The following is a 46,543-nucleotide window of genomic DNA, read 5'->3' on the forward strand; positions in this document are numbered from 1 at the left end:
CTCAGCCCCGTCGCCTACGAGCAGCGCCAATCAGCTACCCTGACACTCGCCGCATAACCACACAAACCCGTGTCCACCATCCGGGGTGAAGCCCCCCTTCGTCAGCAGAGCCTCCTTGAATCCGGACATGGCGAACGGCTTGGTGCCGCTCAGCAACTGTTCAAGGCGGTCTTCACACGGCACATCCTCAGGCCCGCGCAGCAGATACTCCACCGTCCGGCGGGTCGACTCAGCAGCCGCAGCGTCACCTATGTCGTTCCAACTGGAGTTGAACGTCGACTGGTTGCCGGGGTGAGCCCCGACAATGGTGTTGGCGAAGTCCTTGAGATCCCTCGGGTTGCACGCCCACAGTCCCTCCCGAGAGAACACCTTCTGGTACCTCTCCCAGTAGGCCGCCACTGCAGGGTCGAAGCCCGGCCTGGTGGTCAGGTACTGCGCCTTCAGTCGAGCCACCCGATCCAGCCGTTCGGGGTGCACGTCCTCAGCTCTCGGGAAGCGGGCCCTGAGGGAGTCGAAGGACTGAGCCGACGCCCTCTTCGGGTCTACAGGCTCCCCGTGCTCCCACTGTTGACCGCACCGATGCCGGACCAGCCGACGCCCGCTGTCGAGGACCCGTACCACCTCAACGTCCTCGTCGTCGCTGCAAATCGGGCACATTGCCATCGCCACGACTACCCCGTTTCGACGGTGCCCGTGTCGCACCGTGAGTCAACACACGCTTCACGTGGGGGCCGTATTCTCGCACAACGACACCCCACCACGCTGACGGCACCCACAGTCCCGCTCACCCTCCACCGGGGTTCGTCCGAGAAGCGCTCCCTGGGCATGGTCTGGAGCCAGGTCGCCACCAAGGCCGGCCACTTCCAAGAGCGTTACAGTAGACTCGGCCAGGACGCGCACCTCTACACCGACCCTCCAATCGCAACACACGGCGCGCACGGTGGAGTGGCGGGATTCCGAGACGATGCCGACCACTACCCGCGGTGCTCCGGCAGTGCTGACTCGAAGTCATCCAGGTGCAGATGGTATTCGCACATTTGAACCATCATGTCGTAGGCGATTCCATCGGAGAACTTGCCGTCCGGATCTGCGTATGCCCAGCCGATGAACTGGTTCGATGGGGCTGATCCTGGCAGCATTCGTAGTCCGTCGGTGTCTACCATGGTCGTCAGTGGCTGGTGAGAGTCGAGCCAGACTCCGCACTGAGCCGGAGGGGTGTCGAAGGTGCCCAATCCAATTTCATTGGAAAGGAAGTCGGCGAAGACGCCTGGAACAGCCAAGCCAAGGCTGAAGCGTCGGTACCACTCCTTGAGCCCTGCGGCCGGAGGTACCTGGCCGCTGGCCGTTCGCGGCTCGATGTAGAGGATCAGAGCCGCTGTCCGCTCGGCGCGCCCAGAGATGGCCCGAGTAGTCGGCGGCAGGAAGAGCGCAGAGGCAACCGGCGCGCCTTCCAACGGATCGTCGCCAGTCGTCAGAGCAGCCTCAAGAGCCAGCAGCCCATGGCCCGCCAGATTCGTCCAGGCTGCGTCTGCCGGGACATGAGTGAGCGAACCAAGGAGCTCGCGCACGGGTACTGAGTCGAGAAAAGCAGTCAACTTCGCCCGAAGCTCGGTGCCGCTGCAGAATTGGTTGATGTCCTGGCAGCCGATGAGCATGCCAACCCTGACCGATGGCGGCACCTCATCCCACTGCCGGCCACCATATCCGGGATGGGACATACTGCTGTGCGTCAGGTTCATGAGAGCCGGGACCTTGGAACCGTCAGAGGTATGGCGCCAGCGGTTGGTCAACGCAGGCGACGGCTCCGGCATGGACGCGGGTTCAGGCCCGGCCTCGTTCCGCTCCGCTTCCTCGGGCAGCTCGCGGCAGTACAGCCGGGATCCATCGGCACCGATCTTGAATTGGACATCGACGTGGCCCTCTGGCTTGTCCCTGATGACGCGCAACGTCAGGACGATGTACTGGGTGTCCAGGTCCGACCAGCGTCCGACGGGCGAATAGCTGAACGCCACTGGTTGCGGAAGCGATGGGAAGGCCCAGTGATCTCCGTTCAACCACTTGGTCCCGTCCAGGTCCTGCTGGAGCCCGAGGAAGTCGAAACGGGCTAGGTTGAGCAATGGCGCACAGAATTTTGGCACGTCCTTGGCACCGACCGAACCATCCTCCAGCCAGGGAACGGGCCAACTTCGAGGGCCAGCCCAGTTTCCGTCCTCGTCCCTTGCATCAATGACCGCGACCCGGAAGCGTCCGAGTTCGCCGCGGTTCAGGACACGCAACCGAAGGAGATTACTCGCCGTGTCGATCTCCGGCTTGAGTCGGACTTCAATCGGCGGAGCAGGAAGATGGACAGGCACGTCGCGCCTGTTCAGGTCCGTGGAGGAGTTGGCATCCGCCGTCTGGGATGGCTCGCTTTGGGCGGCCTCGCGCAGAAGCCGCTGGAGGGTGTTGAACGTTCGCTGATTGTTGAGGATGGTGAAGTGGTTGCCTGGTAGGGCGGCTGCGTTGGGGAAGCTGCTACGGGCGGAAGCGGCGGAGACCACCCCGTCATCGGTGCCTGCATAGACGGAGAAGGGGATGGGGCAGCTGTTCGCCGTGACAGCGTGGGCGTTGACGATCTGCGCGAGTACGACCGCGCGCGCGTCGGTCACAGGCTCGTCGAATGGACGCAGCGCCTTCTCCTGTGGGTTGCGCAAGCGGTATCGCTTACGCAAGACGAGAGCAAGGTCGGAGCCTTGGTTGGGGCAGGCCAACAAGACGACTCTGCGGATGCGCGCCAGATCGGTACCGCGGCCGCGAGAGAGCATGCGGGCGAGGAAGCGCTGAATAACTAGGCCGCCCATGCTGTGGCCGACCAGGACCAGGCGCTCGAACTCCGCCGCCTCGGTGTCGAGGTACGACACTAGGCTGTCGGCGATGGTGTCCAAGGACGGTAGCACCCGCAGGGCGTCGCTCAGGCTCAGGGGATTCTTCATTCGCACCGGCTTGTTGCCGAACACGCCCGTCGCATACTCGAATGGCGGCTGCGGCTCCAGATCGGCCAAGTCCTCGGTCTGGGCAAGTGATTCACGAACAGCGTCCCACGTGGCGGCCGACGACTTAATCCCGTGGACGAACACGACTCCCAACGCGCCAGCGTCCAACGTGCTCCCCTTCAGAATGGGCCGATTGTGCGATAGCGCCACGTTAGCGAATCCATGCGTCCGGCGGCTGCTCTAGCACCAACCACATCTTGCGCGGTCGCAAGATCCCCTGGCCTTCGTCCTGGCCCTAGTCGCATGCGCCGTGCTCGGGGGGCGAAGTCCCTGGCGACGAACGCGGAAGCCTCGGTGCAGTCGATCGACCCGCGCTTCGAACTTGTGGTCGGAGAGGCCCGTGCGAGTTGGGCGTGCCACTGTCCGACGCACTTCCATACCTCCACGCGGAAGGCCCCAGTCGATTCATCCGCTAGTTCCGGGCTACCGGATGCGCGGTCCTTGCTGGTCCGGGCACTGGCGCGGCGGCTGCTGGACCTGGGGCTGCTGCTGCTCGGGTCGGCGGTCGGGACGCTCGGCCGGCTGCTGCGGCTGGGCGGCGCGGCGGACCGGGGAGGAGCTTCGGGCAGTTCGGCCATTGCGAGCCTGGACCTGCTCACGGTGAGCAGCGCGCTCGGCGGCGCGGCCCGCGCGGCGCCGCTCAGCAAGGCTCGGCTCAGCCGCCGGGGAGGCTTCGGTGGTTTCCGGGGCTACGGTCGGCGCGTTCTTCGGACGGCTCTCCGAGGCGAGGTGGCCGCGTTCGGTCATCACGGTGGTCAGCGGGTCCACGACGGTGACGAAGCGCAGGGCAGCGTTTTCGGTGACCGGGGCGTGCTGGAGCCAGGTGGCGCCGGTGCGGGTGGCGATGTCGTCGATGACGGTCTGCTGCTGCTGGGGTGTGAGGGTCTGGAAGACGTCCGCCGCGAGCTGGCCGCGGGCGGTGTCGTCGGGCGTCGGCGTGGTGCTGCTGGGTGCGGTGCCGGTGCGGGCGAGGTTGCTGGCGGCGAGGGCGGAGGCGGCGGCTGCCCAGTAGGCGGTGTGTCCGGCGCGGCCTTGTTCGATGTAGGGGCCGGCAGGCTGGGCGGGGTTGTTGTCGGTGACCTGGTACTGGTCTCGGTAGGCGGCGATGGTGGCCAGGTGCCGGGTCCAGGTGGCGCGGGCGGTCGGGTCGGCGGGGGCGTCGCCCAGACTCTGGCTCCAGTCGGGGCGGGTGGTGGTGACGCGCTCGGCGAGGGCGGTCATCCGGTCGGCGATGAGCTGGGCTCGGTCGTCCAGGTAGGTGCGGTGGGCCGGGTCCATGGCGGTGTTCTGCTGCGGCGCAGTCACCCAGCCGGGCAGGTCCTGGCGCACGGCAGCGCTGGCTTCCTGGAGGGCGCTGGCGTGCTGGAGCGCCTGCTCCGCCTGGCCCGTGCCGCTGGAATTGACGAAGGCGTCGGTGAGGTCGCTGCCGCTGACCTCGGCGGCCTTGAGGGTCCAGGCCAGGGTGCGCCACTGCTCGGCCTGGCGGTCGGTCGTGCGCTGGTCGGTGCCGGGGGTGGGGGCGGTGGCGAGGTAGCGGTTGATGCGCCAGGCCAGGAGCAGGCTGACGCTGTCCGCGCTGTCGATGGGGCGGGATTCGACGGCCTGGCGCAGCAGCTGGTCGGGTCGGTGGCCAGCGGTCTCAGCGCGGCGGAGCGCTGCGGTGAGGGCGGGCCAGGCAGCTTCGGTGCGGACTTGCTCGGCGAGGTCGTCGACCAGGGCGTGGTGGGCTGCGGCCTGGTGGCGCAGGGCCGCCGGGACGCGGTGCTCGGTGGCAGGGATGCCGCGCTGGACGGCGAGTTCGCTGGTCTGGGTGGTGAGGTCGTGCAGGGGGTTGTCGCTGCGGGTGGTGCGGGCGTGGGCGGTGTCGAGCAGCAGGTTGGTGTCATGCCCGGCCTGGTGGGCGGCGACCAGGACGGCGGCGAGCTGGGGCCAGTCGCGGTGCTCGGTGACGGTCGCTGCGATGGTTCCGGCCCGTTCGGCGGCAGCAGCGGCGTACCGGTCCAGATCGGTGGCGGAGACGTAGGGGTGGCCGGCGGGCGTGGTGCCGGAGGCCGCGACGGTCCGCAGCGCGAACGGCGTGGTCGTCGCGGTCTGAGGGTTGAAGGTGGTGCTGTTCAGACCCAGCAGTGCGGCGTAGCGGGTGGCGTCGGCTGCGGTGGGCTGGTGGAGGTGGGCGGGGGCCTGGTGGTGCTCGTCGGTGTGGTGGTTGATACGCCAGACGAGAAGCTGGGCGGGTGAGTCGGCGGTGGTCAGGTCGCCCTGTCGGGCGGCGGCGGCGAGCAGTTGCTCGGCCTGCCAGCCGTCGCCCTGGGCTGTACGAAGGGCGCGGGCGACCGCGCTGAAGGCGGGGTCCGCGGTGATGGCCTGGCCGAGGTCGGGGCCCAGGACGGTGGTGGTGAGCTGGGCGTAGTGCTGGCGGGTGAGGGTGTCGGTGGCGTGGTCGTAGCGCGGGACCAGGGTGGACAGCGAACCGGCTTCCTCCTGGGCCTCCTTGATGGTGTCGGTGGCCGAGTGCTGGGCGCCTTCGCGGGCCAGGACGCGTTCCAGCACCTCGCGGGCGGCGAAGGTGTCGGGGTCGTGGCGGGTGGCGTCCATCTGCTCGTCGGTGTCGAACGCCATCAGTTCATGGGTGACGGTGTAGACGGTGGTCATCTCGCGGGCGCGGGAGAGCTGGACGTACAGCTGCTCGCGGGTCATATCCTCGGCGACCAGCGGGTGGGCGGTGTCCACGGTGCCGCCTTGGGAGCGCATCACGGTGGAGGCGTAGAGCAGCTGGACGTTGGCGGCCACGTAGTCGGCGGGCAGCGTGAGGCGGCCTCGGTGTTCGAGATGGCGGACCTTGAGCGAGCCGTCGTCGTGGCGCTTGACGACCTCCCAGGCGTCGCCGTTCTTCACGAAGTCTCGGCCCCGGTTGGTGGTGATCTTGCGGTTGTTGTCGCGGGTTACGATCCAGTCGCCGCGTCCGGCACGGTTGCCGTCGGCCAGGAGCACGCCGTCGGCCTCGACCTGGCCGGCGGCCACGCGGTCCTCGCGGGCGCGGGCGGACAGGGCGGTGACGTCGGTGTTGGTGGCGGTGCTGATCAGGGTGGTCTTCCCGGCCAGCATGTCGGTGCGCCAACCCTGGTAGGCGGCATCGACCATCGCCTGCCGCGACCCGCCGACGATGCGCTCGTTGTTCTCGTAGAAGTCGAGACCGGCCCCGTCGCCGACGCGCAGCTTGAGGGTGGCGGCGGCCTCGTCCTTGTTGTTGAAGCGGTGCAGGTGGGTCAGCTCGTAGGCGCCGGCCTCGTGGTGGATCTGTCGCAGGATGCCGCCCGCCTCCACCGAGGACAGCTGGCGGTAGTCGCCCAGCAGCCGTACCACCGCGCCGCGGGCGGCGGCGTACTTCACCAGGGCATCGACGTTGAAGGTGCCCGCCATGCCGGCCTCGTCCACCAGCACCACGTCACCGGGGCGAAGGACGAACGAGGCGCGGCTGCGGGGCACGGTGCCGCCGCTGCGCAGGGCGTTCGCGGCGGGGCCGTGGGTGTACTCCCACAGGAACTTGTGCAGGTTCTCCGCCGGACGGCCGAGGTCCTTGGCCAGCACGGCGGCGGCTGCCGCGGAAGTGGCCAACGGGATGACGCGCTGCCCGGCCTGGGCGGCGACGTGGACGTACGCCTGCATCGCCGTGGTCTCGCCGGAGCCGCCGGGGCCAAGGCCCAGCACGACCATCCGGGGGTCGGTGGCGAAGCCTGCGACCAGGGCGCGCTGTCCCTCGTCCAGGCTCTTGCCGCGGCTCTCGAAGCCGTCAATGGCGGCCGAGACGAACGGCCCGGACAGACCGACCGCGGTGGCGGTCAGGGCTGCGGTGACGACGCGCCGTTCGGCGTCCAGCACGGCCTGCGAGGTGTAGCGCAGGCCGGCGTGCTGCTCGAACACCGACGTGCCGTCGGAGCGCTGGAGCTCGGCGGGCTCGGCGATCAGGGCAGGCGCGGTGACGACCACGCTGCGCTGCGGAGCCAGTGCCGCGGCGACGACCGCTGCCGTCCAGGCGTCGTGCTGCTCGCGGTCGGCGGGGGCGAGTTCGCGCACCAGGCGCTCGGCCTGAGCACGCACGTTCCACACCGTCCACACCGCCCGCTCCTCCCCCACCGCAGCGATCACCCGGTCCGCGAGGGCGACGAAGTCGTGCTCTACGGCGGTGGCCGACTCTGCGGGCTGGGCGGGGTTGGGGACGGCTGCCATGAGCTGCTGAACGGCGTTGGGGCCCTGGGCCTCGGTGAGGCTGCGGGTCCAGTCGGCGCGCATCTCGGCCAGGGATCGGGCGGCCTTCTTGCCCTCGCGGGTGTCCAAGTTGGCCTGCCGCGCCAGCTTGTGCGCGACCGCCTTCGACGGGTCGCGGCCGTGGTCGGCCCGGTAGGTGCGCAGCAGCTGCTCGTAGCGCGCTTCGATCTCGGTGCGGCGCGCGGAGAAGTGGGTGATGAACTCGGTGGGGACGCCGGTGATCTCGCGCACCGGCTGCTTCTTGCCGGTGGTCTCGCGGGCCTCGAAGGTGACGCCAAGGCGGGCGGTCAGCTCGGTCTCGAAGCGGGTGTTGTAGAACTCGGAGGCCGCCACGGTGGTCGCATAGAGGGCGCGGGCGTCCAGTGCCCGCCACTTCCCATCCACACCCATCACCTTGCTGGAGACGGCGACGTGGGTGTGCAGGTTCGGGTCGCCGGCGCGGCTGTCGAAGTGGTCGAATTGGGCGGCGATCAAGCCCTTCGTCTCGATCTGCGCCTGCCCGGTAGAGCCGGTGCGGGTGAACGCGGCATGCTCCTCCAGCAGCTCCATCGCGGCGTCCCTCGCGGCTTCGTGCGCCTGGCGCACGGCTGAGCGGACCTCCTCGCGCTCATCCAGCGCCCACACCAGGGCTGCGGACTTCACCGGCGCGAAGACCACGTCGAAGCCGGCCACCGCCGCGCGCTGGCGCGCGGACTCCTCCCGCTTGACCTTGCCCACCTCCGCGGTGGTCGGCGCGCGCTTGGCCTGCTTCTGCAACACCTCCAGCCGCTCGGCGACGCGAGACTCGAACGAGGCCAGGGCCTTGTACTCGGGGAGCGGCCGGCCCAGGGTCGCGGACTTCACCGCGGCGGCGACGACCTTCTCCCGCTGCTCCTTGTCCATGCTGGCGGTGACGTTCGCCTCCAGGTACGCGGCGATGATCCGCGACGCGTCCGGGTGCTGGCCCAAGCCGTAGAGGTGCTTCATCTGCTCCTCGGTCACGGTCTGCCCGGCCAGATCCAGCAGCGGGGCACCGGAGCCGACCCAGATGCCCGGAGGGTTGCCCTTCGCGGTGTAGTAGTCGGCAGCCGACTGGCCCCGCTCACGCTGCACGTCGCCGCCCGCGACCTGCCGCGTCAGGTAGGTGTAGCCCGTCCCACTGGTGAGCTTGTGGATGGTCATCAACGCGACCACCGCCGGTTCAATCCAGCCGGGATACAGCGAGGGGACGACGCTATTCGCGCCGCCTTTTCCACTGCTCCCGATCGTGTCATGGGAGCAGCTTATATCCGCGCAGCGGGCCATGCTCAGAATATCTGCAAGAGGTGTCTGGCTGGCTTGATCCGGCTAAACTATGCGCAGCTCAGACGGTCTACGTGAGCGGCTGCGAAGATTCTTTAGCAGCTCACGTCTCATTACTTCTCATCATTTCTCGTCGTTTCTCTAGAGGCGATATAGAGGCTTTTCCACCTGGGCTTCTACGGTTATGGTGCTGCGCATGAGTGGACGAATTTCCGCGTCGCGGTCGGCGGCGCTAAAGGCAGCACAGGAAGCCAAGGCGCGGCGGGATGCCCTGCGTCTAGCGCACGAGCAGATGGTGGAGTCGGCGCTCGCCGACTGGTTCGAGGGGACGACGCGAGCGGAGGAACTGCGGACGCGGGCGCAGGCGAAGGCGGCGCAGATCCTCGCGGAGGCGGAGGCCGCTACGGCGAAGCCGGAGGCGGAGGCGCGGCGCGCACTGCGGCTGCTGGTCGGTCTGGGGGAACCGCGTGATCAGATCGCGGCGCTGACGGGGCTGACGTTGTCGGACGTGCGCGGCGCGCTGGCGACGGCGGAGGCGGAGGCGGAGGCGGAGGCGGAGAGGAATCCGGCGACCGAGCGGGTGGCGAACCAGGCGTCCGAGCCAGCGGAGGCCGCGACCGGCACCGGGCCGGCCGTGGTCGCCGCCGTCGATGCGGCAGGCGTTCCGGCCGGGGCCGCGACGGACCCGCCGTAGCCGCTGGGCTGAGGACCTTGGGTGTGGATGTGCCGATGCCCGGCACCAGGTGATCCTGGTGCCGGGCATCGGCACATCTGCGCTCGGCCCGGATAGGCTCAGCGCTTCCAGAAACCGTCGAACTCGGCGGGGTCGTACTTCTTGACGGCCGCGGTGGGGTCCACCGGCTCCGGCACCTGAGCGTCGGCGTCGCGTGCGCGTTGCAGACGGTGGGTGATGGCCCCGATGGTGACGCTGTAGTGCTCGGCGAGTTCGCTGGCGCTGCGCGGCTCGCTGAGCCAGGCACGTTCCGCGGCCGTGAGTCTGGCGGGCTTCTCGCTGCGGAGGGTGTAGCCCAGCTGCTTGAGCTCCGCGAGCAGCGCCGCGCGGGGCCAGATCCTGTTGCGCCCGACCTTGCCGGTGGACATGGCGGCGAGCTCGGTCCGGCGCAGAAGGGACTTGGCGGCCTCGCGCCCGAGCCCGGTCTCCTCTTGGACGCCGTTGATGTCGATATCGCCTTCGGTGATCTTGGTCTTGGATGCGGCCGGGGCGGTGCTCTTGCCGAGGGCGGCGGCCACCGGGCGGATGCCTCCGAGGGTCGTGCGGCGGGAGAGCCAGGCCGCCACGTCGCCCACCCGGCGGCGGCCCAGGGAGTCGCCTGCGGGGAAGGGGTCGTTGCTGGCGCCGTAGAGAGCGGGGTAGGCGCTGACGGTCCCTTGGGGCAGTCCCGTGCGCTCGGCAATGGTGGGCAGCGTGACCAGCTCGGCGGGGTCGTCGCCGAGCCCGCTGGTGTCGATGCGGCCGGCTTCGTTGTCGGCCAGCACCTGAGCGACGGCAGCGTTGGGGTACAGAACGGCCTTGCCGCGCTTTCCGACCGAGTCGGGCCACCCGGGGAGCTTCATCCAGTTCCGCACGGTGGCGACGGACACGCCGCGGGCTCCAGCGATCTCCTGCGCGGTGATCTCGTCGGGGAGCCCGTCCAGGCGCGCCGTGGTGGGCGCTGGCGGGGTCTCGGCGGACATGGTGATCGGTCTCCTCGGGGCTGGTGGCGAAGCGCAACGTGCGACGGATGACCCGCATCCCGGAGATCGTCGTCTTCGGACTGATGCAGCTGGTCAGGTTCCCGCCGCGGGGCACCTGCGTCATGGGCTAATTTAGCCGGTGCGAGATCGCACCTGCTGGTGTCCTCGTGGGAGGCGACCGGCGGCTTGCCCAGCCGGTCCTTGAGGCCGGCACGACCCCCTCGGGGGACGTGCCGCCGGTCGCCGTCATCGTCGTGAAGCCGCTATGCGGCGATGGTCAGCGCGAAGCCGCTGCGGGGCGCTTGCTGCTGCTCCGAGAGCAGCCTGTCCCACCAGACCTCGAACCCCGCGCGCTGCTTCGGCACCGCCCCGGCCGGGGCCACCGCGAGGCAGTGCTCGACGGCGGGGAAGACCGCTCCGCGGGCGACGACTTCGGCCCGCCGGATGCCGTACTGGTCGGTTGTTACCGGCACGCCCGCCTTGCGGGCCAGCCAGCTCATCGCCTCGTCCGCTTCCCGGCGGCTGCCGGTGTGGTGGATGCCGACCGAGCGCCAGGCCGCTCCCTTGCTGGTCGGGTCGTCGCGGCGCGGGTGGATGATCCGGCGCACGTCGTAGAGCGTCCACTGCTGGCCGGGGTGGTCGAGGCGGCGCTCGAACCGGCGCTGGACGTCGGCGAGGCCGTGGTCCTGCACCACCTGGCGTGCCGAGAGCTTCCCGAAGAGACGCGAGCGCGGGTTGAGGGCGAGGGCGGTGTGCTCCAGGGCCAGGGCGAGGGCGCCGACGTCCGGTTCGGCCCGCCAGCGTTCCACCAGCTCGGGCAAGCCGCGCCGGCTCGCTGAGAAGGGGCAGTAGCCGCAGGCCGAGCGAGACCAGCGCTGGCCGAACAGCGCGTGGAGGTAGGCGTCGCAGTCCTCGCGGTCCCATGACCAGTCGGTGATCAGCGGGTACTCGGGCCGCCGGTTCGCGGTGGCGTAGTCCTGATCCCGGAGCGCGCGCCGGGCCTCCTCGGCGGCGAAGCCGAGGACGTGGCGGAACGGCTGGCCGCGGAACTCCGCGGCATACCAGCGGTCAAGCACGTCGCCCTTCGCCCGCCAGCTGCACAGGCGCCGCTTCGCGGCGACCTGGGGAACGGTGCCGCTCGCCATCAGCTCGTCGGACAGTCGCCAAGGCCCGCGCATGATCATTCGCTGGGGTGCGCGGGAGTCGTCCAGGATGACGTGCCCGCCTGCCTGGGACGCGCGGGCGAGCTGAACGTAGCGGACCTGGTGCTCGCGCATCAGCGGCAGGAGATGCCGCTCCATGAGCTTCCGGGTGACGTCCGGCTCGTCCCCGGTCATGGCGGTGACCACGGTCAGCTGCTCCAGCGGGAAGGTGCGGCTGGCCGGCTCGACCAGCCAGCGCGCCAGGATGGCGGCGCTGTCGATGCCCATACCGAAGCTGAGGGCGACCGGCATGCCGCTCACGCCGCGCACCCGACCTCGAACCGGAGGGTCCCGCCGGAGCCGTAGGCCGCGAGCGGGTGCTCCCGGGTCAGCGCCTCCGGCGGCAGCTCATGCGCCTCCTCGATGATCCGGGCCATGGTCCAGTCGTTGCGGAAGCGGTGGCCGATCTCGTCCTCGACCTGGGCGTACTCGGCCGCCAGCTCGGGGTTCAGTCGGGCGGAGACCAGCAGGTCTCGGCGTGAGGCGAGAGGGCACAGCCGGCAGGAGAGGCGGCTGACGTGGGCGTAGGCGGGGTGCGAGGGTGCGCCGCTGCGCCGGATGGCCTGCCAGACCTGGTCAGTGCTGTAGCGAAGCACTGGGTGCCAGACGGTCACCTCCTTCCGGCTGTTGCTCACCGTGCGGTCCACCGCCAGCACCGGCCGCTGTGCTCGGGCACGGCTCTCCTCCGCGCGGATGCCGAGTGCGGTCAGCAACCGGGCCGGTCGGCCAGGTGTGGGAGTGCTGCGGGCGAGCTCGGTGTAGAACTTCCTGGCCACGTCCCGCTTCATCGCGCTGGTGCAATACCTAGCCCGAGGGCTCATCCACATGCCGCGGTGGCGCACCATGTCCAGCAGCGTCCCCTGCTCGCGGCGGCGGACCTCGAAGGCGACGCCGTAGTGCTCGGCCTGAGCACGGGCAAGGTCCGCGGCGCCCTCCCACTCTGCGGACCCGAGATCGCAGTGAAGGGCGACGACGCGGTCCAGCACCCCGGCGTCGTCGGCGAGGGCGACGCCTCGGTCCAGTGCGGCGAGTCCGTCCTTGCCTCCGGAGAGGCTGAACACCAGGTGGTCATAGCCGCGCAGCCTTCTCCTGCGGGCGATGGTTGATGAAACGATCATGCTAGTGCCTTCTGTCGTGTGCTGCCGGGCGAGGGTGGCTGCATGGTGCTTCGCGCCGGCTTGGGTGTGCTGGAGATGGTGGTGACCGATGCGAGCGCTCCGGCGTCCTGGTGCTCATCGCCGGACGGCTGGGTGCCCGTGGGTGGCTCGGTCCGGATCGCCTCCGCAAACGGCTGGGTGCGAGCGTCCTCGACGGCCCGCCGTGCCTCGCCGACGCGCTTCTCGCACCACGACCGGCCGTAGCCGGTAGTGAGGGTCAGCTCCGCGTAGTCCGGCGCCCAGTCCTTATCAGCGGTGATCTCGGCGTGCAGCATCTGCACGACCTCGACGCGGCTGGGGCGCCCCGCGGTGCCTGCCCTGCGGTCGCCACCCTGTTCGCTGCGGCCGTCGTCCGCCCCCCGTACGCCTTCGCTCGCCGTACGCGGCTGGCGCGGCACAGCGGAGGAACCGGGGGCACCGCGCCGCTGTACGGGCTCGGTGCGTACGGGCTCGGTGCGTACGGGCTCGGTGCGTACGGGGCCGGTGCGTTCGGGCTCCGTCCGTACGGGGCCGGTCCGTACGGGCTCCGTCCGGGTCTCGATCAGGGCGGCAACGGCGAGGAACGCGATCTGCGGCCAGGCGGCCATCACGCATCCCCAGATTGTGGGCTGGGCCGTGGCGAGGTTGCTGGCCAGGCTCATGCCGACGCCGAGAACGAGGACGCCGCGCGGCCAGCCGGTCGGCTGGCCGCGCCGGCGGCGGCGGCGGATCTCGGTGATGGCGGCGGTGGCCATCAGCTCGACGCTGGCGGCGATGGCGTCGGCGACCCACCCGCCCTGGCCGGACTGCACCGCCACGGTCTGCACGTGGGTGAAGGAGACCGAGAACGCGCAGAGACCGAGGACGCTGGCCACGATGGTGGCCGTGGCCTCCTCGCTCCGCGGTGCCCTGCCGTCAGGCGGTGCCGCGTGGGTGCTGCTGGTGGTCGTCACCGGCGCGGACCGAGCGTGCGGGCCAGCTCGGTGAAGCAGGCAGCCTGGACGATCAGGTCGGCGTGCTTCAACAGCGTGCGGCTGGCCTCTTCGCTGTTGCTGGGCTGGACGGCGGCGAGGCGGCGCAACTGGTCTGCGGCGTCGGCCAGCACCGCGCTGAGGGTGGTCAGGGTCCGCACGGTCAGCCAGGGGGTGCGGTCGCCGGAGCCGCTGCGGTGGTCTCCGTCGGTGCGGCGCTGCGCGATCACCTGGAGACCGCGCTGCGGATCGTGCCAGTGGAGGGGGTCGGCCGGCTGCGTGGCGAAGTCGCAGTGAGCAACGAGCCGGTAGTAGTAGCGGGTGCTGCTGGGGAGGTCTCGGCGGCTGGTCCCGGTCTCGTCCATGCGAAGTCCGAGGATCTGGGCGAAGGTCTCGAACTCGTCGGGCTCCGGGTCTGACTCCTGCTGGCGGCAGGTCATCAGGTATTCGGCGACGGTGGGGATGACGACGTGCGGGTGGCCGTGGCGGGCGTAGAAGCGGGCCAGGGGCTCGCCGTTGTAGTCGTGCCAGTCGATGACCGCAATCGCGGACAGGTGCCGGTAGGGGATGCGGACCGGCAGCGGGTCCTGGTGGTCGGGGGTTCGGGAGTGTTCCCAGCTGTGGCTGGACATGGTGCGGTTGCTCCTCGGCGGTGCCGTCGTGGGTGCGCGCCTCGGCCGGTTGCCCTCCGGCGTCAGTGCGGTGGTGCTGTGCTCGCCACTGCTCGGTGGCGGCGCGGCGGTGGCGGGTCGCGGGTGGGGCCGCTCGATGCGGCCTCACCCGCGCCGCGGCCGGTCAGGCGGGCTGTGTCTGCGGGAGCCGTTGCCAGCGGTATCCCGTCCACATCTCCCATGACCGGTGCGACAGGCGGGCGAGCTGGGCTGCTGCCTCATCGTGACCGTGCGGGTGGAGTGCCCGGGGCACGGTGGTCAGGGTCGTGCTGAATCCGTCGGTGACCTCGCGGGCGAGCAGCCTGCCCCGCTCGGCCGCAGCCGCGATGGCGAGAGAGACCTCGTACTCGTCGATCAGCGCTTCGTGCACCTGCTGGTCGGTGGCCGACTCGCCCTTGAAGAGGCAGCTGGCCACGAAGGTGCGGAAGTCCTTGAAGTCGTAGCTCTCAAGGGCAGCCGGGAGGAACTGCGACTCACCGGTGCCGCAGCTCTCGATGACGCCGAGCTGTTGGCCGCTGCGGTGGACGTGGGCGCGGTAGGCGACGCCGGTGGAGAGCTCAAGGTGCTCGTAGTAGACGACGGTCAGGGGCTGATCGGCTGGCATCGCCAGGGGGCTGTGCAGAAGGTTGATCATGGGGGTCACGTGACGCTCCGCAGGGTGGTCTTCGTGGGTGTCGCGCGGGTGCGCCCGGTTACCCTCCGGACGGCCCGCGGGGTTGGCCGGTCGGGCGGGGTCGATCCCCGCCCGACCGGCGCGCGGCCCGGCAACGACGCTCGGGCCGGCTGCTCGGCGGCGGCACTGCGAGGTGCCGCCGCCGGAAAGGTCAGGCAGCCGCTGCCAGCTCCATGGCGCGCAGTCCCTGGGCCTCAAGGTCGTGGGCCTCGTCGGTGTCGGGCAGGGTCTGCGCCACGGAGGTGACCGCGTGCAGCACTCCCCCGGCCGTGACGTCGGCACCGGCGATGAAGTGGTTGAACAGGGCGGCGCGGGTGTCCTCGTTGAAGCGCAGCGCCTTGCTGACGGTGGTGATCGTCTCTTCGGGGTTGGTGATCGGCGTTCCTGCCGTGGACTCGATGCGGTGCAGTTGCTCCTGAACGTAGGACTCGCGCAGGAACGTCCGCACCGCGTCCGCGGTCTTCGACGTGACCACCTTCAACACGCGCTCAACCGTCTCGTCGCTCCACTTCACGACACCGTCGTCATGGCGTCCGCCGAGGTGGACGTTGCGCTCCGCGTCCCGGGTGATGGTCATCCCGTTGTTGCAGACCTGGACCACCAGGCGGGGGGTGATGGTGAACGCGCCGCACCCTGTCTCGGAGTTGCTGATCTCGAAGCCTGCGAAGACGACGGGGTTGTCCGCGCCCCTGTCGCCGGTGAACGGGCTTCGGTAGTTGCGCAGCAGCTTGGGCGCGTAGGCGCGGACCTGGTCGGCGATGATGCGGACGTACATCCGCTTGTCGGAGAGGTCGCAGCTGTCGATCCGGACGTCAACCCCGGCGCGGCGCACACCGTCCAGCGCCGCGGTCAGGATGTCCAGGTTGTCGATGATCCGGTAGCCGGTGGAGAGCATCGCGCGGGCGATGCCCTCGCCCTGGTCGCCCGGGAGCAGGGTGCGCATCATGAAGGAGCGGTCGGTGCGGTCAAGCCATCCGTTGACGTTGGCGTCCCACAGCTCCGGGGCCTCGGTGCGGACCTTGCGCAGGTAGCCCACGGGGATGCCCAGCTTCTCGGCGATGCCGGCTTCGCAGACGCCGGTGGGCCGGAAGGCTCCGGCGCGGGTGGTGACGCCGGTGGGGCTCAGCTTGTGGGCGGTGCCCTGGATGATCAGCCGCCCGTCTTCGGCACGGATGGTGGAGGCGGGGGCCACCACGTCCAGCTTGCGGTGGTGCTCGTCCTGGAGGAGTGCGGCGAGCTCTCCGAGGGAGGCGTTGCGGGAGGGGGTGCGCGCAGCAAGAGTTACGGTCACTTCGGTCCTTCGCACTGGAGGTTCTTCGTGGGTGCCGGTCGGGGTTGCCCTCCCCTTCCAAAAAGTACAACTACATAGCTTTAGGGGTTTCCAGTCAAGCCCTATCGGTGCAGATCGACGCTCTCTTGAGCGCCCTCGGCCACCGCGTCGAACGATGTCCGGCGCACGTGAACGGCCCCGTCCCTGCCGGGCTCCAGGGGCTCCGCGCGGTATCCAGCGCAGAAGTCCTCGTCGCAGTCGCAGTGCTTCACGCGCACCAGCTGGCCGCGCAGTTCGGCCAAGGAGCCGCAGTAGCGGGCCACTTCACCCGGCCCCAGTCGGACAGGCGGCTCGAATGCGGGGGTGGCGGCCGGCGGCGGGTCAGCGGGCACGGGATACCCGTGGTGCCTTCGGGCGTCGATGATGTAGGCCGCGCCGTGGCGCAGGCGCTGGGCCTGTCCCACGTAGAGGTGGTCATCCATCGCGGGGTGGTACCACTCCACATGGATTGGGGTGATGGCAGTCTGGATCATCGTCCCCAGGAGGCCGGCTATCGGATGGTGAACGCGGATGCCGCGAGCGGTGAGGCGCCACAGAGAGTGCCGGTCGCCTGGCAGGCACCCGTCTATCAGCCACTCCCACTCGCGGGTCAGCTCGGCACGGGTCAGTTCTTCCAAGGACAGAGTCACGGGGCCGACGTCGTGTAGAGACGGCTGTCCTTCGGCGGCCTTGGTGACGGCGTACATGGCGTTGAGCGTGAGGGTTTTCAGGACGGAGTCTCCATCGGGCGAGCGGGTCTGCCTGGCTGCAACGGGGTGGGTCGCGCGGCAGCCGCGGGGGTGGCGGCTCGATGCCGCCGCCCCCGCGCCCGCCGCCGCCCGCCCCCGGCGATGGAAACCGGGGGCGGAGGGAGGCTTACCGGCGGGTGACGGTGATTCCGCCTTCGGGGTACTCGGCGTCATAGTTGACGTCCCAACCTCCGTGGTCCGCGATTGCGGCGGACCAGCGGCGGCAGAAGTTGGCGTGCAGGGCGGTCTGATCCGGGTTGTAGTCGCGGACCTTGAACAGGATGTTGATCTGGTGGGAGCCGCAGCGTTCGGTGCGGGCGCGGTTGGTCCGGACGTAGAAGCCGCTCGCCGTGGTGAGTGCGAACTGACCCAGGGTTGCGCGGCGGAAGCCTGCGGCGGCGAGGAGTTGCGCCACGTCGCGCCGGTCGTTCTCTTCGTGCGCTTCGTTCATCTCCCAGGACTCAGCCGGGCGAGTCTCCCGGCGATCGGGGGCGGTGGTGGTGCTCGGGGGCTGCATGGCGTGCCTTTCGGTTGGTGTTTCGTGGGATCGGCCGTGGGTTGCCTTCCCTCGGCCTGGTGCGCGTGGGGGGCGGGATATCCGCCCCCACGCGCCGTTATTACTCGTCGGTGTCGAGTGCTTCATAAGCGCACTCCGTGCGGTATTCCCGGTAAGCGCGCATGACCAATTCCTCTCGGTCGCCCGTGATTTCAGCGGCGTCGGCCAGATGGCACAGGTCGGTGATCATGGACTTCAGGACGCTGGCCAGGGCGTCGGGGTCGTCCAGCATCTGGAAGCTGATGCTGTCGGTCCGCCTGGCGTAGTCCTCCAGGCTCGGGCGAACGAGTTCGGCGCTTTCGGCGTTGGGGGTGATGAGGATGGACTGCAAGGGTTTCTCCGATCGACTGGATAGACTGACCAGGGAAGTTCGTGGCACGGTGGCCACCCCCGAAGCAGTCGGCTAGAACGGGGGGTTGACCGCCCCGGCACCGGCCATGGCCGGGACGTCCCACGGGCTACCGGCGGTCCGCTGGGGTGCCTGGGTGACGGGGGTTCCCCACCCCGCATTGGCGGCGGTCCCCTCGGTGCGGCCGGGCTTGACCACCTTGGCCGTGGCGAAGCGCAGGCTGGGGCCGACCTCTTCGACCTCGACCTCGAAGACGGTGCGCTTCTCCCCCTCCTTCGTCTCGAAGCTGCGCTGACGAAGAGGCCCGACGACCATGGCCCTGGTGCCCTTGGTCAGGCTCTCGGCGGCGTTCTCGGCCTGGCTTCGCCACGCGGTGCACTGGAGGTACATGACCGCTCCGTCCTTCCAGGTCTGCGTGGCGCGGTCGTAGACCCGCTCAGCACTGGCAACGGTGAACTTGGCCCTGGCCACTCCCGCCTGAGTGAAGGTCAGTTCGACGTCGGCGGTGAGGTTGCCAACGATGGTGATCGTGGTTGCGTTCGGCATGCGGTTCTCCCCTGTCGGTTCGTGGGTATTGGGCGCGGGCTGGCCGCGCTGAGGCAGAGGGTCAGGCGTTCGCCGCAACCTTGGACATGTCCGGTTCCCAGGGCTCCTCGACCCAGCCTTTGGGGCCGAGGTACTTGCAGGTGAAGTGAAGGGCGTAGCTGAAATCGCAGTTGTCGCCGTCGATGGTGCTGTAGGTGTCGGCGGCGTAGTAGGTGCCCCTGCTGCCCTCCGAAGTCGGGCCGCCTGGAAGGAGGTTGAAGGCGTCGCGGATCTCGCCGTAGAGGTCCGGGTCGTCCTCGGAGAGGGTGACGTACGGCCGGACGTAGTTGCGGGATTCATGGAGGAGCCGGGAGTTCCAGCCCCAGTCCACCCAGCCGGTGATCTGCTCGGGCTCCTCGATCGGGGAGCCCTCGTCGTCGTACATCCAGCGCGTGCGAGTGGCCGTGAAGTGGCCGAAGATATGGCGCGGACCTTGCATTTTCACCCCAGTGCGTACCGTGGTCTCGTCTTGCCGGTCGGGGGTGCCATCCCCTCCCAATAAGCTCAATATTATATGTATAGGGGTTTGACGTCAAGCCATTGAGGGCTGGCAGGCGGGGTGTTTCAAGATCATCAGTGGGTCGGTCGGCGACGGTGCTCGGCCCCGCGCCTGCTCTTCCCGGGGGATGCCCGGCCCCCCGAAAGCGCTGCCAGGGGTGAGGCGGTGGGAGTCCAGGGCCGGCCGCAGGCTGGTCGCGCAGCGACGCGACGAAGGAGCGCCCTTGACGCCCGCCGCATCACCCCGACCATCCGCGACAGGGGCCGAAGGCACCCAAAAAGACAGCCCGGCGCAGCCGGACCCCACCCGCCCCGACAAGACAGCCGCGCCGAAGGCGCGACGACATGCGAAAGGCCGGTGGGCACACCCGCGAGGGGTACCTCCGAGGAGGCGTTGGCACGTGTCCACCGGCCAGAGACCACGGTGCTCCGCGAGGGAGGACCGTAGGTCGTTCAGGGTAGCCCAGGGCGCTGGGCTACCTCGATCCGTGCTTCTACAGTCGGTGCGTCGGCGGCTTCGGTGTTCCGGGGTTCAGCGTCGGCGGGCGCTCCACCAGCTGCTGCACGGCCGACACCGCGGGGCCGGCTACCGACCGCTCCTGGGCTCGGCTGGTCGCCGGGGTCACGAGGTCGGCGAACATCGCCCGGAGCGGACCGTCCTGCCCCAGGTAGGAGGCGACGGAGGCGAGCCGGTTGCGTTCCGGGTCCATGCGGGACCAGGAGATCGTGTATCCGGCGGCGGTGGCGAGCTGTCCGAGGAACGCCCTCTGGGTCCGGCCGTTGCCCTCGCGGAACGGGTGCAGGGCGTTGACGTCGCCGTAGAGGTCGGCTGCCTTCGCGCTGAACGGGCCCTGGTCCAGTCCGCGCAGGTGGTCTGCGCCGGCCAGCTTGCGGAAGGTGTCCGCGGCGAAGCCCTCGATATTCTGCACCGGGCAGAAGCTGGTGTCCTTGCCGATCTCCACGGTCCGCAGCTGGCCGGCCCAGGGGTAGATGCTGCCGAAGACCTCGCGGTGGAGGGCCTGAAGGTGGGCGAGGTCCCAAGTACCGGCGATCGGCCGTTCCAGCAGCCTGGTGAGTCTGGCGCTGGTGATGTCCGCCTCTGCCGCCGCCAGCTCCGTGCCGTCGGTGATCCCGAGGGAGTTCCGCAGGATGCCGGACTTCGGGTCGAGGTAGGGGTCGGTCGTCGTCATTCGGCGCCAGGCTCGGCCTGTCGGCGGTAGCGCTGCTCAGCGCGGGCCACAAGCTCGTCGGCGGTGAGGCTGCCGCTGACGTAGCGCTCGGCGTCGTCGTCGTAGGCGGTGCTGGTCTCCAGCCCTTCGGCTGCGAGCGAGCCGCGGACCGACTCGACCGCGGCCCGGCGCTGGGCCTGGTCGTCGTGGTGGTTGTCCATGGTGGTGCCCTTCGTGCCCGGCTCGTGGTGCAGAGCCGTTCTCATGCTAAGTGGGTGCCCCGACGATCGTCACGGGGTGTCCGTTCCTACGTCTCCTGCTGCTGCGGGGGGCGGGGTCCGCCGGGGTAGTACAGGCGCTGGCCGCGCCACGTTCGGGTGCCGTCTGGGTGACCTGATGCACGGCGAGGCGGTAGCGGATCATGCTGCCGCCTTCGCCGGTGGCCTCCAGCTCGGCGGAGAGCTGGAGGCATGCAGCGTCCAGGGCCTCGGGCACGCCGGTCCGGGTGGCGGCGCGGAGCTGGCCGGAGTCGGCATCGCTGATCTCGTAGAGGGTGGGCATCGGTCCTTCGTCGTCCTCTGGGCTCCCCCGGCATCGTCGGCGGGAAAGCCGCCGGCCGGGCCTTGGCTGTCTTCGACCGGATGCGCCGCGATGGCGGGGGCTCGATGCCCCCGCCATCGCGCCGCGCGCCGGCTGCCGCCGGGCCTACGCCGCCAGTTGCCCGCTCGTCGCGGGCAGACCGTCCGGCCGCTGCCACACCGGGGCGACCGGTCCAGCGCTGATGACCCGCTCCTGCTCCTCCGCCGCTGTCAGCTCCTCGGCAAGCTCGGCGGTGAGGTGGCAGATTTTCTCCTCCAGGTCCCTGATGGCGGCGGCGTGCTGCCGGAGCCTGGCAGGAGCGTTACGCTGCTCGTGCGCCCGGTGGAGCTGTCGCGCCCACGGCTGGGCGAGCCAGTGCCGCGTGATGGTGTAGACGATCTCTGCCGTCCGGCGGCGAGTGCCGTCCGGGGCATCCGGGTCGTGGTGGTCGGTGCCTTCACGGCGGACCACGAGCCAGCCCCTGGCCCGGCTTGGCTCCATGGTGGAGGCGCGGTAGACCGCTTGTGCGGCGAGCGTCACGCCGAACACCGTTGGCGGGTCCTCGAAATGCCTCGTGAACGGGCTGTCGCCGGGCTTCCCGTAGGTCAGCTCAATGGATGGTTCGGTGCAGCAGTCGCAGCGATAGTGGCCGGACGACCACCCGAGGGTGATCGTCCCGTCTACTTCGGCGATCCGGTAGAGGGCGGCTCCACGGGTCCAGTCCAGGGAGACGGAGACGTGAAGCTTGCGCCCGGCGGGGGTAGTGAGGACGGTGAACAAGGGGGCCTCCAAGCTGAGGATCAAGCCGCGACGCCAAGCGGCGGCGCTTCCGCGTTCGCAGCGGCGATGGAGGCGAGCGGGGGAAGTTCGGGCCAGATTCCGGCGGCGTGCCCGTAGGCCGTGGTCCAGGCGGATGCCTGGCTGATGACGGCGGCGTGGTCCGCCGCGATGATCAGCAGTCCGCCCAGCTGTACCCGGATCTGCGGTGCGCGGGTGGGGCTGGCCTCGGCGGTGAGGCAGTCAACCGAGGTGATCACCTCCTCCGCGAAGTGCAGGTGTCCGGCGGTCACGCCTCCGGCGGCGGGGACGCGGCTGCTGCCGCCTGAGCTGTCGCCCTGGAACACCCGCGCGGCGCGGGAGAGCGCATCAGACCACGCGGTGTAGGCGGCGTAAGCGGGCTGGGGACAGGTGATCCGGATTCGTGCCGCTGGCATGGCGAGCAGGACGCTGCGGGCCATGCACACCGCCTCGACGGTGTGGCTCCCCTGGAGTTGGACGGCGAGGTCCGCGCGCACCCTTGGCGCGGGAGGTTCCGGGTGCTGAGGCTGAATGGGGTGGATGTTGAACACTTCGACTCCGAGCGTGGTGGCGGTGGCCACGCCCCGGAGGGCACTGGTCAGAGCCCTCCGGGGCGCGCCGGTGATCGCGGCGGGGAGAGGCCGGGGCGCTGACTGCGCCCCGGCCCGCTGCCCTATGCGGCGATCGGCTCGTCAATCTCCGGGTACAGCTCCTCCAGGCTCACCACCTCGCCGGACTCGTCGTTCCCCTCGTCGGCGGCTTCCTCGTCCTCACCGCCCGTAGATTCGGGCTCGGCGCTGGCCTCAGCGTCCTGGTCGTCATCGCCCTCGTCGTCCCACTCTTCCTCTTCCTCCGCATTGGCTTCGGCCTCCTCTGCCTTGGCCTTTTTCTCCTGCTCCCGGAGGGTGTCCAACAGCTCGGCTTCGGGGTCGCACAGGGTGTACCCGGCACCCTCCAGCACCTCGAACCACCAGATCACGTTCGGGCGGTGCGCACTGCCCCACGCCTGGCCGACCAGGTCGATCTTTTCTTCCATCACTGCGGCTGCCATCGCCACCGCTGCAAGGGGCTGCCGCGCTTCGGCCATCCGGCCAACCTTGATCTTGAAGTCCTCGGCCTGGTCCTCCCCCGGCTTCGCCACCCCCAGGAAGTCCAGCGCCTTACTGCGGGTCCGATCGGTCCTCTCGAAACCGAGAACGAAGAGGACTTCGAGCGAGGCCAGCAGCAAGCCCTTCGGCAGCTTCTTCGACTGGCAGAGCTTCTGGACGCCCTCCATCCGGAGTTCCCGGGCGATGGCCAGTGCCTGCCGCCGCTCCTCCTGCTGGCGCTTGGCCTCCTCGTTCCGGGCCGCGTCGGCGGCCTCCTCCTCCGGCGTCTTGTAGGTGTAGTAGGAGGTGACGGTGTGGCCGTACCGCTTCGGGTCACGGCAGATGAACAGCGGCTTGGGGTCGCTGTAGGCGTAGTTCTCGATGCAGGCGGCGTGACCGGGGCACTCCGCGTGGGTCTCCGGGGTGAACTTCTCACCGTCCGGGCCTTCGATCTGGTGGAGGTGGACCTCCTTGCCGCTGCTGTAGCTCAGTCCGACGGGCTTGGGCACCACCTGGACGCCATCCTTGAGCAGCTTCGCCTTCATCTCGGCAAGCTGAATGTCCCGCTCGCGCTTCTTCTCCTCCTCCTTGAGCCGGTAGTCGAGCTTGCTCTTGCCCTGGGCGGCAGCCTCGCTGAGCCTCTTGTACGCCTTGGGGTCGCTCTCGAAGCTGCCCAAAGCCAGCGCGGTTTCCAAGTCCATCTGGCCCGAGTCCACCGCGTCCTTGGTGGTCTGCGGCATCTGGTGAAGCTTGAGGGAGGCGCGAACGGCCTCGCGCTTCTTGCCCACCTTCTTGGCGATCTCGCTTTCGCTCATGCCGAGATCCATCGCCAGCTGCGCGTAAGCAGCGGCGATCTGACTTTCCGTCATGTCCCTGCGGTGGATGTTCTCGATCAGCTGCGCCACGATGCGGAGCGCGTCCGCGCCGAGGTCATAGCGAACGATCACATCCACGGTGCGCTCGGCCTCGATCGCCGCAACGGTGCGACGGTTTCCGAGGATGACGGCGAGCCCGTCCTCATAGGGTGTCGCCACGACCGGCTGAACCAGGCCGTTCTCACGGATGGACTCCACGAGTTCGGCATCCAGGTCAGCGGGGCGGACATTGCTGGTCCTGATGAGTTCATTGGGGTCAATGTCCAGGATGAGGCGCTTGCTCACCGGGCTGGACTCCTGCCCGCCGTCGGTCTCAACGGGGTTGATTTCAGCGATAGTTGCAGTCAACGCATTCCTCCAGCGTGATCACCGTGGTCTCGTCTTGCTGGCGGGGGTGCCATCCCCTCCAACAAGAACAATATTACAGCAACTGGGGTCCATGGTCAACTGTAAAGGTGCTCTGAGCTGGGCTTTTCCATGATCACTTATGAGTCGACGGCGACGGCGGCCAGCCACCACCCTGCGCAGACCGGGGACGCCCCCGGCCCCCCGAGAGCAGTTCCAGGGGCAAGGCGGCGGGAGTCAAGGGCCAGCCGCAGGCTGGTCGCGCAGCGACGCGACGAAGGAGCGCCCTTGATGCCCGCCGCCGTTCCCGCACAATTCAGCGACAGGGGACCGGGGTCGATACCTTCCGAACCTCAGGCGTCCGTTGGTTCAGCTCGCACCATCGGAATACGGTGCAGGAGATCCCAGGCGTACCGGCCGGGTTCACGCCTCAGCTCGACCAAGTCGACGTGAGCGATGGCGAGGTCGACCGGAGGCAACGCACGGAGGGTGGCCACGGTGTCGATCACCGGCTGCGCCACACCCTCGCCTCGGCTGTAGGCCACGCCGAGGTGGGGCCGAAACCGGGCAGTCGGCTTTCCCCCCGGGAGTTCCAGCTCGTCGTGCAGGATGCTGAGAGTCGCGTGCAGGGCGATGACCGGCGACCAGGGGGTGACGGAGTATCGGACGGCCCCTGCGGAGCCGGCCAGGGGGTGGGCGGTCAGCTCGAAGGCTGGGCCGACGCGGCCGGCAGCGATGCTGGCAAGTTTGTCAATCTCAGAGTCGCTGAGCTGGTCTCGCGATCCGGCGCGGGTCAGGGTGAGGTGCAGATCCGCAGTGTCGATCAGGTCGTAGTCGAGTGGCGCGAGCGCGCTCTGGATGTCGGTCGCGGACTTCGTCAGCGCCGGGTCCTCATCGAACGTCAGCAGCCAGTAGATGATCCTCGTCTTGTCGGACCAGCCGGGGCGGCTCCAGTGATCTTTGGTCCGCGTGAGCTGGTCGAAGGCGTGCTGGTCCGAGGCGATGATCGCGGCGGGGGAGTCGCTGTCCGAGGGAGGGCTCGGGGGGAAGGCGGCCGGGTGGTAGGCGAGATCGGGCATCGGGATCCTCGTCATGTGGTGAGCAGGCCGGCGGCGGGGGAGGAACGCCAGGTGGTGAGGGCGGCGGCGTAGTCGCGTACTGCTGAGTGGGTGGACCACGGGGCAGCTGCCTGGTGAAGCTCTTGCGCTCGTTGAAGCACGGAGCGGATCGGAGTGGCCTCTCCTGCCCTGAGCGCTTGCCTACCCAACTCCATGGCCCGGTCGACGTCGGGGGACTTCCCGACCAGGCAGGCGGTCGCCTGGTCGAGCCGGACCAGCGCCCGGCTCCAGGCCGAGTCGGAGGAGTCCACCAGGCCCTCGATCTGCGATGCGAGTTCGTTCACCTGTCCGGCGTCGCCGAGCGAGAGCCGGGCTGTGACGGCGTTGGCCAGCAGCCGGGCGTGTGAGTACGGCTCGTCGAGCGCGATGCAAGATGTCAGGCCACTGGGGAGTTCGTGCTGCGCGGCGAGGTCGAGGGCCTGCTGGATCGCCTTCTCTGCCCCGTAGCGGTTGTGTAGCCGCCCAAGTGCCCGTGCCCGGCCGTTGACCAGGAGCCGGATGCTCTGGGCGCTGGCCGGAGCGCGCGCGATGCCGGCCGCCGCAATAGCGTCCGCCTGGGCGTAGCTGCCCGCGTAGTACAGGGAGAGCGACCGAGTGCCCGCCACCCAGACCGCGAGGTTCGTGTCGCCGATCTCGTCGGCAAGCGCCGCGGCTTCGACCGCATACGCCTGGCTGGTCAAGAGGGGAGCACCCGCGTTGACGGCCATGTAGGCGAGCAGCGCCGAGATGCGCCCGGCCAGGTGCAGAAGATCGCGGCGGTCGTTGGCGCCGAGGCCGCGATCGGCGAGCAGTTGGTGGGAGAGCGCTCGGAGGCTCCGCGCCTCCGGGGCTAGTGCCTGGGGGCCTCGGGCCTCGTAGGACTCGACCAGGGCGATGATCGAGGAGTCCACGATCTCTGCGGCACCCATGATGGTTGCACCGGTCAGGGCACGTACCTGGGAGAAGACCTGTTGAGGATCATCCCAGCCACCTTCTGGCGGAGATGCAGCGAAGGCATGGGCCTCCAAGGTCACCTCCCTGGTCGGCTGCTTACCGTCCAGCTTGCCGCGAGGCCGGGGAGACGGGCTGACGATTCTCCGTCTGTCCGCTTCGATTCTTCGTTTGTCCGCTTCGGCCTTGGCGAAGGGCCGGAACCGGGCCAGAACGCCGCCAGTGCGCAGCTCCTGGTCCATCTTGCCGGCATGCTCGGCTGAGAGCAGTCGGTCGCCCTTCTCGATCTTCTCGACGGCGTCTGCACTGAGGCCGACTAAATCCCCCAGGTGCTTCGGGGTCAGGCCGCGCAGCTCGCGCCAATACCTGATCTCGGCGCCGAACCAGTCCACCGCCGACCGGTTGGGTTGAAGCGGTCGTCTCGGCTGCGGCACGATCCCCGTCCTTCGTATGCAGGCTGAGGCGCCAGAGCCGACTGGCCAGCAGCCTCGGCACTATTAGACCGTGCAGGCGGGAGGCAGGGAGCCACTTCGGACTTATGCGATCGGTCCAATCCCCACCACGCAGTGAGGGTTTCGGTGAGACGCACCAGAGAGCGGTTGGCAGTTGCCGCACCTGGATAGGCTTGCAGGATGGCGACGGCATCAAGGTTCCGCGGTGTGGTCTTCGACTTCTTCGGGGTCCTGACCTTCAACATGGTTGAGGTGATCTCGGGGTTCGAGGACCGGGAGAAGATTCGCCGGGGCACCTTCCTGAGGGCCTGGGCCGACGAGCGAGGGCAGGAGCTGTTCCGCCGCCTGGAGCTAGGAGAGATCAGCCAGGCGGACTGGAATGCCGGGTTCGCTGCCCTGATGGGGGTGGCCTCCGAGAACCTCCTCGCCCGGTACCTGCACGACGCTTTCCCTGCCCACCTCGTCCTGAAGGTGGCGAAGGAGGCCCGCGCCGCAGGTGTGCGGACGGCCGTGGTCTCGAACAGCCTCGGTCAGGAGCCGTACAACCCGTACGCCGGCTTCGACCTCGCTGGCTCCTTCGACGAGGTGGTGCTCTCGGCTGAACACGGAGTGCGCAAGCCGGACCCGGCGATCTTCGAGCTGGTCCTCGACAGGCTCGGCCTCCGCGCTGGGGAGTGCCTGTTCGTCGACGACAGCGAGGTGAACCTTGTGGCAGCGCAGCGTCTGGGCTTCAGCACTCTGCACGCCCTGGATGAGCGGGTCGTCGCCGCGCAGCTCCGGGGTGCCCTCGGGCTACCCGATCTCTAGGAACTCGCGCACTCCTCGGTGCCCGGTGTGGGCGGCGAGCAGGGAGCGCAGGCCGGCGAGTTCGGAGGCCGAACGGGCGGAGTCCACTACCCCGAGGCACCGCGCGGCGTGCCGTGCGCTGGCGACAGCGGCGTCCAGGTCGTGCCGGGCGAGGTGGGCCTCGGCGGCGCGTGCGAGGTAGATGGCATGGCTGCGCGGGTACTCGTCGTCCCCGGGGTAGGCGGCGCCCATGGCCGCATCGAAGCAGCGCAGTGCCTCGTCGGGGTCGCCGAGCTGTAGTGCGGAGGAGCCGGCGATCATCTCGATCTCGCCGTAGTCGACCCAGTACAGGGTCTTGGGATCGTCGTCGTGGACTCCGCGGTCCAGGGCCGCTCGGGCGATGGCGAGTTGGCGGGCACACTCTTTGCCTTCGCCGGCCTTCGACAGGGCGCGGGCGGTGCGGGCGGCGAGCATGGCCTCCATCCGCGGGGTGGCCGTGTGCTTGACCTTCTCCCGGGCGGTCTCCAGCAGCGAGACGGCGCGCTGTGCCTGGTGTGGGGTGGAGTAGCACTGGATGGCGGCGAAGGAGAGCGCGTAGGCGCCGCTGAGCGGGTCGTCGGCGATGGCGGAGGCGCGCAGGGAGCCGTCGAAGTACCGCTGGGCTGTGCCGGGTCGGCCCTGGTCGAACGCGCTCCACGCCACCTGGCGTGCCGCCTCTGCGGCCATGCTGAACAGCCGGTCCAGGGAGGTGCCGGAGTAGCGGCCCGTCTTGATCAGGGTGACGATGTAGAGGAGTTCTCCGCGCGCGAGCCGGTGGACTTCTCCGCTGCCGAGTTCGTCGTCCAGACGGCGGAGATCATCCAGGCGTCCCTCGATCCGTGCGAGCTGCGCGGGATCGTCTGACGGGGATGGGGGCGGCGTGCCCGTGGCGAGGGCCTTCTCCCAGTTGGCCGCTGACAGTGACAGTGCGATCCCGGATGTCAGGAAGCTCCGGCGGTCCACATTGCTCCCGTTCACCAAGTCGGTCAGTACGGCGATGCCTCCGTCCCTGTTCCACGCCGTGTCCTTCTGGCCGGCGGCGGGTGTCGCCGCCAGCTCGGCGGCGAAGGTGCCGCCGGTGTGGAGCACGCGGTCGTAGGCGGCTACCACTTCGGGCGTGATCTTCCTGTTGCCGTTCTCCACGTTGCGCAGGTACGGCGCGGCGAAGCCGGCTTCGCGGGCGAAGGCTGACCAGGGCAGGCCCGAGGCCCGTCGGTGGTCGCGCATATCCTCGCGCAGTTGATCAGGCACGGGCGCCCTCCTCCAGCCATGGGATCGGTCCTGGATCGCCCTAAGTCATTGTTCCCCGGCCGGTACCGGTGTGTGATCGGTTCAAGCCAGAACGTGCAGGAACGCGGCCGAAGGCCGCAGCCGACACAACCGAGGGGGCCGACCCATGGGATTCGCTTGCGGCCCTTCGCCGGTGATGCGGCTGCTGCTCAGCGGCACTCGGCACGTAGTGAGGCGCCAGCGTGCCGCTCCGGGTGCTGTCCGCTTCGCACCGGCTCCTGTCCGCTTCCAGTGCGAGCCCGCTGAGGGTTTCCGCTGGTGGCGCGGGTCCGGCCGTGCGCCGCCGAGCTGCTGAAGCGGACTGCTCGATCCGTCCGCTTGGGCACCGCCACTTTCGGCCTCGCCGGGCGCTTAATGAGACAGAGCCGCTGGCGGAGCCTTCCTGGCCCCAGCATCGGCAACCCCGGAGAGGAGGAGCGCAGTGGGGACTTCCACAGCACCACTTGTCGAGGACATGACCATTACGGCGAGGCGGCCACGGGCACTGCCCATCCGCGACCGCCAGCATCTGAGGCTGGTAGCCACCGAGACGGCCCCGCGCCTCACCCGGGCGCTGGCGGATCAGGCCCTCCAACGCTGGGGGGTGCCGCGCAGTGTCCGGCCGGATGTGCGGCTGGTCGTCACGGAGTTGGTGACGAACGTCCTCCGGCATGCCAAGGGCGAGGCGGACCGCATCCCAGTCTTCGACATCGCTCTCGACCTGCTGGCCGATTCCACGGGCGACGCCGCGGTGCGGGTGCTGGTGTTCGACGCGAGTGCGCAGATGCCGATCCGTCGGACGCCCGCACCCGGCGCGGAGGGAGGCCGGGGATTCCTCGTGGTGAGCGGCTTGGCCCGGGACTGGGGCGCCTTTCTGCTACCCGTTGGCGGCAAGGCGGTTTGGGCGGACATCGCTGTGGCCGCCGAGCCGCCGAGGAACGGCGCGGACGTGCGGATCGTGGCCCGGGTGCTCGGGGCGGTGAGGGACCTGTGACCGAACTCGCGGCGCGCGCGGCAACCAGGTTCCCCCAGGTCAACGGCTTACCTGCAGGCAACTCCACTGAAGGAGAACGGTGATGATGCAGATCCAGACGTGGTTTTTCCCCGCCGACCGGACCAGCAGGCAGATCACCGATGCGGTCGAGCGCCAATTGCTGCACTGGGGAGCCGCGCTGACCACGGAGCAGATGGAACTCCTCGCCGTGGTGATCACAGCCCTTCGTCACGTGGTCGTGGCGGGTACCCGCTTCGTCCAGATCGAGGTCACTGTCTCCTTGATTCCGGGCAACGCCGTCACCGTGGAGATGGTGGACCGCGCCAGCAACGAGCCGTCCTCCCGGCTGCTGGCGTCCCTCGACAGCAGCACGTGCCGGTGGGGGATGGCGTCGAGGCCGAACGGTCCCGGCCGCGTGCTGTGGGCGGCCGTCGAGCTGCGCGGCGCGTCACGCGTCTCCGAAGCCGCGGTGCGACTGGCCCGCACCAGCCGTGGGCGGGCGCTGCGCAGAGCACTGCCCGCCCCGCTGGAGCGCACCGCGCGGCGCTGGCTCGCCGCTTGAACTTCCCCGTGGCCGGTGAGACTGCTCCCGGCCGCGGGGAGCTGCACCTCGGTCGGCCCCGATCTTCTGTCCTGGGCTCCCCCAGCCCGATCCGGGGCCGGCCGAGCACCCCCTGTCCGGGCCAGCTTCCGCCCGCCTCCTCACGTTCTCGGAGTCTGATGATGTGCCAGCACAAGCCTGATTGCCCGCCGGCCGGAAGCCCCGACCAGCAGGCCGCCGTCGCGGTCGTCAGCTACCCCGAGCAGGGGTGGGCGCTGCTGTGCAACGGGGTCCTGGTCTTCGAGGACACCGGCGCGGTGCTGCCCGACGGACGCTGCCTGGAACCGGTCGGCCGCGGGGCTGCGGGATGAGCGGCAAGCCGACTGCGGTGCCGTTCATCACCGCCCGTGCGGGCGAAGACCCCAGCTGTGTACGCATCGTGGCGCTTTCGGCCGGGTGCGGCATCGGCTACCAGGACGAGCGCCCGGAGGACCGCGACGAGCGAGGTGTGCTCTGGGGCCGCGTCTCTCAATTGCCGGCAGGCCGCCCGCGCTGGAAGGACGTGCACCCCCAGCGCCAGCGGATCTGTATGGAGCGACTGCTGTGCCAGGTGTGCACACGGCCGGCCGACCACAACCACCAGGGCTGGCTGTTCCTGCGCGGGTCCTTGGAGAACACGGTCAGCGAAGGCGTCCTGACCGCGCAGCCGCCCCTGTGCCTGGCCCACGCACTGCTCTCCGCAGAGCAGTGCCGCTACCTGGCCGACGGCTTCCAGGCCATGCGGGTGCAGCACCCGTTGCTGTTCGGGGTTCTGGGGACCTCCTACATCCTCGACCGCTTCGCTGAGCCCCTGGCGCTGCCGCCGGGTGATCCCGTGCCGTACACGCACCCGCGAGTGCCATGGGTGCTGGCCAGCCAACTGGTCCGTTGCCTGCTGGGCGTCACCGACGTCGACCTGGAGCAGGAGTCCGCCCACCCTCGCGTGGGGCTTCGCCACCCGGGTGCCGCAGAAGGAGTCCTCTCATGATCGACGCCACGAACATCCGCGTCACCATACCGACGGCTCGGCACGGCGACGGCCGACCGGTGAGCTGCCCGATCCCCGGTGCTCAGGTGCTGCTCCTGGACCTGGACGGCACGCTAGTGGACACGCTGCCGGTCATGCAGAGGGCCTGGTCGGCAGTACAGCAACGGCATGGCGTCGCGGTGCCGTTCGCGCACTACCGTTACCACCTGGGGCGCCCGTTCGAGGAGATCCTCGACCTGCTGGGGGTCGGGTCGGCATCGGAGATCCACGCCACCTACGACGAGGCCGCTCTGGAGAACGCGGCGCTGGCCACCGTCTTCGACGGCGTAGAGGAGGTGCTGCGCGCCTTCGCCTCGGCGGGGTGGGTGCTGGGGGTGGTGACGTCCAAGCCGCTCCACCGGGCCGTGCCGCTGCTGGGGCGGCTCGGCACACCGTTCGCCGTGGTGCGGGCGCTGGGGGACGGGCGCGGCAAGCCGGCCCCTGATCCGCTTCTGCGTGCGGTCCTGGAGCTGGGGGTCGACCCCGCCCAGGCCGTGTACGTCGGGGACATGGCGGTGGACCAGGAGGCAGCCGAGCGGGCGGGGATGCACTTCGTCCTGGCGGACTGGGGCTACGGCGATCCGGGGGCGGTCCCTCCGCTGACCGCACGCACTCCCGCCGACCTGCTTGGTCTGCTGGAGCAGGCGGCCCCGTGCCCGACGGTCGCGGCGAGTGAGCTGTTCTGGCTCGCTGAGGCCGGTCACTCGGCGGGGCGTTGGGTGCTGGCCCGCCCGGGAGGCAGCCGGCGCAGGGCGGCGGTGAGCACAGCGGCGCTGGAGCAGCGCGAGGTGGACCGGGCGCTGGAGCGGCAGGTGACCGCCGAGCTTATGGGCCGCCTGGCGGCGTCGGGCGCACAGTGGCGCACTCCGGGCGGGGTGGGGTGGCAGGACGTGCACCATGTGCCGGTGCGGCGGCTGATCACCCAAGTGGTCCGCAAGCTTGTGCAGTTGGGTACGCACCCGGCGTTTGCGGCGGCCCCGGGGGCCATTCGGCCGGTCGCTGGGGAGGCGCTGGTGACGACGCGGCACGGCAGTGCGCGCGAGTACCGGTACTACACGGTCACCTGGTCCGCCGTGGCCTACCTGCTGGGGGGTTCGCTCCACCGGAACCACGCCTACGACGTCGGCCTTTCGAGATTCGACGCCATCGTCCCGTCGAGCGACCCGGTGCAGGAGCGGGCAGCCGGGCCGGCGGAGGTGGTGGGTGTCTCGTGGTCGTCGCGTCACGCGGCGACGCTGGTGCCGGTGCTCGCCGAGGTGCGCCGCCGCGGCCACAGCACGGTACTGCTGGACCTGGCGAGCGACCCGGCCCAGCAGGTCCGGGCCGAGGCCGCAGGTCGAGTAGCGGCGGTGCCGGGTTGGAAGCTTCGACTGCACGGCGGGCCTGATGCCTGCCCCGAGGCACCGACGGCCTGGGGCCGGGTTGCGACGGTGGCCGGAATGCAGGTGTCGCTGGAGCGCCTGGAGTTCCTGGCGTCGCTGGTGGTCGGGCTGAGCGCCGGGTGCACGCAGCCGTCCTGGCGCGCGAGCGGTGAGGTCGAGGGCTGGCTGGAGCAGCAGCTCGCCGCCGCGCAGCCGTCGGCGGTGGTCGTCGCCAGCGACATCAACCCGCTGGGAGTGCTGGCGGTCCGGGCCGCCGAGCGTGCCGGAGTGGCGGCGTTCAATGTCCAGCACGGAGCGTGGCTGCCCGGCAGCGTCTCACGGCCGGCGCTGCTGGCCCGCTACCAGGTGGTGATGGGCGAGCGCGACGCCGCCCTGGCCAGACAGTGGGTGGAGCGCCCGGACGCCGAGGTGCACGCCCTGGGCCAGCCGCGGTTCGACTCCTTGTCCGGAGCCGACCGCGAGGGGCAGCGGGCCTACCTCCTGGAACTGCTGCTGAGGGCGGGCTGGTTCGGGGTGCGGAGGGTGCTGGTGTTCGCCGCGCAGCCGGTCGCTCCCGGCCGGCTCCGGGAGCAGATCCAGTTGCTGGCCTCCGGCGTGCGGGCCGCGGGCGGCGGCTGGGGTCTGGTGGTGGCCCCGCATCCGGCGCAGGACGCGGACCTGGTGGAGCTTGCCGCCGCGGCCGGCGGGGTGCCGCTGACGGTCGCGGACGCGGAGATTGGGGCGCGCGGCTGCCTGGCCGGCGCGGACGCGGTGGCCACGCTCGCCTCCACCTGCGGCCTGGAAGCGGTGCTGCTGAACCTCCCGGTGCTGGAACTCGCGTTGCCCGGGGCGGAAACCCTCGCTCTGGCCGAGCAGGGTGCCGCCACGGCCTGCGCCACCGCGCAGCAGGTCTCGGCCGCCCTGAGTGCCGTCGAAGGCGGCAGCGGCGGTCCTGGCCCGGAAGCGCGCGAGGCGGTGTGTCGCTGGAGCGGCACCAGCGCCGCCGACATCGCCGAACTGATCATCGACCGCGCTACACCCGGGGCGGCGACCACCGCCCCGGGCGAGTGCAGCCCGCACACGCGGGCTGCGGAAGGAGTCCGTCCCTGATGACCACGATGACCGCCGACAGCGTCGCCGACCTGTTCGAACAGGCGATCACCCTCGCCCGAGACGGAGACAAGGCCAGCCCGCGCGGCCTGCCCACCCGCGAGGCCCTGGGCGTGACGCTGCGGCTGACCCGGCCGCGCGCACGCCTGCTGCTGCCCGCCGCAGCCGGCAGCCGGGTGCTGAACACCGCGTTCGCCGCCGCCGAGTGCGTGTGGATCCTGTCCGGGTCGAACGACCCGTGGATCTACGAATACAACGCCCGCCTGCGCCAGTACGCCGACGACGGGGTACTGCGCGGCGCCTACGGCCCGCGGCTGCGCTCCTGGCGCGGCGAGGTCGACCAGCTCGCCCACGTGGTGGAGCTGCTGCGCCGAGACCCCGACTCGCGCCAGGCCGTCATCCAGCTCTACGACCCGCAGGCCGACGTGCCCGGCCACAAGGACATCCCCTGCACCCTGAACTGGCGCTTCCAGTTGCGGCAGGGACGGCTGCACATGGCCACCACCATGCGCAGCCAGGACACCTGGACCGGGCTGCCATACGACCTGTTCACCTTCACCGTGCTGCACGAGCTGGTGGCCGGCTGGCTCGGCGTGGAGCTGGGCGAGTACCGGCACCACGTGGACTCGCTGCACCTGTACGAGACCGATCTGGACCTGGCCGATGCCGCGCTGGGCAAGGTGGCCAGCCCGGAGATGGATTCCCTGGCCACCCCATGGTCCGGCTTCGACGCGATGCTGGACCGGGTCCGCGGCTTCGAGCCCACCGTCCACCCGGCCTGGGACTCCTTCACCGCCGTGATGGCCGGCTACCGCTGCTGGAAGGAGGGCCGGCACGACAAGGCCCGCACCTTCGCCGCGCTGGCCACCGGTCCGATGCGGCAGGGGCTCGAAGAGTGGTTCGACGAGCTGGAGCACCGCCGACACAGCGGCTCACAGTCGGCGACCGCCGGGGCGGTGACGCGGTGAAGCCCCCGAACGTGGTCCTGGGCCTGTGCTCCTTCACCCACGACTCCTCCGCCGCGCTGCTGGTCGACGGGCACCTGGTCGGGTTCGTGGAGGAGGAGCGGCTGGTCGAGCGCAAGCACACCAAGGAGTTCCCGCAACGCGCCGTCGAATGGCTGCTGGGCGAGGCCGGCCTGACGGCGGGCGAGGTGACGGCGGTCGGCTACAACTTCCGCCCCGGCGACTACCTGGCCGAACTGCCCCGCGCCTTGGCCATGGCCGCCGACCCGGTGCGCCGCAGCCGGGCGGTGGCGCGGGCCGCCGGGTTCGCCAAGGTCGCCGCCCGCACCCGCCACCGGCTGCGGGAGATCGGGCAGCGGTTCCCGGCCGCGCGGGTGGTGGCGGTCAAGCACCACCGGGCACACCAGCTGGCGGCGTTCACCGCCTCCGGCTGGTCGGAGGCGGCGGTGCTGGTGGTGGACAGCCTGGGCGAGCGGCAGACCACCACCATCGCCCACGCCCGCAACGCCGAACAGCCCAGGTTGCGCCAGGTGCAGGCAGTCGACGACCCCGCCTCGCTGGGCTACGTCTACGGCGCCGTCACCGAGCACCTGGGCTGGCGGCGCGGCGACGAGGAGGGCACCGTGATGGCCCTGGCGGCGCTCGGCGACCCCGCCCGCTTCCGCTCCCTGTTCGCGCAGGCGGTGCCACTGACCGACACCGGCTTCGCGGTCGACCCGGCGCTGTTCCCGGTGCGAGTTCTCACCTCCGGCTGGGCGCGGACCTCGCCAGCGTTCCGGCAGGCCACCTGCACCCCTCGCCGCGACCGGGAGCCGATCGAGCAGGTCCACCAGGACCTGGCCGCTGCCCTTCAGGAGCGCACCGAGCAGGTGATGCTCCACCTGGCCCAACGGGCGAAGGAGCTGACCGGGTCGCGCAGGCTGTGCCTGGGCGGCGGGGTGGCTACCAACTGCGTGGCCGTGGGCCGGATCATCGACTCCGGCCTGTTCGAGGAGGTGTTCGTGCCGCCCGCCCCGGGCGACGCCGGCACCGCCCTCGGCGCAGCGGCAGCCGTCCACACCCGTGTGGACACCGCGCACCCGCTGACCGGGATTCGCGGAGCCTGCTACCTCGGCCCCTCCTACGGCGAGAAGGACATCGACCAGGCCCTGGCCGTCCACCCGATGCTGACCGGCAAGCCCCTAGAGGAGGGCGACCTCGCCCGGTTCCTGGCAGAGCGACTGGCCTCCGGGATGGTGGTCGGGGTCTTCCGGGGCCGGGTCGAGGCCGGTCCGCGGGCGCTGGGAAACCGCTCCATCCTGGCCTCGCCGCTGCTGCCGAACGTGGTGGAGCGGCTGAACACGGTGGTCAAGTTCCGCGAGCCGTTCCGCCCGTTCGCGCCGATGGTCACCGCCGAGCGCGCCGAGGAGTTCTTCGCGCTGGGTCAGCAGGCGCCGTTCATGTCTATGGCCGCCCGAGCCACGGTGGCCGCCCGCACCGTGGTGCCCGCCGTCGTCCACGCCAACGGCACCGCCCGCCTCCAGACCGTCACCGCGGACCAGAACCCCTTCATCCACGCGCTGCTGGAAGCGTTCGCCGAGATCACCGGCGTGCCGGTGCTGATCAACACCTCACTCAACATCAAGGGCAAGCCGATGTGCGGCACCCCGCAGATGGCCCTGCACTGCCTGACCGAGTCCGGCCTGGACGCGCTGCTGCTCGAAGACCGGTGGGTGATCCGATGAGGATCGGATACAGCTGCTGGGGCTTCCTGGGCAACGGCATCACCGACACCCCCGACGGCGGACGCAGCCACCGCCGCCCCCTCCTCGACGCCCTCACCGCCCACGGCCACGACCTGGTGCTGCTCCAGGCCGACCGCGACCGCGCCGAGGCCCACGACCCCGCGCCCGGGGAAGCGTTCCGCTTCGACCCGTCCGGGTTCCCGGCGCTGGACGCGCTGGTGCTGGAGTGGCGCTGGCCGATCCCCGGCCGCAACACCACCGTGTGCGGCTCGCCGGGCCACACCTGCGACCTGCACCGGCAGGACGACCTTCTCGCCCACTACACCGCCGACCGGCAACTGCCCACCATCATCTGGGACAAGGACCGCAAGCTGCCCGCCGACAGCCACCGGCGCCGGGCACGGGCCGTCACCGTCTGCGAAGCCTCCCTGACCGTGACCCCCGGCGCGCACCGCCTGCTCTTCCCCGCCGATGACCAGTTGCTGGACGCCGCCGACCCGCAGGCCCTGGCAGCCCTGCCGCGCCCCATCACCCTGGCCTACGCCGGAAACCAGTACGATCGCGACGCCGCGTTCTCCCGCTACTTCGCGCCAGCCGCCGACGTCCACCACCAGGTCGCCGGGAAGTGGACCGACACCGACCGCTGGCCCGGCCTGCGCTTCACCGGCCGACTGCCCTTCATCGAGGTCGACTCCCTGTACCGGCGCTCGCTGACCACCGTGCTGCTGCTGCCCGAGCGCTACGCCGCAGCCGGGCAGATGACGCAGCGGATCTTCGAGGCGGTGCTGGCCGGCTGCCTGCCGCTGGCTCCGGCGGACATCGCCGGCGTACACCTGTTCGTGCCCCGCCCGCTGATCGTCCGCTCCGGCGCCGACGTGCGGGAGAAACTGGCGTGGCTGCGACAGATCGAAGGCACCGACGAGCACTCCGAGCTGATCAGCGCCTGCCTGGACCGGCTGGAGCTGTTCCGCCTGAGCACCCAGGCCGCCACCCTCGACCGGCTGCTGCGCCGGCCCGCCGGGAGCGCTGCCACACCGAGCCTTTGGCGGGTGACGGCATGAGGCCCCCGAACCAGCAGGCTCCGACCGCAGTTGTGCACATCGGGGCGAGTAGCCCTGCCGCCCCGTCCGACCCCGTTACCGTGGAGAACCGTGAACAAGGTCTCGATCGTCGGCTGCTCCGGCTCCGGCAAGTCCCACCTCGCCCGGCTGCTCGCCGAACAGCTGAACGCGCCGGTCACGCACCTGGACGCGGTGTTCTACGACGACGACTGGAACGAGCTGCCGAAGGAGAAGTTCGCCCAGCGGCAGCAGGAGCTGGTCGCCCAGCCGCGCTGGGTGATCGACGGGAACTACAACTCCACCCTGCCGATCCGGCTCGCGGCCTGCGACACCGTGGTGCTGATGGACGTCTCCACCCTGGCGTGCCTGCGCGGCCTGCTCGGACGCCAGCTCCGCCACGGCAGCGGCCACAAGGGCAACGGGGTGCACAACCGCATCCACTGGGGGCTGATCAAGTACGTCCTGGGCTACCGCCGCAGCATGCGGCCCCGGGTACTGGCCAAGGTCCACGAGCACGCGCCGCACGCCCAGGTGGTGCTGCTGACCAGCCGCCGTCGCGCCCAGCGCTGGCTGGCCCAGGTCACCTCCGGCTGACCCTTCGCCCCGCCGCCGGGACGGAGGCGGGCCGGTGAATCAGGCGCCGTTCACCAAGCAGTACACCAGCAAGACCCGGTGCGAGACGGCAGTGCGCAACTACAACTGGCTCTGGAAGAAGGCCCCAGAGCTGGGGCCGCCGCTGCTGCTGAAGGTCAGCAACACCAGCCTGGACTTCGAGCCCCTGCCAGGACGCCACGCGCACCCCAGCGACCTGCCGCAGTTGGCCGCCCTGCTCGGCGGCGTTCACGGCCGGGCGTGGGCGGTCGAGCTGCGCGGCGCCAGACTCGACCAGCCCTGGCGGACCGCCGACAGCCGGATGCCGGACTACCTCCAGACCCGGCAGGAGGCGCTGCGCCGGCGGGCCGAGACCGGGTACCTGCCCGCCGACGGCTCGCTGCTGCGGCTCCTGCGAACGCTGGAGGCCACCGCCACCGGGCCGGCGGCGTTCTACAAGGACAGCAACCCCCGCAACTTCCTTCTGACCGCCGCCGGTGAGGTACGCACCGTCGACTTCGACGACCTCACCCTGGCCCCCTTCGGCTACGACCTGGCCAAGCTGCTGCACACCCTCGCCCTGGCCCACGGCCGCCTGTCCCCCGCACGCCTCCACGCCGCCCGCGACTCCTACAACGCCGCCGCCAGCCTCTACGGCCCGGGACTGACCGTGAGCGAGGACGCCCTGGTGGCACACCTGCACCTGCACCAAGCCCTCACCGCGCCGTACCACGACCGCCCCCACTACCCGTATGCGCCGCGTCCGGCGCAGCCCGCCTCCGGGAGTACCCCGTGATCGAGACCGAACTCGTCCTGCTGCGCCACGGCCAGGCCCAGTGCAACCGCGACGGCGTCGTAGGCGGCCCGCTCACCTGCACCGGCCTGACCGACCAGGGCACCGCCCAGGTCGAACGCGCCGCGCGCCGCCTGGCCGCCGAACACGCCGAGCGCCCGTTCGACGTCCTGCTGGCCAGCCCGCGCCTGCGGCTGCGCCAGACCGGCCAGATCCTCGCGGACGCGCTCACGATGCCGCTGACGGTGGAGCCGGTCCTGGACGGCCCGGTGCACGGGGCCGCCGACGGCCAGCCCTGGCGCACCGTCAAGGACCAGCACGGCGGCGGCCCCCACGCCCACCCCGACCAGCCCTGGGCCGAGGGCTCCGACACCTGGAACGGCTACCTCCACCGCGCCGGCCTCGCCTTCGACCAGCTCATCGAGCAGTGCCGCGCCAAGCGCGTCCTGCTGGCGGTCCACGGCGAGAGCGTCCAGGCCCTGCACGCCCTGCTCCTCGGCCCGGTCGACCAGGCCGCGGTCGGCTTCACCGTCGACCACGCCTCCCTCACCCGCTGGCAGCACCACCGCAACACCCGCGGCCAGCGGCGCTGGCTGCTGGAGCGGCACAACGACACCGCCCACCTGTGGGAGGCGCAGCCGTGACCACCTCGCTGACCGACCCCCGCCTGGAACTGGCCCGCATCGTCGCCGGCGAGGTCACCGTCCACCCCGACGCGCGCCTGCCCGAGCGCATCCTGCACCTGACCGACGTCCAGGGCCGGGGCTTCTACGCCAAGCAGCACCAGCAGCCCGGACGCTTCGCCCAGGAACTGCGCGCCTACACCAGCTGGTCGCACCACGTCGGCGCGAAAGTCCCCGCTCTGGTGGCCCATCACGAGGCGAGCCGCACCCTGCTCCTGAGCGAAGTGCCCGGCACCCCCGTCGCCGTCCTGCCCCTCGACCACCCGGACCAGCCCCGAATCCACGAGGCAGCCGGCGCGGCTCTTCGCGCCCTGCACGCCGCCACCTTGACCCCGCCAGCGTCCGAACTCGGCCGACAGCTCGCGCTCAGGCTCACCGGCTGGGCCGACCGCGCCCACCAGGCCGGCTTGACCAGCGCCGGCCGCGCGTTCCTGCACGCCGCCGCAGCCGACCTGGCCGACACCGAACTCGAAGCAGCCGCCTGCCACTTGGACTACCAGCCCCGCAACTGGTGCTGGTCAGCGGACACCGGACTGGCCGTCGTCGACTTCGAGCACATGCGACCCGACGCCCGCCTGCGCGACCTCGCCCGCCTGCACCACCGGCACTGGCCCACCTCCCCGCACCTGCGCGACGCCTTCCACCGCGGCTACGGCACACCCACCACCGCCGAGAGCGCCGTCCTGCACACCTTCGGCGCCTACGAAGCCGCCACCGCCCTGGTCCGCGGCCACGAGACCGGCGACCAGACCCTCCACCACTACGGCACCACCCTGCTCGACCAGCTCATGTGACCGCGCACCTACTACTCGAACGGAGACCGCACGTGAACAGCAGCACCAGCCCCCGCAGGGTCGTAGTCACCGGAGCCGCCGGATTCATCGGCTCCCACCTGACCGACGCCCTGCTGAACAACGGCACAACCGTCATCGCCGTCGACAAGCGCGACCACAACGACCCGGCCGCCGCCGCCAACCTCGCCCCACTGCACGGCCGCCCCGGCTACCACCCCGTCACCGCCGACCTGCGCGACTGCGCCCTGCAACCGCTCCTCCTGGACGCCGACGCCGTCTTCCACCTCGCCGGCATCCCCGGCGTCCGCCCCTCCTGGGGACCGCAGTTCAGCGAGTACATCGACGCCAACGTCCTGGCCACCCAGCGCCTGATGGACACCGCCACCGCGATGCGCGTGCCGCGGGTGGTCGTCGCCTCCTCCTCCAGCATCTACGGCGTCACCGATGGCCTGCCCAGTATCGAGAGCGACCACCCCGCCCCCGCCTCCCCCTACGCGGTGACCAAACTCGCCGAGGAACAGCTCAGCCTGGCCCACGCCGCCCGGCACGGCAGCGCCACCACCGTCGTCGCCCTGCGGTACTTCACCGTCTACGGCCCCCGCCAGCGCTCCGACATGTTCATCCACCGCGCCCTGCACGCCGCCGCCACCGGCCAGCCCCTGCGCCTGTACGGCAACGGCCACCAGCGCCGCGATTTCACCTACGTCACCGACGCCGTGGCCGCCACCATCGCCGCCGCGACCACCGAGGACGCCAACCTCGTCGTCAACGTCGGCAGCAGCGCCAACACCTCCCTGCACGAGATCATCGCCCTGGCCGAACAGCTCACCGGACAGCCGATCGACCTTCAGGCCCAGGGCACCCGCGACGGCGACATCCCCAGCACCTGCGCCGACCGCACCCGCGCGAAGCAACTCCTCTCCTGGACGCCCACGACGGACCTGCGGACCGGCATGCGCGAGCAGCTCAACGCCCTGGTCGCCCGCCACCAGCCGGCCGCCGCATGAGCGCCGCCCAGACGCCGGACCACCTGGCGATCATCCCCGCCCGCTGGGGCTCCACCCGCTTCCCCGGCAAACCCCTGGCCGACCTCTGCGGGCACCCCCTGTTCTGGCACGTCCACCAGCGCTGCCTCCAGGCCAGGCTCATCGTCGGCGCCGTCGTGGCCACCGACGACCGGCGCATCGCCAAAGCATGCGAGACCTACGACGTGCCCTGCGTCCTCACCGGCCCCTGCGCCACCGGCACCGACCGCGTCGCCCAAGCCGCCCAACAGCTCACCGCAGACGGCTACATCAACGTCCAGGGCGACGAACCCTTCATCGACCCCGGCGCCATCGACGCCGTCTCCTACGCCCTGGCCAACGACCCGATCGGCGCCGACGCCGTCAATGCCTGCACCCCCATCGACCACCCTGACGACATCAACGACCCCAACATCGTCAAAGCCGTCGGCGACAGCGAGAACAACGCCCTGATGTTCTCCCGCCTCCCCATCCCCTTCGCACGCGGACAGCACCCCGGCTACCTGCGGCAACTAGGCCTCTATGCCATGACCGGCAGCGCCCTTCTCGCTTTCGCGGAACTACCCCAAGGTCCCCTCGAACAGGCCGAGTCTGTAGAGATGCTGCGCCTGATCGAACACGGACACCGGGTCCGGCTGCTGCGCACCCACGACGGCGGCCCCGCCGTCGACACCCCCGCCGACCTCGAACATGCCCGACAGCACCTCCAGCAACGCAACGAGCATCACCTCTGACCGGAGCAGCCACAACCGCGTCCCCCGGGGAGAGGCAGGGAGCCGTGACGACGACGGTGACGGAGTAAGAGGAACCGCAGGAATCCGAGGAGACCCCCACAGCCGCGCAGGGCGAGGTGCTGCGGTGGGCGCATCCCCCCGGGGACAGCGACGAGATCCCCCAGCCCATCAACCTGGGCGCGATGCGCCGCCGACTGCCGCGGCTGGTGCGGACCTCGTTCGCGCCAGCCGCGGCAGGTCGACCGGCACCGGACCGCGTTACTGACGGTCTGCCAACTAGCTTCGGTGCTGCTGTCGTCGCTGGGGTTGTTCGTCACCACCAAGCCCTGCAGAGCGTGATCACCGCGGCCTCGCAGCCCTCGCTGCTGCAACAAGCGCTGCCAGGGTCCAGCGTGTCAGCCCGCGCGTTATGTCGAACAACACGTGACACCTCGCGGATGTTGGTTGCCCAGGGCTGTCGCCGCGACGGCTGCGGAAAACCGCCCGGTTGCTCAACCCTGCGGAACTGCCATCCGTCCCGCAGGCGCCAGCACTAACCCGTGACGAAGCCGAAGAAGTACACGCCCTTCTCGCCCGCAGCCGCCACGGCAGTCCCATCAGGCGTCCAGGAGCAGGCGAACAGGGCTCCATCGGCGCGCATGAGAGCTGTGACTTGCCCTGACGCGCGTTCCCAGATCCGTAGCTCCCCACCACTATCTGCTACTGCGATGAACCGACCGTCTGGTGAGATGGCCATGCTGTGGATCGGCCTGCCTGTCGCCGAGAGGACTGCAGTGGTGGTCCCGCTTTCCGGGTCCCAGACACGCACGTCACCAGCCGCGTCACCGGAAGCCAGCCATGTTCCGTCTGAAGCGATGGCCAGCGCGTGGACCGTGTCCTTATGCCCAGACAGGGTGGAGGTAACGGCGCAGGTCTCCGTGTCCCAGAGCCTGACGTTCGCGTCGTCACCGCCGGTGGCGAACCAACTCCCGTCAGCCGCGTGAGCGGACCCGCCCAGGGGGATCGTAGTCTGCGTGAAGCCCGTTTTGAGTTCAGTGCACGTGGCGGTGTCCCAAAGCTCGACCGCCCCGTGGCTGGTGATAGTCACGAATCGGGTTGCGTCAGGCGAGAAGGTCAACGCCGAAACTGGTTCGCCGTTGTACACCTCCGCGTTGGCGATCGTCATCTCGCGCGCTCGGTCCCAGATCCGGATTTGGCCCCCCATGTCGGCGCTAGCGATCAGCGTGCCGTCATTGGACAGGGAAACAGATGTCACGGCCCGCTGGTGACCGACCAGTGTGACGATGACCGCCCCCGAACCTTTCTCTCGGATGCGGATCTTGTTGTCATCGCCGCTGCTAGCGATCCAGGTTCCATCCGAGGAAACGGCCACAGCAAACACCCTCCGGGACCACGACGGTTCCGATGTGGCTGGAGACGCGCAGGCCGACACATCCCAGAGCCGAAGATCCTGCTGCCCAGCTGTCACGACCCAGTCCCCGTCGGCAGAGATTGCGACCCCTGAGATCATGTCGGAGTGACTGGGAATCGTGATAGCCAGGTCAGCCGCTCTGTCCAAGAGACGAAGATCGCCGCCGGCTGTCCCGGCAGCGATCCAACCCCCGCCTGCTGAGATCGCCAGAGCGTAAACGGGACCGCTTCCTCGCTCCAGCGCCACCTCCGAGGAGCCGCTCTTCATGTCCCAAGTACGAACCTCTCCGGCACTGGTGCCGAACGCGAGCCACCCGTCCCCTGCTGATACGGCCAGGGAGTAGACGTGCCCTTCCTCCTTGAGTCGAGCCGTCGTCGTCCCCGTTGCCCAGTCCCAGAGACGAACTTCACCATCGGCGCTGCCGGTGGCCAGCAGCTTGCTGTCTGCGGTGAAGTCGAGGGCCGTGACCTCACGATTTTCCAGGGCCAAGGTGGCGACGAGAGCAAGGGTGTCCGTCTTACGTACCGCTACCTGCTTGTCGTAGCCAGCGCTCGCGAACCAAGCACCATCAGGGGAGATCGCAATCGCCGTAACTCCCCCGATATGTCCGGCTCCTGAGACGGGCGCGCTGGGCGTCTGGCCGTGCAAGTCCCACCATCGCACCTCACCTGACTCGCTGCCTGTCACAAACCCGCTGTCGTCGGGTGCGACTGCCAGTGCCCTGACCCATCCCGTGTGCTCCTGACGGGTGTCGATCAAGTCACCGGTCGACCTGTTCCAGATCCGGACCGACTTATCCCGCGAGACACTGATCAAGCGTGCGCCGTCGTGAGTTGCCGCAACGGCTGCGATCGAACTTGAATGGCCGCTGAAGGTCCGGCGAAGTGCCTGATCCGGGAGATCAGGCGGGGTCCAGTTGTTGATCAGGGCCGGACGAGCCAGTCTTCCCGATGCCGTAGGAAGCTGATCCTGCCATCGGTCGATTCCAGCAAGCCGACTCTGCAGGATCGCGTTCAAGGCTCGGGCCGGTGCGGTCGGAGTCAACAGGTGCGCCACGCTGGCGATGTCCTGTGCCCGAGCTGCTGCTGTGGAGGTCTGGACCTGGAGCAAATCCAGCCATGCTGCCAGAGGTCCGCGCTGGTCGACCCGGGCTTCCAGCCAGCGAATGTCACTGGCCACTGCCTCGGCTTGATCGCTCCGGCCTGCGCCCACGAGATGCGCGATGGCATGGTCCTGCATGTATCCGGACGGCAATTCCCACCACGCGGCGTCGGGTTGCTGGGTGCGGCTTCCGAGGGGAGCGGCGGCCGGGAGCGTGTCTTCCACCGCGACCACGAGCGCCCCTTGGGTTGCTGTGAGTTGCACTTCGCCGAGTTCGCCACGAAGGAAGTCCCTAATCACGTCGTGAAGGGTCAGCCGCCCTTGGTCTGCGGCGTCAAGGCTGACCAGCGAGAGTCTGCCCAGTGCTCGGCACAGTTCGCGGGACTGGGTTTCTGTCAGTCCGCCGGTCTTATGCCAAAGGAGGCAGGCGAGTCGGACTGGGATCACCTCGTCTTCAGCGAAGACGCCGAGTTCGGCGAAGAGCGCGGCGCCGTCGTGCGGCAGTAGCTGTGTGCCGGCTTCGATCGTCGCTCGTACAGCCCTGTTGCGTTGCTTAGGGTCGTCCAGATTCAGCTGCTCTACGGGATCGAGTGCGCTCGGCCCGCTGAGATGCAATCGTTGCAGGGCGTTTCGAGCTGCGTCGGTCGGGTTTGCTCCCGTCGTGATGTCTTCTGCGATCAGCCTGTTGGTGAGACGTACCAATAGTGGCCAGTTGCCAGTCGCGTACAGGAGTTCTTGGACCAGGCGATCTTCGAGCGGGGGCACTCCCCACAGTAGGAGCTGGCGGGCTTCCTCAAGGGTCATCTCATCGACAACGATTCGATGCGCGTTGCCGGGAAGGGAGTCGGAGATTCGTGTCGTGACGAGGCGGGAGCACTTCGTGCCGCCCAAGAGAAAGGGTTCCAGCTGTTCGCGTTCCCAGACGTCGTCGATGACTAGGAGTGTTCGGAGACGAAGGTCGAGAAGCCGTCCCAGATGCGCGCCCGCGAGTTCCGGATCGTCGAACGTGGTCGTATCGCCGGTGATGAAGCGGGTGGCCTCGGCTACCTTCGCAGCGATCGCCGCCCTGCCCCGTACATCCCGGCCGAGCGAGATGAAGTAGATCCGATTGTGGAAGTGCTTTCGGACTCGACGGCTATCACAAACTAGGTTCGCGAGGGTAGTCTTCCCGAATCCTCCGGTGCCCTGCAGGGCGGTAGTGATTGCTACAGCGCTGCCCGATTTTGAACAGAGAGCCTCTACGGCGGCACTCGTCTCTGCTCGCTGAACTACCCAATCAGGGACACGCCTTCTCGGTGGAAGTGGGGGGCTCTGACTCATGCGCGCGCCGCGCCGGTCACGCCAGCTCTGGGCCGCGAGCACGATTAGCCCCAAGGCAGTGAGCGCGGCGACAGATAGCCAAGGGTAGCGCCGCAATAGGTCAAGCTCCCCGGGCCAGCGAGGCTTCGCTGTCGCCGCGTTGATGGCCATGGTGTTTGCGATCCCGTCGACGGCAGCCACCGCCAGCAGGAAGAACCCGAGAAGTCGACTGCCAATTCCGCCACGCACTTTGCCTCCGCAGCTTTCCACGCTCGCCCCGAGCCTTCCCTCCTTCATCAGAGGGCGGACCTACTCTGCCGCAGGTTGGACCCAGTCGGCACCGCAAACGGCGGCAAACCTGGGGCATGGGCCTTGGGCGCAGGCGGGACGCGGGGTTCGTTGTGAGGCAGCAGACTGACGCGCATTCGGCACTCACAAGCGGGTTCCGATCTCCGGCCCAGCGCCGATCAGGAGCGCGACGCCGTGCCGTCGGTGATCTTACTGGCAGCGGCGGCCGGGGAGCGGGCGCTGCTGGGCATCGAGATCCAGGCCAAGTCGCAGCACTTCTCACCGCGTTGGCAGCGCGAGGTCCGGCACGGGCTGCTCCCGGCCGACACCCGCGCCGGGATGGCCACTTATGACCGCCCCGGTTTAGTACTCCAGTGAGAGTTCTGCGTATGTCCTGGTCAGTCGCCTGGTGGCGGTGAGTGTAGCCGGGCTGCTGCGGGGCCGGGGGCGGTTTCGCGGGCAGGTCGCATGAAGGTGTGTCCGCGTCGTTTGTAGTCTTCCCGGGCCCTTGCGGTCCCGCCCGAGGCCGGGAAAATCGGGGGTGGTGCCCGTCCGGAGGACGTCGATGCCACTTGGTGCCG

General features: G+C 69.8%; 42 protein-coding genes. 17 read left to right on the forward strand and 25 right to left on the reverse strand.

Translation table 11 applies throughout. From position 1 onward, the window contains the following. Positions 1–30: 30 nt before the first annotated feature. The 3 genes from ABH925_RS33315 to mobF all read right to left on the reverse strand — a co-directional run bounded on the left by ABH925_RS33315 (position 31) and on the right by mobF (position 8,459). Positions 31–669 (reverse strand): hypothetical protein, encoded by a 639-nt coding sequence (locus ABH925_RS33315; protein WP_370154250.1) that lies wholly within the window; start codon positions 667–669, stop codon positions 31–33. 305 nt (positions 670–974) lie between these two features. Further along, entirely contained in the window at positions 975–3,140 is a 2,166-nt protein-coding gene (locus tag ABH925_RS33320) for an esterase/lipase family protein (RefSeq protein ID WP_370154253.1), read from the reverse strand. 315 nt (positions 3,141–3,455) lie between these two features. After that, complete coding sequence (mobF, locus tag ABH925_RS33325; RefSeq protein ID WP_370154256.1) at positions 3,456–8,459, reverse strand: MobF family relaxase; 5,004 nt, start codon at positions 8,457–8,459, stop codon at positions 3,456–3,458. A 316-nt stretch (positions 8,460–8,775) separates the two neighbouring features. Between mobF and ABH925_RS33330 the strand changes: the two genes are divergently transcribed. Further along, a complete protein-coding gene (locus ABH925_RS33330) occupies positions 8,776–9,273 on the forward strand; it encodes a hypothetical protein (protein WP_370154260.1) in 498 nt (165 codons plus the stop codon). A gap of 98 nt (positions 9,274–9,371) precedes the next feature. Here the strand turns inward: ABH925_RS33330 and ABH925_RS33335 are convergent, their stop codons facing one another. The 20 genes from ABH925_RS33335 to ABH925_RS33430 form a co-directional block, all read right to left on the reverse strand. Next, entirely contained in the window at positions 9,372–10,274 is a 903-nt protein-coding gene (locus ABH925_RS33335; RefSeq protein WP_370154263.1) for a hypothetical protein, read from the reverse strand. Between the two features lie 263 nt (positions 10,275–10,537). Beyond that, the gene (locus ABH925_RS33340; RefSeq protein ID WP_370154266.1) at positions 10,538–11,737 is read right to left on the reverse strand and encodes a hypothetical protein; all 1,200 of its coding nucleotides are present in this window, start codon (positions 11,735–11,737) and stop codon (positions 10,538–10,540) included. Next, positions 11,734–12,594 (reverse strand): phosphoadenosine phosphosulfate reductase family protein, encoded by an 861-nt coding sequence (locus ABH925_RS33345; protein ID WP_370154269.1) that lies wholly within the window; start codon positions 12,592–12,594, stop codon positions 11,734–11,736. The genes ABH925_RS33340 and ABH925_RS33345 overlap by 4 nt, the downstream gene beginning before the upstream one ends. Further along, the gene (locus ABH925_RS33350; RefSeq protein WP_370154272.1) at positions 12,591–13,565 is read right to left on the reverse strand and encodes a DUF2637 domain-containing protein; all 975 of its coding nucleotides are present in this window, start codon (positions 13,563–13,565) and stop codon (positions 12,591–12,593) included. The genes ABH925_RS33345 and ABH925_RS33350 overlap by 4 nt, the downstream gene beginning before the upstream one ends. After that, entirely contained in the window at positions 13,562–14,215 is a 654-nt protein-coding gene (locus tag ABH925_RS33355; RefSeq protein WP_370154276.1) for a hypothetical protein, read from the reverse strand. Before ABH925_RS33355 ends, ABH925_RS33350 begins: the two co-directional genes overlap by 4 nt. A 163-nt stretch (positions 14,216–14,378) precedes the next feature. Next, the gene (locus ABH925_RS33360) at positions 14,379–14,858 is read right to left on the reverse strand and encodes a hypothetical protein (protein WP_370154279.1); all 480 of its coding nucleotides are present in this window, start codon (positions 14,856–14,858) and stop codon (positions 14,379–14,381) included. 220 nt (positions 14,859–15,078) lie between these two features. Next, a complete protein-coding gene (locus tag ABH925_RS33365) occupies positions 15,079–16,218 on the reverse strand; it encodes a DUF932 domain-containing protein (RefSeq protein WP_370154282.1) in 1,140 nt (379 codons plus the stop codon). Positions 16,219–16,319: 101 nt separating this feature from the next. Continuing rightward, the gene (locus ABH925_RS33370; RefSeq protein WP_370154285.1) at positions 16,320–16,943 is read right to left on the reverse strand and encodes a hypothetical protein; all 624 of its coding nucleotides are present in this window, start codon (positions 16,941–16,943) and stop codon (positions 16,320–16,322) included. Between the two features lie 169 nt (positions 16,944–17,112). Further along, positions 17,113–17,436: a hypothetical protein gene (locus tag ABH925_RS33375; protein WP_370154288.1), complete on the reverse strand. Its 324-nt coding sequence runs from the start codon at positions 17,434–17,436 to the stop codon at positions 17,113–17,115. 166 nt (positions 17,437–17,602) lie between these two features. Next, positions 17,603–17,872 (reverse strand): hypothetical protein, encoded by a 270-nt coding sequence (locus tag ABH925_RS33380; RefSeq protein WP_370154291.1) that lies wholly within the window; start codon positions 17,870–17,872, stop codon positions 17,603–17,605. Positions 17,873–17,944: 72 nt separating this feature from the next. Beyond that, positions 17,945–18,436: a single-stranded DNA-binding protein gene (ssb, locus tag ABH925_RS33385; protein ID WP_370154294.1), complete on the reverse strand. Its 492-nt coding sequence runs from the start codon at positions 18,434–18,436 to the stop codon at positions 17,945–17,947. Between the two features lie 61 nt (positions 18,437–18,497). Then, positions 18,498–18,860 (reverse strand): hypothetical protein, encoded by a 363-nt coding sequence (locus ABH925_RS33390; protein ID WP_370154297.1) that lies wholly within the window; start codon positions 18,858–18,860, stop codon positions 18,498–18,500. Positions 18,861–19,467: 607 nt separating this feature from the next. Continuing rightward, on the reverse strand, positions 19,468–20,163 hold the full coding sequence (locus ABH925_RS33395; RefSeq protein ID WP_370154299.1) for a Fic/DOC family protein: 696 nt from the start codon (positions 20,161–20,163) through the stop codon (positions 19,468–19,470). Next, positions 20,160–20,408, reverse strand: coding sequence for an antitoxin VbhA family protein (locus ABH925_RS33400; RefSeq protein ID WP_370154301.1), 249 nt, complete (start codon positions 20,406–20,408; stop codon positions 20,160–20,162). The genes ABH925_RS33395 and ABH925_RS33400 overlap by 4 nt, the downstream gene beginning before the upstream one ends. 1 nt (position 20,409) lies before the next feature. Continuing rightward, entirely contained in the window at positions 20,410–20,703 is a 294-nt protein-coding gene (locus tag ABH925_RS33405) for a hypothetical protein (protein ID WP_370154304.1), read from the reverse strand. 144 nt (positions 20,704–20,847) lie between these two features. Continuing rightward, on the reverse strand, positions 20,848–21,501 hold the full coding sequence (locus tag ABH925_RS33410; RefSeq protein WP_370154307.1) for a hypothetical protein: 654 nt from the start codon (positions 21,499–21,501) through the stop codon (positions 20,848–20,850). A 20-nt stretch (positions 21,502–21,521) separates the two neighbouring features. Continuing rightward, complete coding sequence (locus tag ABH925_RS33415) at positions 21,522–22,100, reverse strand: hypothetical protein (protein ID WP_370154309.1); 579 nt, start codon at positions 22,098–22,100, stop codon at positions 21,522–21,524. Between the two features lie 92 nt (positions 22,101–22,192). Continuing rightward, complete coding sequence (locus tag ABH925_RS33420) at positions 22,193–23,767, reverse strand: ParB/RepB/Spo0J family partition protein (protein ID WP_370154312.1); 1,575 nt, start codon at positions 23,765–23,767, stop codon at positions 22,193–22,195. Positions 23,768–24,180: 413 nt separating this feature from the next. Further along, entirely contained in the window at positions 24,181–24,921 is a 741-nt protein-coding gene (locus ABH925_RS33425; RefSeq protein WP_370154314.1) for a 2'-5' RNA ligase family protein, read from the reverse strand. After that, the gene (locus tag ABH925_RS33430) at positions 24,918–26,267 is read right to left on the reverse strand and encodes a multiprotein-bridging factor 1 family protein (protein ID WP_370154316.1); all 1,350 of its coding nucleotides are present in this window, start codon (positions 26,265–26,267) and stop codon (positions 24,918–24,920) included. Before ABH925_RS33430 ends, ABH925_RS33425 begins: the two co-directional genes overlap by 4 nt. A 267-nt stretch (positions 26,268–26,534) precedes the next feature. On the opposite strand from ABH925_RS33430, the gene ABH925_RS33435 reads away from it, so the two are divergent. After that, the gene (locus tag ABH925_RS33435) at positions 26,535–27,134 is read left to right on the forward strand and encodes an HAD-IA family hydrolase (protein ID WP_370154319.1); all 600 of its coding nucleotides are present in this window, start codon (positions 26,535–26,537) and stop codon (positions 27,132–27,134) included. On the opposite strand, the gene ABH925_RS33440 is transcribed toward ABH925_RS33435, so the two are convergent. Beyond that, positions 27,120–28,403 carry a helix-turn-helix domain-containing protein gene (locus tag ABH925_RS33440; protein ID WP_370154320.1) on the reverse strand — a complete coding sequence of 428 codons (1,284 nt, stop codon included), beginning with the start codon at positions 28,401–28,403 and terminating at the stop codon, positions 27,120–27,122. The genes ABH925_RS33435 and ABH925_RS33440 overlap by 15 nt on opposite strands. Positions 28,404–28,896: 493 nt before the next feature. On the opposite strand from ABH925_RS33440, the gene ABH925_RS33445 reads away from it, so the two are divergent. From ABH925_RS33445 to ABH925_RS33510, 14 genes are all read left to right on the forward strand, one after another. After that, the gene (locus ABH925_RS33445; RefSeq protein ID WP_370154323.1) at positions 28,897–29,415 is read left to right on the forward strand and encodes an ATP-binding protein; all 519 of its coding nucleotides are present in this window, start codon (positions 28,897–28,899) and stop codon (positions 29,413–29,415) included. An 82-nt stretch (positions 29,416–29,497) separates the two neighbouring features. Continuing rightward, positions 29,498–29,977, forward strand: a complete 480-nt coding sequence (locus ABH925_RS33450; protein WP_370154325.1) for a hypothetical protein — start codon at positions 29,498–29,500, stop codon at positions 29,975–29,977. A gap of 161 nt (positions 29,978–30,138) precedes the next feature. Beyond that, positions 30,139–30,327, forward strand: a complete 189-nt coding sequence (locus ABH925_RS33455) for a DUF5999 family protein (RefSeq protein ID WP_370154327.1) — start codon at positions 30,139–30,141, stop codon at positions 30,325–30,327. Further along, positions 30,324–30,983: a hypothetical protein gene (locus ABH925_RS33460; protein WP_370154329.1), complete on the forward strand. Its 660-nt coding sequence runs from the start codon at positions 30,324–30,326 to the stop codon at positions 30,981–30,983. The genes ABH925_RS33455 and ABH925_RS33460 overlap by 4 nt, the downstream gene beginning before the upstream one ends. Continuing rightward, entirely contained in the window at positions 30,980–33,493 is a 2,514-nt protein-coding gene (locus ABH925_RS33465) for an HAD-IA family hydrolase (protein ID WP_370154330.1), read from the forward strand. The genes ABH925_RS33460 and ABH925_RS33465 overlap by 4 nt, the downstream gene beginning before the upstream one ends. Continuing rightward, positions 33,493–34,461 (forward strand): thymidylate synthase, encoded by a 969-nt coding sequence (locus ABH925_RS33470; protein ID WP_370154333.1) that lies wholly within the window; start codon positions 33,493–33,495, stop codon positions 34,459–34,461. Before ABH925_RS33465 ends, ABH925_RS33470 begins: the two co-directional genes overlap by 1 nt. Next, positions 34,458–36,182, forward strand: a complete 1,725-nt coding sequence (locus ABH925_RS33475; protein ID WP_370154335.1) for a carbamoyltransferase — start codon at positions 34,458–34,460, stop codon at positions 36,180–36,182. The genes ABH925_RS33470 and ABH925_RS33475 overlap by 4 nt, the downstream gene beginning before the upstream one ends. Further along, positions 36,179–37,243: a hypothetical protein gene (locus tag ABH925_RS33480; RefSeq protein WP_370154337.1), complete on the forward strand. Its 1,065-nt coding sequence runs from the start codon at positions 36,179–36,181 to the stop codon at positions 37,241–37,243. The genes ABH925_RS33475 and ABH925_RS33480 overlap by 4 nt, the downstream gene beginning before the upstream one ends. A gap of 90 nt (positions 37,244–37,333) precedes the next feature. Then, entirely contained in the window at positions 37,334–37,837 is a 504-nt protein-coding gene (locus ABH925_RS33485; RefSeq protein ID WP_370154339.1) for a topology modulation protein, read from the forward strand. Positions 37,838–37,871: 34 nt separating this feature from the next. Then, positions 37,872–38,630: a phosphotransferase gene (locus ABH925_RS33490; protein ID WP_370154341.1), complete on the forward strand. Its 759-nt coding sequence runs from the start codon at positions 37,872–37,874 to the stop codon at positions 38,628–38,630. Beyond that, entirely contained in the window at positions 38,627–39,271 is a 645-nt protein-coding gene (locus tag ABH925_RS33495; protein WP_370154343.1) for a histidine phosphatase family protein, read from the forward strand. Before ABH925_RS33490 ends, ABH925_RS33495 begins: the two co-directional genes overlap by 4 nt. Next, positions 39,268–40,104, forward strand: a complete 837-nt coding sequence (locus ABH925_RS33500; protein ID WP_370154345.1) for an aminoglycoside phosphotransferase family protein — start codon at positions 39,268–39,270, stop codon at positions 40,102–40,104. The genes ABH925_RS33495 and ABH925_RS33500 overlap by 4 nt, the downstream gene beginning before the upstream one ends. 32 nt (positions 40,105–40,136) lie before the next feature. Continuing rightward, positions 40,137–41,111, forward strand: coding sequence for an NAD-dependent epimerase/dehydratase family protein (locus tag ABH925_RS33505; RefSeq protein ID WP_370154347.1), 975 nt, complete (start codon positions 40,137–40,139; stop codon positions 41,109–41,111). Beyond that, positions 41,108–41,863: a 3-deoxy-manno-octulosonate cytidylyltransferase gene (locus tag ABH925_RS33510; protein WP_370154350.1), complete on the forward strand. Its 756-nt coding sequence runs from the start codon at positions 41,108–41,110 to the stop codon at positions 41,861–41,863. Before ABH925_RS33505 ends, ABH925_RS33510 begins: the two co-directional genes overlap by 4 nt. A 532-nt stretch (positions 41,864–42,395) precedes the next feature. Here the strand turns inward: ABH925_RS33510 and ABH925_RS33515 are convergent. Further along, a complete protein-coding gene (locus ABH925_RS33515) occupies positions 42,396–45,971 on the reverse strand; it encodes an NB-ARC domain-containing protein (protein ID WP_370154351.1) in 3,576 nt (1,191 codons plus the stop codon). Between the two features lie 186 nt (positions 45,972–46,157). Here ABH925_RS33515 and ABH925_RS33520 point away from each other — a divergent pair, with 186 nt between their 5' ends. Then, a complete protein-coding gene (locus ABH925_RS33520; RefSeq protein ID WP_370154353.1) occupies positions 46,158–46,340 on the forward strand; it encodes a hypothetical protein in 183 nt (60 codons plus the stop codon). Positions 46,341–46,543 lie beyond the last annotated feature (203 nt).

The sequence above is a fragment of the Streptacidiphilus sp. EB129 genome (assembly GCF_041262645.1).
Classification (GTDB): Bacteria; Actinomycetota; Actinomycetes; order Streptomycetales; family Streptomycetaceae; genus Streptacidiphilus.

Bases quoted from the DNA above. Each gene is read 5' to 3' on its own strand.
- mobF (WP_370154256.1), bottom strand. From the start codon at position 8,459: ATGACCATCCACAAGCTCACCAGTGGGACGGGCTACACCTACCTGACG.
- ABH925_RS33330 (WP_370154260.1), top strand. From the start codon at position 8,776: ATGAGTGGACGAATTTCCGCGTCGCGGTCGGCGGCGCTAAAGGCAGCA.
- ABH925_RS33335 (WP_370154263.1), bottom strand. From the start codon at position 10,274: ATGTCCGCCGAGACCCCGCCAGCGCCCACCACGGCGCGCCTGGACGGG.
- ABH925_RS33345 (WP_370154269.1), bottom strand. From the start codon at position 12,594: ATGATCGTTTCATCAACCATCGCCCGCAGGAGAAGGCTGCGCGGCTAT.
- ABH925_RS33355 (WP_370154276.1), bottom strand. From the start codon at position 14,215: ATGTCCAGCCACAGCTGGGAACACTCCCGAACCCCCGACCACCAGGAC.
- ABH925_RS33360 (WP_370154279.1), bottom strand. From the start codon at position 14,858: ATGCCAGCCGATCAGCCCCTGACCGTCGTCTACTACGAGCACCTTGAG.
- ABH925_RS33370 (WP_370154285.1), bottom strand. From the start codon at position 16,943: ATGTACGCCGTCACCAAGGCCGCCGAAGGACAGCCGTCTCTACACGAC.
- ABH925_RS33375 (WP_370154288.1), bottom strand. From the start codon at position 17,436: ATGAACGAAGCGCACGAAGAGAACGACCGGCGCGACGTGGCGCAACTC.
- ssb (WP_370154294.1), bottom strand. From the start codon at position 18,436: ATGCCGAACGCAACCACGATCACCATCGTTGGCAACCTCACCGCCGAC.
- ABH925_RS33390 (WP_370154297.1), bottom strand. From the start codon at position 18,860: ATGTACGACGACGAGGGCTCCCCGATCGAGGAGCCCGAGCAGATCACC.
- ABH925_RS33395 (WP_370154299.1), bottom strand. From the start codon at position 20,163: ATGACGACGACCGACCCCTACCTCGACCCGAAGTCCGGCATCCTGCGG.
- ABH925_RS33400 (WP_370154301.1), bottom strand. From the start codon at position 20,408: ATGAGAACGGCTCTGCACCACGAGCCGGGCACGAAGGGCACCACCATG.
- ABH925_RS33405 (WP_370154304.1), bottom strand. From the start codon at position 20,703: ATGCCCACCCTCTACGAGATCAGCGATGCCGACTCCGGCCAGCTCCGC.
- ABH925_RS33425 (WP_370154314.1), bottom strand. From the start codon at position 24,921: ATGACGAGGATCCCGATGCCCGATCTCGCCTACCACCCGGCCGCCTTC.
- ABH925_RS33445 (WP_370154323.1), top strand. From the start codon at position 28,897: ATGACCATTACGGCGAGGCGGCCACGGGCACTGCCCATCCGCGACCGC.
- ABH925_RS33450 (WP_370154325.1), top strand. From the start codon at position 29,498: ATGATGCAGATCCAGACGTGGTTTTTCCCCGCCGACCGGACCAGCAGG.
- ABH925_RS33455 (WP_370154327.1), top strand. From the start codon at position 30,139: ATGTGCCAGCACAAGCCTGATTGCCCGCCGGCCGGAAGCCCCGACCAG.
- ABH925_RS33460 (WP_370154329.1), top strand. From the start codon at position 30,324: ATGAGCGGCAAGCCGACTGCGGTGCCGTTCATCACCGCCCGTGCGGGC.
- ABH925_RS33465 (WP_370154330.1), top strand. From the start codon at position 30,980: ATGATCGACGCCACGAACATCCGCGTCACCATACCGACGGCTCGGCAC.
- ABH925_RS33470 (WP_370154333.1), top strand. From the start codon at position 33,493: ATGACCACGATGACCGCCGACAGCGTCGCCGACCTGTTCGAACAGGCG.
- ABH925_RS33480 (WP_370154337.1), top strand. From the start codon at position 36,179: ATGAGGATCGGATACAGCTGCTGGGGCTTCCTGGGCAACGGCATCACC.
- ABH925_RS33510 (WP_370154350.1), top strand. From the start codon at position 41,108: ATGAGCGCCGCCCAGACGCCGGACCACCTGGCGATCATCCCCGCCCGC.
- ABH925_RS33515 (WP_370154351.1), bottom strand. From the start codon at position 45,971: ATGAAGGAGGGAAGGCTCGGGGCGAGCGTGGAAAGCTGCGGAGGCAAA.